Below are 41,370 nucleotides of genomic sequence, written 5' to 3' on the forward strand. Positions count from 1 at the left end.
CGGGTTGTTCGCCATCGTGCTGCTGCTCCTGCGAGGCAGGTCCGACAGCACTCACGCGGCGGCGGCGACGTCCCTGTGCGGGGTCTTCGTTGCCTGGGCGGCGCTCCATCTGATGTACGCCGCCCGCTATGCCTATGTGTACTGCGAGGCTGGCGGCGGGATCGACTTCAATACGGACGATCCGCCGGCGTACCGGGACTTCTTCTATTTCAGTTACAACCTCGGCATGACCTATCAGGTGTCGGATACCGATGTGTCGAGTTCGGCGATCCGCGCCATCGTGCTGCGGCACACGCTGTTGTCCTACGTCTTCGGCACCAGCATTCTCGCCACCGCCATCAACCTCGTGGTGGGACTTGTCAGCGGCTGACGGCCTGTCGTGTGGGCGGGCCGGCGTTCTGTTCCACGACCGTGCCCGAGGTGCCCGTCGGTCATCGCCTGGCGGCGTTGAGGCGTACTGCTTGTGCCGCGGTCGCCAGTTCGGCCAGCGCCAGGGGGTCTTGGAGGGAGCGTCCGGTCAGTTCGCGGATGCGGTTGAGCCGGTAGCGCACCGTGTTGGGGTGGCAGTGCAGGAAGCGGGCTGCCCGCTCGGCCGATCCGCCGTGGTGCAGGAACGCGTGCAGGGTGCTCAGCAGGGCGTCGCGGTCCTCCGGCGGGAGATCGAGCACCGCGCCGAGGACCCGGTCCGCCAGCCGCCGTCCCTCGTCCGGGTCGTGGGCGAGCAGCGCGGCGAGCGGGCTGGAGCTGAACGGGCGTACGTCGGCTGTACCGGCCGGGATCTCGGCGAGTGCCGAGCGGGCTAGGTGCAGTGCGCGCGGCGTTTCGGCGAGCGACAGGTAGGGCGGGCTGATGCCGGTGCGGGCGCCGGCCCCATCGCGCAGTGTGGCCAGCATCGCGGAGCCCTGTTCCTCGCGTACCGCCACGACACCGGCCTGCGTGGTCGGGGTGAGCTGCCAGGCCGACACGATGCCCCGCTCGGCGAGACGCCGTTCGATCCCGAGCAGGCTCTCCTCGGCGAGGCCGGCGGTTTCCGCGGCCACCACCACCAGTTGCGTGTCGAGCGGCAGTCCCAGGAGCCGGCCTACCTCCCAGGGGCCGGCGTCCTGCACCAACTGACCGGTGAACAGCGCCTCCACCAGCGCCGAGCGCCGCCGCTGCTGGGCGGCCAGGAGCTCCGCGGTGGCCGCCCGGTACGCCTCCGTGAGTAGCAGCGCGTGCTCGTCCGCGAGCCGCCACAGCCTGCTCGACGCCTCCAGGAGCGCGTCCATGGTGTCGGCTCGGCCGTCCTTGCGGGCGTAGGCGACCAGCGCGTCGAAGAGCATCGAGCAGCCGATCCGGTAGACCTGCAGGACCTCGGGCAGGGGCGCCCGCTGGTGGGCCCGGCGTCGGCCGGTCTCGGAGGGCGCCGCCCGGTCGAGGGGGACGTCGGGATCGTCGAGACCGCCGACCATGAACCCGAGGTTGCGTTCGATGGACCGGCGCAGATCGTCGCGCGGGACGACTTCGCCTTCGCGATACAGGTCGATGCGTTCGCACACGGCCGCGTCCACGTCGTTTATCAACGTGGTGAGGTGGTCGCGGGCCCACGCGACCAGGGAGGTGAGCGCGGGATTGCGCACCCCGTCAGCTCTCTGTGCAGTGGTCCGCTCAGCCATCGACGCTCCCCGTCCGGCTGACATCGTACGCGCAGCCGTACGCCGGCAATGCCCGGTGCGGGCTCGGCCCGGCCTTGACGCGGGTGCCCTGATGCTGTGTGCCGTGGTGTCGTTGGAATGTGATCGGTGTCGTGGTTCGCACGGGTCAGTCGGTTGCGGCGGGGTGGACGGTGATGTGGAGGGTGTCGTGATCGACGTCGGCGATGATTGTGTCGCCGGGCTCGGCGGTGCCGCTGAGAAGGATTTCCGCGATCCGGTTGTCGAGTTCGGCCTGGATCGTGCGGCGCAGGGGGCGGGCGCCGAACTCCGGCTGGTGGCCGTGCGCCACCAGCAGTTTCTTGGCTGCCTCCGTGACGTCCAGCGTCATTCCCTGCGCGTGCACCCGGCGCTTGCTCTGCTCCAGGAGGTGGTCCACGATCTGGGCGAGGTCGTCCTCGGTAAGGCTGTGGAAGAGGATGATGTCGTCGATGCGGTTGAGGAACTCGGGCAGGAACCGGGTGCGCAGGAGCTGCATCAGCTCGTCCTTGAGCTCCGACACGTCGCCCTTGTGGTCGATGATGCGCTGGGCGCCGAGGTTGGAGGTCATGATGACGACACAGTGCCGGAAGTTGACGGTGCGGCCCTGGGCGTCGGTCAGCCGGCCGTCGTCGAGGAGTTGCAGCAGGGTGTTGAAGACATCGGGGTGCGCCTTTTCGACCTCGTCGAACAGGACGACGCTGTAGGGCTGGCGCCGGACCTTCTCCGTGAGCTGGCCGGCCTCCTCGTAACCGACGTATCCGGGAGGTGCGCCCACGAGCCGGGCGACGGTGTGCTTCTCCTGGAACTCGCTCATGTCGAAGCGGATCATGCGGTTCTCGTCGCCGAACAGCAGCTCGGCGAGTGTCTTGGCGAGTTCGGTCTTGCCCACGCCGGTGGGGCCGAGGAAGAGGAAGGAGCCCACGGGCCGGTTCGGGTCGCCCATGCCGGCGCGGTTGCGGCGTACGGCCTGGGAGACGGCGGTGACCGCCTCGTCCTGGCCGACGATCCTGGCGTGCATCTCCTCCTCCAGCTTGAGGAGCCTGTCCTTCTCGCTGGCGGTGAGTTGGGAGACGGGGATGCCGGTACGCCGGGAGATCACGTCGGCGATGTCGGCGGCGGTGACGGAGACGACGCCTTCGCGCCGTTCCTCAATCCCGGCCAACTCGCCTTCGGCCTCGTCGATCCGTGCCTTCAGCTCGGTGGCTTTCTCGAAGTCCTCCACTGCTACCGCCTGGTCCTTGTCGCGGCGCAGCCTGGCGAGGCGGTCCTGCACACCGACCACCTCGGTCGAGCGGTCGGCGCTGCGCAACCGCACCCGCGCGCCCGCCTGGTCCATGACGTCGATGGCCTTGTCGGGCAGGAAGCGGTCGCCGATGTAGCGGTCGGACAGTTCCGCCGCCGCCACCAACGCCCCGTCGGCGAAACGGACTTGATGGTGTGCCTCGTAGGCGTCGCGCAGGCCCTCCAGGATCTGCACCGTCTCCTCGACCGTGGGCTCGGGGACCATCACGGGCTGGAAGCGGCGTTCGAGTGCGGCGTCCTTCTCGACGTACTTGCGGTACTCGTCGATGGTCGTCGCGCCCACCACGTGGAGTTCTCCGCGGGCCAGGGCTGGCTTGAGCATGTTGCCCGCGTCCATCGCGCCCTCACCCGTGGCACCCGCCCCCACGACGGTGTGCAACTCGTCGATGAACAGGATGATGTCGCCGCTCGCGGCCTGGACGTCTTCGATGACCTTCTTCAGCCGCTCCTCGAACTGGCCCCGGTACTGAGCGCCAGCCACCATGCCCGACAGGTCGAGGGCCACTACCCGCTTGTCCCTGAGGGTGTTGGGGACCTCGCCGGCCACGATGCGCTGGGCGAGCCCCTCCACGATCGCGGTCTTGCCGACGCCGGGTTCGCCGATGAGCACGGGGTTGTTCTTGGAGCGCCGCGAGAGGATCTCCACGGTCTCCTCGATCTCCTGCGCGCGGCCCACCACGGGGTCCAGCTTTCCGGCCTTCGCCTCTTCTGTCAGGTCGCGCCCGAACTCGTCCAGCGTCGTCGACGGCGCCGCCTTCCCGTCCGCCGCGGCGGCATCGGCCTGGGACGTCCTGTCGGTGAGACCGCGCAGCTTTTGCACGTCCACGCCATCGCCGCGGATCAACCGCCCGGCGCCCGTGTCGGTACCGCTCAATATGGCGCCGAGGATGTGCTCGGGGCCGATGTAGGAGGCTCCGTTCGCCTGTGAGTGGGAGTAGGCGGCAGCGAGGGTGCGCTTGGCGGCGGGGGTGAGGCCCGGTTCGGCCGACGGCTCACCCGATTCCTGCGGAAGCACGTCGGCGATCTTCGACGCGAACGCATCGGGGTCCACGCCCGCCTGGGTCAGCAGGCTCCGTGAGGGTTCCACCTTCGTCGCGGCCCACAGCAGATGGTCCGTGTCCAGGTCCGAGGTCCCGTCCTGCACCGCTCGCTGCGCGGCGAGACTGAGCAGTTCCTGGGACGGCTCGCTCAACAAGCGTCCGATCGGGACCCGTTGCACGGCCGGAGGCGACGACGCGGGTGACATGCCGAAAAAGCGGTTGAACAAGTCACTGAAAGGGTCCGACGAACCGAAAGCTGAACCGAAAGGCATGGACATGGGAACTCCAGATGCGGTGGACACGCACGAAGTCGTACTTCGGCGAGCCGGCACGCTCGCAGCGCGCCGCGCGGACCGGGCCTTTGCCGGAAGTCTCACGCTAACGCCGATACGCGTACTCGACACCTTCTCGCGCCGGTACTAGCAGGCGTCACAAACTTGCTTGTCGCGACCGACAAACCGGGCCTCGACCTGCAGAAATCCGGGATGGTCGTGCTTTAGCTTCGGTGCTGTACGCCGTATCCTCGCCCGCTGTCCGAGCGGCAGGGCTTCCTGGAGGAACCATGCATGACACGCGGTCCCGGAATGTGATCGCGATTCGGTTCGCCGAGGACGACAAGACATATCGCGCACTGGCGCTGCTCAAGAAGGCCGACGCCGATGGTCTTGTCGACGTGCACGCCGCCGTGGTGGCCGAACGGAGGGCTGACGGCGCCCTTGAGGTCATGGCCGGCACCGACAACGTCACGGCGGCGGGAGTGACCACGGGCAGCCTCATCGGTGCGCTGGTGGGCCTGCTGGGCGGCCCGTTCGCCGTGCTGCTGGGCTGGGGTGCCGGTGCCCTCGTCGGCGGGGCGATCGACGTGCACCGGGCGTCCGGGGTCGACGCCGCCCTCAGCGAGCTGGCCAGGACGGTTACGCCCGGGCGTAACGCGCTGATCGCCGAGGTGACCGAGACCCGCGTGAGCGTCATCGACAGCGAGGTCGCGGCAGGCGGCGGCACGGTCGTCAGGCACCCGGCTCATGAGGTCCTGGACGAGTTCGAGGCCACCGCCAAGGCGGCCAAGGAAGCCCAGGCTGCCGCGGCCGCCACGCTCCGCACTCAAAAGCGCGCGGAGGGTCGCGAGGAATTCCATGAGCGCTGGGAAACGATCAGTAGCAGGATGCACCTGTGAACCCACGGCCCGCTCCCTTCCGCACGCCAGGAGCCGCAGCGCGTGGCACTCGCCGACTCCGGGCCCGCTGCACCGTGTGGCAGCGGGTGATCCCCCGGCATAGCCTGAGACAGCGACGACCGTTGGCCCGCCCGGGTCGGAAGGGGTGAGGCATGTGAGCGCCTCCGATGACAGCCGGGATCAGCCGGAACCGCAGGTGGGCCCCGTCGCCGAAGGCGAACCAACGGCCGAACGCTACCGGCATCCTGCCGCGGGCTGGGGGGCGGCCAAGAGCGTGGGCCAGGTACTGGTCCGCGAGGGCGCCCTCGTGGACGGGCCGCGCGCGATCATGCGGATGAACCACGAGAACGGCGGCTTCGACTGCCCCGGATGCGCCTGGCCCGACGACACCAAGGGCCTGCACCTGGACATCTGCGAAAACGGCATCAAGCACGTCACCTGGGAGATGACCCGCAAGCGGGTCGACCGCCGCTTCTTCGCCGCCCACTCGGTCACGGAATTGTCCGGCTGGAGCGACTTCGCCCTCGAGGACCAGGGCCGACTGACCGAGCCCATGGCCTACGACGCCCAGTCGGACCACTACGTCCCCATCTCCTGGCACGACGCGTTCGAACTGGTCGGCCGGGTCGTGCGGGAGCTGGACGACCCCAACCAGGCGTCGTTCTACACCTCCGGCCGGCTCGGCAACGAGGCCACCTTCCTCTACCAGTTGATGGCCCGGGAACTGGGCACGAACAACCTGCCCGACTGCTCCAACATGTGCCACGAGGCCAGCGGCCGCGCAATGCAGGCCTCCTTGGGCACCGGCAAGGGCACGGTCGACCTCAAGGACTGGGAGGCCACCGACGCCCTGTTCATCATGGGGGTGAACGCGGCCTCCAACGCGCCCAGGATGCTGACCGCGTTGGCCGAGGCGTACCGCCGCGGCGCCCAGATCGTGCACGTCAACCCGCTGGTCGAGGCAGCCGCGACACGCACCATCGTCCCGCACGACTTCACGGACATGGCCCGGTTCAAGGCGACCCGGACCAGCACCCTGAACCTTCAGCCGCGCATCGGCGGCGACATGGCGCTCCTGCGGGGCATGGCCAAGGCGATCCTGGAGCAGGCGAAGACCGATCCCAAGGCACTGGACCGGGAGTTCATCGACCGCCACACCGCCAACTTCGACAGCTACCGGAAGGTGTGCGAGGACACGTCCTGGCAGGAGATCGAGCACCAGTGCGGCCTCAGCCGCGACGACATCCTCAAGGCGGCGCGGGTGTACCGGGACGCCGACCGCAGCATCTTCAGCTGGTGCCTGGGCGTAAGCCAGCACGAACACGGCGTCGACACCGTCCGCGAGATCGTCAACGTCCTTCTGCTGCGCGGCAATCTGGGCCGGGAGGGGGCAGGACCGTCACCGGTGCGCGGACACAGTAACGTCCAGGGCAACCGGACGTGCGGCATCGACCACCGCCCCGCCGACGAGTTCCTGGACCGCCTCGCCGACGTGTGCGGCATCGACCCTCCCCGCGCGCACGGGCTCGACACCGTCGGCACCATCCAGGCCATGCACCACGGCGAGGTGAAGGTGTTCGTCGGCATGGGCGGCAACTTCGCCCTCGCCGCCCCCGACAGCGCCTACACCTACGAGGCGCTGCGCTCCTGCGACCTCACCGTCCAGGTGAGCACCAAGCTGAACCGCAGCCACCTCGTCCACGGCCGCCAGGCACTCATCCTGCCGTGCCTGGGCCGCACGGAGAAGGACCACCAGCGCACCGGCATCCAGAGCACCTCCGTCGAGGACTCGATGAGCATGGTGCACCTCTCCGTCGGCATGAAGCGTCCCGCCTCCGCTCAACTGCTGTCCGAACCCGCCATCATCGCCGGCATGGCGCGCGCCGCCCTCCCGGGCAGTGCCACCCCGTGGGAGTGGTACGTCGAGGACTACGACCGCATCCGCGACACCATGGCGCAGGTCCTCGACGGGTTCGAGGACTGCAACCGCCGCGTACGGCTGCCGCTCGGCTTCCGCATCAAACAGCCCGCCCGCGAGCTGGTCTTCCACACTCCGTCCGGACGCGCCGAGTTCTCCGCGGCCCCGCTGCCCGACGTCGTCCCCGCCGCCGGCGTCCTGGCCCTGGGTACCATGCGCTCGCACGACCAGTGGAACACGACCATCTACTCCGACAACGACCGCTACCGAGGAGTCAAGAACCTGCGCACGCTCGTCTTCATGAACGAGGAGGACATGCGCGAGCGCGGCATCGCGAAGCTCGCCCCGGTCGACATCGTCAGCACCGCCAAGGACGGCACCCACCGCCGTCTCAACGGCTACCTGGCGATCCCGTACGACATGCCCAGAGGCTGCGCGGCCGGGTACATGCCGGAGATGAATGTGCTGTGTGCGATCGGTGACTACAGCACGCAGAGCGACCAGCCGCTCATGAAACACGTCAAAGTCCGCATCACGCCCGCCGGTTGAGGCCTTTCCGCAGGACCAGTGCCCCGAAGAACGGGAAACACGAAACGATGGACGAGACAGGCTCCGTAGCCGAGCCGCAGTCCGTGATCATGCCGCCGGCGAAGTCCGCCGTGTTCCTGGTGTGCACCCTCACTCCGGGCGGCGAGGACACCGTGCACGCCCTGCTCCAGGACATCGCCGGACTGACGCGCACCGTGGCATTCCGCGCCCCGGACACCGAACTCACGTGCGTCGTCGGCATCGGATCCGACGCGTGGAGCCGACTTTTCACCGGCCCACGTCCGCGCGACCTCCACCCCTTCATGCCGCTCACCGGCACCCGCCACCATGCCCCCTCGACCCCGGGCGACCTGCTGTTCCATCTCAGGGCCCGTCACATGGGTCCCTGCTTCGAACTGGCCCAGCTGATCTGCGCACGTCTGGACGGCGCCGCGATGGTGGTGGACGAGGTGCACGGCTTCAAGTACTTCGACGAGCGCGACCTTTTGGGCTTTGTCGACGGCACCGAGAACCCGGAGGGCCGACGCGCCGCCGACGCGGTCTTCATCGGCGAGGAGGACCCGCGGTTCGCGGGCGGAAGCTACGTCGTCGTCCAGAAATACGTGCATGACCTCACCTCCTGGAACGCGCTGACCACCGAAGAGCAGGAGAAGGTCATCGGCCGGACGAAGCTGAGCAACGTCGAACTGCCCGACGAGGTCAAGCCGCCGGACTCGCACGTCGCCCTCAACACGATCACGGACTCGGACGGCACCGAACTCAAGATCGTGCGGGACAACATGCCCTTCGGTCGCGTCGGGGAAAGGGAGTTCGGCACGTACTTCATCGCGTACGCGCGCACCCCCGAGGTGATCGAGCACATGCTGCGGAACATGTTCCTCGGTGACCGCCCGCACGTCCACGACCGCATTCTCGACTTCTCCACCGCAGTCACCGGCGCCCTGTTCCACGTACCCACCACCGACTTTCTGCACGATCCGCCCAACCCGCCCCCGGGGTGACACCGAGTCCAGGACGAGTGAAGACGAGAGGAGGGGGCGCGGCTGTGGAATCAGCCCCAGGGGCAGCCTCGTACACCGAACAGCAGGACCGGCCAGGACACGGGAGCAGCTCGCGCCGCCGGATGGCGCGTCGATTTCTGACCGAACTGCGCAAGGACAACCTGGGCGACTGGGCTGCCGCGTTGACCTACTACGCCGTCCTGTCCTCTCTTCCGGCCCTCCTGGTGCTGACGTCCCTGCTCGGCGCCATCGGCCCCTCCCTGACCGAGCCGCTCCTGCGTGAGGTGAGCGACTTCGCACCGGGCCCCGCTCACGCCTGGATCACCCACGTACTGGCGGCCGTCGAGCGGCGGCACACGGCGGCGGGCATCGCCGGAACGCTGACCCTGATATGGGCGGCCTCTCGCTACGTCGCCGCGTTCATCCGCGCCATGAACGCCGTCTACGACGTCCCCGAGGGCCGCCCCACCAGGCTCCTGCTTCCGTTGCGCATCGGGCTGACCGTGCTGACGCTCCTCATGGTGACCACGGTCGCCTCAGTGGTGGTCCTCAGCGGACGACTGGCCGCCCGCGTCGGCGCCGGACACAGCGCCGTCACCGCATGGCAGTGGGGCAAATGGCCGCTCCTTCTGCTTCTGGCCGGTCTCCTGATCGCCCTGCTGTACTGGGCCGCCCCCAACGCCCGCCAGCCGTTCCGCTGGGGCACCCCCGGCGGCCTGGTCGCGGTCGCGCTCTGGTGCGCCGCCTCCACGGCCTTCGCCTACTACGCCGCGCACTTCGCCTCCTACAACCGGGTGTACGGAAGTCTCGCGGCCGCCATCACGTTCCTCATCTGGGTCTGGCTGGCCAACCTCGCTCTTCTGCTGGGAGCCGAGCTCAATGCAGAATGGGAACGCGAACGCGCCATCGCACAAGGGCTCCCCGCCGATCAGGAGCCCTACATGACCCTGCGCAGCGCGGTGAGGATCCACAATGACGCCCCGTGACACCAAGGGCCCCCCGCTTACGGGCGACCCGGCTGTCGGCGAACCGATGGCGGCGAGCTTTGACTTCGGGCCGTCGGCAGGCACTGGCCTCTAAAGCCCTGGTCCCAGAGGGCATCACCGCCGACACAGCCACGTCCAGCGAGTGCGCCAAAAGCCCCCACTATGTAAGGGAACCGGACGGCCCCGGCCCGCGGGAGGCGGGACGCATGCGCCGGGTGCGTTCCGCGCCCGCGGACGCAATCGGGCGGGCGTTCGAGGCATCGTCATGGCGCGTGAACGGTCCGCCGACATCGCCACCGGCAGTGGGCTGCCGCGTTGAGGTTCCCGTGACACCTCAGAAGTAACGGTTCTGCATTCGGGGCAGCCGACCCCCGGGCTGGCGGTGTCAGCACGTACTGATCTCTGACAAGTGTGAAAGACCATGAACATGTCGAAGTGTGTCGGCCATCGTGCCGTGCCGCCTGCGGACGGCGTCCGGGCGGCTTATGACCTGGTCGGCCGGGAGCAGGAATCTGCTCTCCTTGAAAGGTTCTTGACTGGGCATCGCCTCGTGACGGTGGCCGGCAGGGCCGGTGTCGGCAAGAGCCTGCTGGCCGCGGTGGCCGCCCGGAGGATGCGGGGGCCGTGGCGGCGTGTGGTCCACGTGCGCTGGCGTAACAGCGGGCCCGGGGAACCGGAAGGACTGGCTGCCGCCGTGTGCCGGGCACTGACCGGCCGGCGCCCGCGCCGCGGTGAAGCCGGCGTCACCGGCCTGTTGCGGCATGTGCCGGCGACTGGCCTGCTGCTGTTCCTGGATGACGTCGACCCAGTTCACCGGGAGTGTATGGGGCTGGTGCAGCGTCTGCTGGTGGGGGTGCCGGGGCTGCGGGTCCTCGTGACGTCGCGCCGGGCATTGGGGCTGGGCGAGGAGCAGGTCATGGCGCTGGAACCACTGGCCACGGACGCCCGCGGCGGCGGCGCGGCGGGGGCGCTGTTTCTGAGCCGGGCCCGGGTCGCGGTGGAGGACTTCCAGGTCGACAAGGCGGGCCTGCAGGCGGTGGAGGCCATCTGCCGGTCACTGGAAGGGGTTCCGCACGCGATCGAGCTGGCCGCAGAGCAGGTGGCGCATCGGACGGTACAGGAACTCTCTGAGCTCCTGGAGCACCACCAGTGCTGGCTGCACAGCCCGCACCCCGTCCTGCAGCGGCACCGTTCGGTGCGGGACACGATCGGGGCGAGCTACGCGCTGTGCGAGCGCGAGGCGCGGATCGTATGGGGCCGGGCCAGTGTCCTGGCCGGCGGTTTCAACGAGTCCACGGCCGTGTTCCTGTGCGCCGGCGGAAGCGTACAGCCGCACCAAGTGCCGTCCCTGCTGGCGCAGCTGTCGGCCATCCGCGTGCTGGAGCCGATGCGTGACCCCGGAGGGCTGTGCCCGCCTCGCTACCGGATGACCCGGGCAGCGCGGGACTTCGGGGCGGAACGCCTGCGGGCGGCCGGCGAGGCGGAGGTCGTCGCGGAGCGCCGAGCCGTGCACGACCGGCAGGTGGCGCTGGTGGCCGGGCGCCTGTGGGCCGAGGGCCGCCAGAGCCAGGCCGTGCGCCTGGTGCAGGAGGAACAGGACGAGCTCACCGCCGCCCTTCGCCAGGCGCCGAGCTCTTTCGACCAGGCCGAACTGGCTGTGGACACGGTTGTCTGTCTCTGGTTCTGGTGGGTGCTCTACGACCGGGCCGAGGAGGGACGCGACCACCTGCTGCGGCTGCTGCCCCAGTGCCCGGCCGACAGCACGGCGGGCCTGCGTGGCCGGTGGCTCGCGGCGTGGCTGACGGCCAGCCACGATCCGCAAGGCGCCCGCACGCTGCTTGGCCGGACCTGGCCGGCGGCCGTCATGGCCGGCGATGACGCCCTTGTCGGCCACGTCGCCCATGTACAAGGTGTCCTCGCCCTGCGTGAAGGCGATCCAAGGGCTGCCGCCGGGCACTTCGAGGAGGCCGCTGGCACCATTCCGGCCCAGGCGATGCGCGGCCCGGCGCCGGCCATGAGCGTAGCCGCCCAGGCCCTGGCCCAAGCGGCGTACGCACCAGATGCGGCACGCCGCACCGCACGGCAGGTGCTGGCCCGGCCCGGCCACCGCGACGACACCTGGGCCTGCACTCTGGCCCGCTACGTCACCGCGCTCGCCGACCACCGCAGCGGGCACAGCGGTCGTGCCTGGCGCCGTGCCCTTCGCACCCTCGCCGAACTGGAGCACACCCTTGCCGTGCCGCGCGGCTGTGCGGCGCTGCGTGCGCTGATCACCGACATCGAGGCAGGTTCTCCCGGCCCTGTGCACCTGCCGTTGCAGCGCGTGGTGGCCCGTCAGGAGGCATGCTGGGGCACGAAGTTCGGTGCCGTGATCGGTTGAGGGGCGGTGGTGCGCCGCCGACGGCGCCACTGCCGTTGCAGATGACCGACGACACGGTGGGTGGTGGGACCGCGCGACTCCAGGCACGGCAAGCGCCCCGCCCGCGGTCCACGCGGGCGGGGGTGCGACGCTCACGGCCCCCAGGAGGGGGAGGCCGGAGCACGAGCATGCCGTGGCCGTTCGTGCCGATGCTCTGACAGTGAGCACCAGCGGGTTCGACGTGCCACGGCCTGCTCGCAGGACGGGGGCGCCTGCCCCTGCGGGCCCGGACAGGGCTAGATCGACGGGGCATCAGGGTCGGCCAGGTAGCTGATGGAGCCATGGGAGTTTTGGCGCATGGGCTGCGCAGTTCCTCCGGGCGCATCACCATGGTCCGGTAGAACTCAATGTTCTCGTAGGCCAGTTCGACCATCTCCGCGGCGACGGCATCGAGCCTGCCGAGCCAGGATTTTGGCCAGCTCGGCCACCAGGAGTCTGGGCACTGTTACGTGGACGTGGCCGAGCCTAGGGCAGCGTCAGTGACAGGTTTCTCCCCAACGACTGAATCCCCGCGCGGTCGTTGTCGACGAGGACAGAAAACCGTGTCGATGACGACATGGTGTCCGGCAGGTCCCTGTTGCGAGGATCGTCACGTAAAGATCAGAACTGCATGCATGAAAGCGACCTGACGTGAGCAATCTCGCCACTACCCTGGCGGACGCGGCCGAACGACACCCACAGCGACCGGCGGTGCGCGTCGACGAGAGTGTCCTGAGCTATGCCGAGCTGGACGAGCTCAGTGCCCGGGTGGCCGGCGGGCTGCTCGCCCACGGCGTGCGCCCCGGCGATCGCGTGGGGATGAGACTGCCCAACGTCCCGGCCTTTCCCGCCCTCTGTTTCGGTGCTCTGCGCGCCGGGGCGATCGTCGTGCCGCTCTACCCCCGGCCCCGGCTGGTTGCGCCGCGGCCCCGCGGCACCGCCTGCGGTGCACGACTTGTCTTCTATGCATCAGACGCCGAGCGGGCCCAGGAAGCCGAGACGGGTGACACGACGCTCGTCCCGATCAGCCCCGCCTTCCTCGACCAGGTGGCCTTCTGGCCCCAACACCCTGCCGTGGTCGACCGTGCCGATGCTGACCCGGCAGTCATTCTCTGCACCGGGGAAGCCGTCAAGGGTCCGTGGGGCACCGTGCTCACGCATGGCGCGATGCAAAGCAATCCGGCCCTGACCTCCAGGGCGCTGTTCGACGAGGCAGCCGTGGACAACGCCTCGGAATCTGTGCCGGCATTCTCCTCCGGCGGTCGGGCCTACGGCCTCAGCGCGGTGCTCCTAGCCACAGCATGCCTGCCTGCGGGACCAACACCCCCCACACCGGCCGCACCCGACGAGTCAGCCGCCACGACGCTTGCACCCAACGCCGGGAGCGGGAGTTGACGCTCCGGCGGCAGATCCTGAAAGTGCTCAAACAGAGCGACACCCTCGACGATGCCGAGCGGGCAGACCTCTTGGCCGGCCGCGCCGCCCAGACCGCCGCGGGCGACAACCCACCCCCAGCGAGGTCATGACTGTGACGTTCCCAGAGATCGCGTTCGTCATGGACACCGATCAGACCCGCCCCGCCCGGCATGAATCCGGGCCAGCCCCAGGGACCCCGGACCGGCCGTACGGCCTGTACGAGGAGATCCAAGGAGACCCCCGGTGAACCCCACTGCCCCCTCACCGTCCCGGCCGCTGGCCGCGACCTTCATGGACCTGCCCGCAGGCAGCCCCGGCGGCAGCGTCGGACGCTACCTCAGCCTCTACACCGGCGAGAGCCCCCTCATTCCGGCCCGTGCCTTCATGCTCGCTCCCACCCACCCACGCTTGCGCCTCCCGGGAGGACTGGAACTGCTGTCGGTGGCAGGCAAGTGCCTTCACGGCCCGTCCTTCGGCCGCTACGTCCTCGCCCTGCGCAGGGCCCTCACGGCCGCACTCGACCCAGCCCGGATCGGCGTCCTGCACCTGCAGCACCTCACATTCGGCGCCACCCCGGCCCTGATCAGGGCCCTGCCCGCGCACCCGAGGATCGCCCTCGTCCACGGCACCGACCTGATCTGCGCCAGGGCCCACCGCGACCAGATGCAGATCCTGCGCGAGACCGCACGGGCCGCCGATGCCATCGTGGTGCCCACCGCTGCGATGGCCGACCTCCTGCTCAAGCTCGCCCCGATCGACCGCCGCAAGATCACTCACATCCCGTGGGGCATCCCTGACCACCTGCTGACCGCTCCGCCTGCCAGGCCACCCCGTTCGCCAACGAGCCATCTGCGACTGCTGTACGCAGGACGACTGACCGCCGAGACGGGCGCCGCACACCTGGTCAGCCTGGCCGCGATCCCCGGTGTCGAGCTGAGCGTCGCCACCCCCCAGACCCAGTTCCAGGCACTGGCTCCGCTTCTGCAACGCACCGGGATGCGGATCCGCTACCTCGGCTGGCTGCGCCGCCCACAGTTGTGGCGGGCCTTCACCGAGCACGATGTGCTCGTGAAGCCGGCGCTCGCACCGGAGACCATGGGGTTGGTGACCCTCGAAGCCCAGGCTTGCGGGCTGCCTGTCCTCTACCAGCGGGTTCCGGGCCTCACCGAGACCTTGGCCAGCTCCGGGATGGCGACCGACTTCACCCGCACCGCTCCCCTCGCCCGCGAGATCGAGCGCCTGCGGACCGCCCCCGGACTTTTGCCCGCTCTGCGGCAGGCCGGATACGCGAATGCCGCCCGCTACCCCCTCTCCGCAACCGCACACGCCCTGGACGAACTCGGCCGCCAGCTCACCTGACGGTCTCTCCAGCCTGCCCCCGGCGCAGTTGTCGACCGCTGGTGGCTTTGGCCACGACGCCGAGTCCAGCTCGTGGGGCCAGCAGCCCCAGTTCCCCCATCCGAGGTGTCCCGGCGCGACAGCCGCCGGGACACCGCCCACCGCACGGCCTGGCCCGCCCACGGCACTGGGCTGACCGGCGGGCAGCCGACGGCGAACAGGAAGACCATGACCTACGCAGGCCAATCCGATGACCCATGCGGCTTCGAGCCCGACGGGGCCACGACGACGATGTGGTTCACGCCCGTCACCCGTGTGTGGCGCAGAGGCAATGAAGCGGTTCTGCGTGCCGACCTGGAACCGATTTTCACCGAACTCGTTCGGCAGTGGGAGGCAGCCGGTCGATTCGTCCCCGGACGGGCGGATGAGGAGTGGACGGCAATTGCCCGCCGCTACCTCCGGCCGAACTGAACCGCATACGCGACGAGCACCGAGGGGTGAGCTTATTCCGCTTTGACGGACACCATAGGTGTGGTGGTCAGACTGCGAGTGCGGTCTCGTATTCGGCGGGACTGCGATAGCCGAGGCTGCTGTGCAGACGGTGCAAGTTGTACCGGCTACCACATACCACCGGCCTACCGCAGGGATCACCACACGTCACCACTGCCGACAACACTCCGAAGAGGTCAGTAACCACGTCCACGTTTCCCCCCGGATGTCCGCGTGCGCGGGCGGCGCGGGGTCTGCCCGCTACGGCCGCAATGTAGATATCCCACCAGTTATCTGTCTGCACTCCCAGAAGATCAGGGCTGGGCGAGGATGCGGGTCCGGAGGAGTTCGAACGAAGCCCGGCCGCACATAGCCCGCTTGAGCGTTTTCACCCGGTTCACACGCCTTTCGACGACCCCGGTACTCCAGAGGAGACTCTTCACGGGCTTCAGTGCGCCCTGTTCGGCCTGCCGGATCCACTCCCGCAGGAGGTATCCGCGCTGGTGGCGGACCATATCGGCCGCCCCAGCGGATTTTCGCGGGTGCGCCTGCCCGGCTCGTCAGCCCGTCAGGACGACCGGCTGATACGGCGTTCGCCCCCCGGGCAACTGCAGCAACCAGGTCAGCGAGTCCCCGGGGGTACACGGTTTCGGCCGGTGGACCAGAGCTCGTCCTCGGTCCACCAGCGGTGCTCTCAGATGTTGCCCACCCCGAGCGCCAGTTCGTCACGAAGGTCGTCCGCGTCACGCTCGAGGGACTCGTGGCCAAAAGGGAGGTCCAGCGCACCAAGCAAGGCACATCCGTCTTCTACGCCGGCCCCGAAACGCCCGAGCCGACGACCGCGCCCCAGACAGAGACACAGCACAAAGACACCAAACCGCTGAAGCACGTAGAGCGACACCGTGCCGAGCGCCCGGGCAAAGCGGTGGTGTCCGGGCCTCAATAGGGAGGAGCCCCGCCTCCGACAGTCGTTGACGCTCCGTCGCAGACCTCGCCCGCTGGCGCCTCCGCACAGCCGATGTTCGGGGCTGGAGGTGGTGTCAGAGGGAGGGGCTACGGTAGGTCGCTGTGGACGCTGCTGATCTTGACTATCGGGCCCGGACGCAGTCCGGCTGCATCCCGCCGCATCTGGTCTCCCGGCTTCTCGAACTCGGCCATCCCGAGAAGGTGGAGTTCTGGGCTGGCCACGGGGAGTGGTTCTGTGCGCGGGAGTGGGCGCGGCTGCTCGGTGCTCAGGGCCGGCAGGCTGAGGCGCTGGAGATACTCGCCCCGTATCTGGCTACGGGCTGGTGGACGGCGACCAGGAGCACGGCGGAACTGTTGGAGAGCTGGGGGCGGGCCGACGAGGCGATCGTGCTGACCCGAACACGCATGGAGGTCGGGCACCCGTTGGCGCTGGAGTTCTATGCGCGATTGATCGCCCGGCACGGCCGCAGCGACGAGGCATTCACTCTGCTGCGGCCGCACATCGACGAATGGTTCCTCGCTGCGGCCCTGGTCTCCGTCGCGGAGGCAGCCGGCCTTGATGAGGAAGCCGCAGCGCTGCTCGCCGCTCGGGTCCCCGACGAACACCGTTGTGACGCTCCGTGGTGCTGTCGCGGCCTCGCCCCCGACACGGCGATCGGCTTGCTCGCCTCGATCCGCGAGCGCCAGCGCCGCGTCGACGAAGCAATCGGCCTGCTCCGCACCCGCAAGGTCACCTCGGTCAACGGCCGGGACCAACTGGCCGATCTGCTGGCCCGGCACGACCGGACCGAGGAACTGCGCGCCTACGCAGCAGCCGAGGGGCTGGGGCACGCTGCGCATCGCCTCGCGGAACTGCTGGAGCAACGCGGCGACACGGAAGGGGCGATCGCGGCATACCGGCAGGCTGACGCATCTGCCGCCTGCGACCCCAACTCGGCCGTCCGGCTCGCGCAACTGCTGGCCCGGCACGGCCGAGGGAACGATGCGATCGAGGTCATGCGCCACCAGGCCGACGCCCGCAACGGCGACGACTGGATCCTCCACACTCTGTCCGACCTGTACCTCGACCAGGGCCGCCCCGAGGACGGCCTGGCGCACCTCGACGCCCTCGCCGCCACCCGCGGCGGCCGGGAGGACTGGGACCTGTTCCGGATACGGCTTCCACTCATGGCCGCCCGCAACGGGGTTGACGAAGCGATGGAACAGGCCCGCTCCCACCCCGAGGGCCGCACCTGGTACGCGGCACCGCACATCGCCGAGCTGCTCGCCGACGCCGGACGCACCGAGGAAGCCGTCGCCGTCCTGCGCCCCCACTCCCCCGCAAACAGCCACGATCTGGCCGGGTACCTCATTGACCTCGACCACATCAACGAAGCCATAGCCGTCCTTCACCAGGACAAAACCCGCCCGCCACAGCCCCCGACCACCGACCGGAGCGAAGATCCCCCGTTCTAGGAACCCAAGACCTCACGACTGGGACCGTCCCACCGGCCACCTGCGCCCAAACACGGGCCCGGGGGTTGCTGTCCGGGCCGGCGCTTCCTCGTGATGCTGGGCAGGACGCCTGGTCAGCGTGCGAGGGTGACCTCGATGGGAACGTTCGGGCAGCCCTCGAGAGCGCCGGCGAGGGCGTCCTGTTCTGCGGGGTCGACGGTGAGGCCCCAGCGGGTCTTGTCGGCGATCCAGTCGGTGACGTAGGTGCAGCGGTAGCCGGCGGCCGGGGGCTGCCAGGTGGCGGGGTCCTGGTCGGCCTTGGACCGGTTGGAGGTTGCGGAGACCGCGATCAGGGCCCGCGGGTCACCGAGGTCGTTGGCGTAGGCCTCGCGTTCCTTGGCGGTCCAGGCAGAGGCGCCGGAGTCCCAGGCCTCGGCGAGCGGGACGAGATGGTCGATGTCGAGGCCTCGCGGCCCGTCGATGTACCGGTCGTCATACGGGGAGTACCAGGAGCCTCCGGTCAGCAGACAGCCGGAGCCTTGCTCGGGCGCGGTGACGGCCTCTGCGATGAGGACTTCGGCGCGGGTGTTGCAGCCATCGCGGTCGGCGTCGATCCAGTGGCGGAACTTGTCGCGGCTGTAGCCCGTGCGGTCCTCATCGGTAACGGGAAGCGCTGCGAGGGCGTCGCGGACGGGCAGGGCGACGGTGTCGCCGGGATCGGCGGCGTGCGCGGTGGTGGCGGGGGCGAGCAGGGCGGCGAGGGCGGACAGGACGGCGGCCGCGCGGGCAATGCGGGTGGAGCGCACGGAAGTACCCCCTTCGGAGATCACAGACAGGTCGTGATCTTCGTAGCGGGAAGGCGCCCGGGCCGCCCGGTGATCGGGGCGCGGTCCACCCGTACGGGTGGTAAGTCAAACCGGGTGCCATGTGGGCCTGCCGTGGCGGGCGGGAGCATGCTGGGATCAGGGACTCCTGCGGGAGCGGGCACACGCGTGGGCTACGACGGCGTCGCCGATGAGCTGTACGGGCTACGGCCGGAGGACTTCGTCGCCGCCCGCGATGCCCCGGGCGGCAGCCGGGCGCCGCTGGCTTGGCGCATGCGCGATGTTGTTGGCAGGACGCCGGGCGACCTCCGGGCGGGACATTACGGCCGGAAGTCCGGGTGCGTGGAGAATGCGGCGAAGGCCGTGCCGCGCAGCGACCAGCCGAGGGCTGCATCTGCCCGGCGAAGTGGCTGTGCCAGTCGTCGTCGTGGTGCGGGGTACTCGAACTTCTCCTCCTCTGTGACCTTCGCCCGCTCGGCGATCCGCTTCCTTGAGGAGTCTGCAACTTCGAGCTCCTGCACATCCAGGACTGGGCGTCGCGACTCACCGCCCTCGACGGCAGCCACCTCGCCGCCGCCTCCCGCGGCCGCGCCGTCTCCGCCGTCCGCTCCTTCTAGACCCACTGCGAGGACGACCTCGGCGCGGCCCGCTGGAACCTCCCCCCGCGCCGCGCGCTCGCCGGGCCCACCCCGCCGGCCGCCCGCGAAACCCTTCACCCCGACGCGCTGGAGATGCTGCGGCAGGAGGCCAACGGCTGGGGCTGGCCGTCGGAGCAGGTTGAGCACTTCCTCGGCTCGCTGGACAAGGACGGCGAGGCGACAGCGTATCTCTTCCGGTGCCGGGTCTGCGCAGCCCACCTCGCGTACGCCGACTTCGCATAGGCCCTGCAAACGGGTCGAACGACGTTCCGAACAGTGTCACTCACCTAAGAGGTCGGCGGCGCGGACGGATGTCTTGGCGTGAAGCTGCGTGCTCTCCAGACCGCGCTGTCCACCGAGTCCACCGGAACCAAGACCGCCAGGAGTGAGTCTGGTGCACCACGCCGCAGCCTGCGGCCCGGTCTGCGGCTTGGTGTGCCTGATGCGGCCAAGACCGCCTCCAGGGCCTGACGGCTACGGAGGATGTGGGGGTGGGTCGGGGCCCAGGACGGGGGTGCGTGCGACGTCAGACCACTGGTGCCGGGAGTACTGCGCTGAGCGAGTACAGGATGGGCAGATAGGTGTCGCTGAACGGGAACCGGTACAGGCCGTCCCGGCCCTGCGGCAGGATGTGACGCCCGTCGGTCTCGGTTTCGGTGTACTCGCCGAGGCGCTCCACGACCAAGCCCGCCGAAGCGGCCGCCGTCACGATCTCGCCGACCGAATACGGATACTGGGTGGACTTCCTTGGCTCGACGAGAGCGTCGGCGTGGGCATACGTGCCCGTCATCGCGTCGTGCTGCGGTGCGCCGCCACCGTAGGGCCAGTCGGCGACGAACGGGTCGAACGTGAGCACCGTCTGGAAGACGGGGTGAAGGTCCACGAGAATCAGTCGGCCGCCCGGCCGCAGCGCTGTCGCCACACCGCCCATCCAGGCGCCAAGGTCCCCGATCCACAACAGGACCCCGTAGGTGGCGACGACCAGGTCGAACCTGCCTGCCAGAGCGCCGGGGAGACGCTGGGTGTCCGCTTCCACGAACTCCGCGGCGAGACGGGCCTGTTCCGCCAGGGCCCGTGCCCGTGCTATCGCCTTTGAGGAGAAGTCCACGCCGGTGACGCGTGCGCCCAGGCGCGCCCAGTTCAGGGTGTCCATACCGAAGTGGCATTGCAGGTGGAGGAGATCCTTGCCGGCCACGTCGCCCGCGAGTTCCCGCTCGATCTCGCGCAGCGTCTGCCCGCCGGCGAGGAATGCCTGCACGTCGTACGACCGGTCCTCAGGGTCGGTTCCGTGGAATTCGGCGAGGTGGTCCCAGAGGGCCCGGTTGGCCGCGAGGCCGTCCGCGGCGGCCACTACGCCGTCCTCTCGGGCGCATACGCCGTCAGGTGTGTTCTGCGCAGCCATTGCAGGCCTCTCCTTCGCTTCTGTCGCTTTCTGTTTGCGTTCCAAAGACGCTTTCCGACGGGCAGTTGGCGGCGCGGCCGCTAGAGGAGCGTCCGCCCCTCCTCCACAGTCCCCGCTGCCTGGATGCCCGAGCTGTGCGGGCTCTGGCGCGGCGGCGGCACGCTGGCCGCCGCGGACGTCGGCTGTGCGCTCTTCGCCACGGCCTCGACTCGCCTTCCGGCCGTGCGGCACCCCTGGCAGTCCGGGTGCCCCCGCCGGGCGTCGAGGTCCTTCACCCGCCAGTCCCACTGGTCAGTCGCGCGGGGGCCGCTGGGCTTCCCCCAGCCCGCCAGGTGGAGAAGCCAGGTGATGACGGCGGCCAGGGCGATCACTGCGACGCCGGACATCACCAAGGCCGCGGACACTGCGATGACTCCGAGACCTGCGACGCAGAAGCCGACCAGTGCGACGCCTGTTCCGGTCCAGCCGGCGACCGTATGACCCAGGTCGACATTTTCGTGTGCGCTCATCTTTCCTTCCGATTCTGTGGATGTCGCCGGCGCTTACGACGAGGCGCTGTCACCCCTGGCCGTCGTGCGACCGCTCGGGCCAGCGCGGCCCGTCCCCCGCCAGGTCGCGTTGCGAAGGCCGCGCTTCCGCAGAGGCCCTCGCGGGGAGGTGGTCCTGTGCCCACACGGTCAGGGCGGCCAGGGGAATGAGGAGTGCCTTGCCGTCAGCGGCGAGCGTGTAGACGGTAGGTGTGGGGGTGCCCGGGTGGGCGGTTCGGGCCACGAGGCCGAGGGCGGTCATCTCCCGATGTCGACGGGTGAGCAGACCCTCGCTGAGGCCGGGGACGCGCTCATGAATGAGGTGGAGGTCGGCCGGGCCCTTGGCCAGGGCCGTGATGACGAGCCCGGTGCCGCGTGTGCCGAGGAGGGCGAAGGCCCGAGTGAGGGCTTCCAGAGGCTCCGGCAACCGCTCAGGGCCGGGTTGGTGCGCCGTCTGGGTGCGCAGCGTCGCCATGTCGGTTCCCTTCCCGGTACGGCGCGCGGGACGGATCGTGGTCCCTCGCGCCGCCCGTCGTGGTGGATGTGTCCGGCAGTCGGCCGCTGCTACGCCGTCACCCGCGCCGTGTCCCGCTCCGCGCCGCCGGTCTGTGTCTCCACGGCGGCCGTGCCGGGCTTGCCGGCCCCGCGCAGCAGGAGCGTGACGACCACGGCGGCCAGGACGGTGGTTGCGGCGGCGCTTATAAGTGCGAGCTGCATTCCGGAGGCGAAGGCGTCGCGGGCCCGTTCGATCAGTGCGGGATTGCCCGTGGCGTGGCCTATGTGGTTGGCGGCGGCGAGGGAGGAGCGTGCCCCGTGGGCGACCGGGGCGGGGAGCCCGTCGGTGTCGAGCTCATCGCGGTACCGGGCACTCATGAGGCTGCCGAGAACGGCGATGCCCAGGGCGCCGCCGAGTTCCCGGGACAGGTCGTTCACGGCGGATCCCACGTTCTGCAGGCGTGGCGGCAGGGCGTCGGTGATCGCCGCGGTGGCCGGCGTCGTGGCCAGGCCCATACCCGCGCCGAGCGGCACGAGTCCGCCGACGACCAGCCAGTACGAACTGCCGGCGTCGAGCTGGGCCAGCACGACCAGGCCGGTGGTGACCAGGAGGAGGCCGATGGTCCAGGGGCCGCGGGCGCCTCGCCGGGCGACCAGGCGCGGGCTGAGACGGGCGCTGGGGATCATCGCCGCGGACATGGGCAGCACACTCACCGCGGCCATCAGGGCACTGTCGCCGCGCACCAGCTGCAGGTACTGCATGGTGACGAAGATGAACCCGAAGAAGGCGAAGAACTGCAGTGTGGTGGAGATCGATCCGGCCGCGAACGCCTTGTGGCGGAACAGCCGCGGGTCGAGCAGGGGATGCGGGTGCCTCAGCTCCCAGGCGACGAAGGCGGCCAGGACGACCAGCCCGAGGGCGATCCCGGTCAGGGTGCGGGTGCTGACCCAGCCGTGCTCGGGTGCCTCGATGACCGAGTAGACCAGTGCCCCCAGTCCCGCCACGGTGAGAACCGCTCCGGTCACGTCCACACGCTTCCTGCCCGGCTGCGCGGACTCCGGCACGAAGACGTGGGTGCCGACGAACGCCACCCCGGCCATCACCGTGTTCAGCCAGAACACCGATCGCCACGACCACACTTCGAGCAGCGCTCCGGAGGCGAACAGCCCCAGCGCGGCGCTGGCACCCGCGACCGCCGCCCAGATGCTGATGGCACGCGCCTGCTGGCCGCGCGGGAATGTGCTGGTGATCGTGGACAGCGTGGCGGGCATGACGAAGGCGGCGGCCACACCGAGTACCGCACGCAGGGCGATCAGGACGGCCGGCTCGGTCGTGAAGGTCGCGGCCAGCGACACGCCCGCGAACAGTCCGACACCGCCGAGCAGGGCCCTGCGGCGGCCGAAGCGGTCGCCGAGGGTCGCTGCGAGCAGCAGGAACGAGGCGAAGATCAGGCTGTAGGAGTCGATGATCCACGACAGCTGGGTCTGGTTGGCGTGTGTCTCCTGGGCGATGTTGGGCAACGCCACGCTCAGCGATGCCATCGCCGACACGACCGTCGCCAGGGCCAGGCAGGTCACGGCCAGAACGGGGCCGGTGCGTACTGCGCGCACCGGCCCTGCGGCCTGGTGCGGAACGGGGGAGCCGGGCATGGGGGTACCTCCTGTGAACGAAACGGGGGGCAGAACGGAACTGGTGGACGGGCGGCGATCAGGGTCGGCCGCCCCTGCCGGGGTCAGCTGGTCACGGCGTCGTCACGACGTCGTCGAGGCTGCGGCGCGGGCTGAGGCCCGGTGTGCGCTCGGGGTGGCCGATGCGGAAGGAGAGCAGGCCGGTCGAGGCGGGGCGGCCGAGGAGGGCGGCCCAGCGGGCGGAGAAGACGTCGGGGTTGCCGGCCGCGGTGTCGCGGTCGATGCGTTCGGTGATCTGGTTCATGTGGTGCAGGCCGAGGCCGAGTGCGGTGGCGGTCAGGTGTATCCGGGCCAGTAGCCGGCCGCCGTTGACCTGGGCGGTTCGGTCGGTGACGTCGTCGACCGTGATGACGCCGTAGGCGGCGGCGGTCGCGGTGTGCACCTCGCGGGTGGCCTTGACCCAGTAGGCGTCGCCGTCCTTGCGGGACTGCGCCGGCAGGAGTTTCGCGGCGAACAGGGTCAGCCCGCCAAGGCCCTGACCGTCGAGGGTGAGGCCGTCGCGGTGCTGGTCGATGCTGCGGCGCGAGCTGCGGAACCAGGTGAACGCCTCGGTCGACTGGGCGGTGTCGGCGGTGATCGCCTCGGTGGCCTCGACGTAGAGCTGTCCCAGGTGCTCACGCGCCGCCCTGTCGGTGATCCACAGCACGCTCGCCCCGTCGACGCGAGAGCTCTGCTCGGTGAACCCGCTGAGGTCGACGGGTTCGGATGTGTACGGGCCGCGGTTGGTGTGCCGGTGCGGGATCGCGGCGGCGAGGTCGTGGTCCCGTCCGGTGCCGCTGTCCCGCAGCACGATCCGCGCGACGTGCTCCGAGGCGATGCCGTCCGGGAAGAGGACGACCTTCGTGGTGAATCCGGCCGGTCCGGCGGCGATCACCATGTTCTCCACGGCGCAGCCGAGCCCGGCGAAGTGCTCGCGTCCACTGGCGTCGTTGAGCGGCGTACGCCGGCTCGGGTCGGAGTGCACGTCGATGGTGTGTCCGGCGACGTGGATGCGCCAGGGCTGGGTGTTGTGCGGGTTGCAGGCCAGGACGCCGGCAGTGACCACCTGCTCGATGCCGGACATCGAGCTCCAGTCGTGCCAGAGGTCGTACGGGTCGCCGGATCCGGCGCTGAAGGCGCCGTTGGTGATGGCCCGGAGCCCGCCGAAACCCACACCGACGGTGGCTACCGAGCCGATGCCGAGACCGGCCAGTTTCAGCGCGTCCCTGCGGGTGAAGGCGATCTCCGGTGGTTCGTCTGTGACGGTGTCAGTGGCCATTGCGTCTCTCCTGTCGCGCGGCCCCGGGATGTGCCAGGAGACTCGCGCCGGACAGGGTGTCGGCGCACCACCCCGCCGCGAGATGTACCCGGGGTGGTGGGGCTGGCAGAATCGGCGTCGGGTTGCGGTGCCGGGCGGAAGGTCGGGAGCGTCGTGACGTCGGACATACCCAGGCGGCCGCTGCTGGCCGTGAAGCAGATGATCCCGCCGACGCGGGTCGGCGCGGTCCCGCGTGAACGCCTGCAGCGGCAGTTGCGTCTGACGGAAACCCGTCTGACGGTGGTGGTGGCGCCCGCCGGCTGGGGCAAGACGAGTCTGCTCAGCGGCTGGGCGGCGGACCCCGAGGAGAAGCGGCGCATCGCGTGGGTCTCGCTCGACGAGAGCGACGACGAACCAGTGCGGTTCTGGAGTTATGTACTCACCGCGCTGCACAACGTCGGCGACGCGATCAGCAGGGGTCCGCTGCAGGCGCTGGGCGCGGCGGGTGTCTCTCCGGTCGATCTCGCGCTGCCGATGCTGCTGAACGAGCTGGCGGCGACCGCGGTGCCGCACGTACTGGTCCTGGACGACTACCACCTGCTCGCCGACCGGCGGATCCATGAGGCGGTCGAGTACCTCGTGGCATACCTGCCCGCCGCGTTGCGGATCGTGATCGCCTCGCGCACGGACCCGCCGCTGCCGATCGCACGACTGCGGGCCCGCGGCGACCTGACCGAGCTGCGGGCGACACAGTTGCGGTTCTCGCCCACGGAGGCGGCGGCCCTGGTGGCTGGGGTGTCGGGGCACGACCTCGACGAGGCGGTCGCGGCAGCAGTGTGGGAGCGGACGGAGGGGTGGGCGGCTGGCCTGCAGCTGGCCGCTCTCGCGCTGCGTGCGGACCCGGCGAAGGCCCACGCCGACGACCGGCATCTGCTGGACTACTTCGCCGCGGAGGTGCTGCCGGGCCTCGCGCCGAGCCATCGCGACCTGCTCGTGCGGGCCGCGCCGCTCGAACGGCTCTCCGGTCCGCTGTGCGACGCCGCACTGCAGGTGACCGGATCGGCCGGGGTGCTGGCCGACCTGGTCAGGGCCGACCTGTTCGTGGCCGCCCTGGACGACGAGCAGCAGTGGTATCGGTGTCATCCTCTGCTCCGGGAGGTTCTGGGACGTGAGTCCACGGCGGACTCGAGGGAGGTCCTGGGCCAGGCCGCGGCCTGGTTCGCCGACCAGGAGCGCATCGACGACGCGGTGCACCACCTGCTGCGGGCCGGCCGCGACGAAGAGGCCGCCGAGCTGATGCTGCGCACCGCGGAGAGCTGGTTCTTCCGCCGCGGGTCCGCGGCGACCTACCTGCAGTTCGGTGAGCGGCTGCCCCAGCGAACGGTGGGCCCGCAGCTGGCCTACTCGCTGGCCTTCGCGGCGGCGCTCTGCGGCGACCAGGACCGGGTCAACCACTGGCTGGACGTCTGCGAGGCGCAGGAAGCCCCGGACACCGTCCTGTCCGGTTGGCACAGCTTCCGCGCTGCCGTGCTCACCGTGCGCGCGGGCTTCGGCATGTCGGATGCCGAGGCGGCGCAATCCGTGGCCCTGGCGCGGGAGGCTCTCGAACTGGAAACCGCCGACGGTGTCCCTGCGCACCCCCACGTCCCTGCGACACTCGGTGGCGTGCTGGCTCGCGACGGCCGTTTCGAGGAGGCCGCGGCCCTGCTGCTCGACGTGTGGCAGCACCGCCACCGCGGCTCCTGGCCCCTGTGGACCGTCATGGCCGTAGCGGGCATGCTGGCGGTCAGCCTTGTCGAGGCCGGCCGCGACGGAGAGTGCGGCCGGGTGCTGCGCGAGGCCGGTCCGACAGCCGACTCCGTCGAGCGTGACGGGAGGCAGGCCAGCACGCCAGGGCTCGCCGCGCTGCGCATCGCCGCCGGCCGGCGGCGTTACCTGAACGCCGACGTGGAGGAGGCCGCGGTCCTGCTGCGCCGTGCCGTCGTCCTCGCAGAACTCCACCCGCGGCCGACGACGCTGTTCCTCGGCCTGCTGTACCTCGCCGACGCCGAACTCGCCCGCGGCGACCGGCCCGCCGCCCGCGCCGCACTGGCCCGGGCCCGCGAGGTGGTGGACGAGGAGCCGGTGAGCCTTTACGCGAAGCGGCGGCTCGAGGAGAGCGAGGCGCGGCTGGGCCGCGTCGGCTCCCGTACCGCCGTACGCTCCGGTGTGCTCGCGGAGGAACTGACCGACCGCGAACTGTCGATCCTGCGGGCTCTGCAGGGGTCGGCCACCCAGCGGGAGATCGCAGCCGCGATGTTCCTGTCCATCAACACGGTCAAGGCGTACAACAAGAGCCTGTACCGCAAGCTCGACGTTGCCTCCCGGCACGACGCCGTGGCAGTGGGACGCGAACTCGGCTTGATCTGACCCCACCCCGGGTGCTTCTCCCATCGGGTGGTGCGCGGCCACCCCGGCGGCGGGTCCCCTGGACGCATGGCCCCTCCCCGCTACGAGCTGACGCTGCGCGCACCGATCTCCCGCACCGTGCTCGACGTGGTCCGCACCCGGTTCGATCACGTGTCGACACCGGGCGCGGACGACACCGTACTGATCGTCGACAACGTCGACCAGGCCTCGGTGCGCGCGCTGCTGACCCTGCTCTGGGACACCGGCCACCACGTGCTGGCCTTCCAGGAGACGACAACCTGAGAGAGCGCTGAACACCGTGTGCCCTATCGGTAGTTGAGCTCGGCGAGCTCGGTGGCCAGCTTCTTCGGCATCGCCGTGTGGCCGAGCAGGGGAAGCGCGATGTTGCGCGCTCCGCGAGCCATCGGGTTGCGCGTGGTGGCGACGCGGGTCATCCGGTGGGTGAAGGCGACCACCCGCTGGGCCACCGGGCGGCGCTGCGCCTCGTAGCCGTCGAGCCGCCCGGATGCCAGCGCCCGGCCGAGGGCATAGCCGTCCTGGATGCCCGTGTTCATTCCCTGGCCGCCGGCGGGGCTGTGGACATGAGCGGCGTCGCCGGCCAGCAGCAGCCGCCCCGCCCGGTAGCGGTCGGCGACCCGGTGGTGCACCCGGAACCGTGACGACCATGCCAGGCCGGTGACCTTGGCCTGGCCGGGGGCACGCTCGTCGAGCAGGCGCTGGACGAAGGCGAGGTCCGGTGTGGCAGGCGCGTCGTCCACGGTGGCGACGATGCGGTAGTGGCCGCCGGGGAGCGGGGCGACGACGGTGAGACCCGCGGTGCCGAAGGTGAGCGAGACCTCGGCGGGGCCCGGGGACCAGTCCATCAGGACGTCGGCGAGTACGAAGGACTCGGCGTAGGCGCTGCCGGTGAACCCGATGCCCGCCGCCGCGCGCACGGTGCTGTGCATGCCGTCGGCGCCGACTGCGTACGTGGCGCGCAGTGTCTGGCCGGTCGTCATGGTGAGTGTCACGCCGTCCTCGTCCTGGATGACGGAGGCGACTTCGTAGGGGCGGTGCACGTCGCCGCCGAGCGCGCGCAGCCGGTCCAGGAGCACGCTCTCGGTCTCGTACTGCGGAACCATCAGTGTGTAGGGGTGAGACGTGGGCAGCTGTTCGAACGGCACGGTCAGCAGTCGGCGGGCGCCGTCGCGGACGGCGAACCGGGTGACCTGGATGCCTCGCCCGATGAGCTCCTCGGACGCCCCCAGCTCGTCCAGGACCTCCAGGGTGCGGGCATGGACGACGGCGGCACGCGAGGTGTTCGCACCCTCGGCCAGCCGGTCCAGGACGACGAAGTCGATGCCTGCCGAAGCGAGCGTGACGGCGAGCGCGAGTCCGGTCGGGCCGCCGCCCACGATGGCGACCTCCGTACGGGCAGGCAGTGCGGTGGTGTTCATGGTCGTTTTCCTCCAGAACGGCGAGTCAACAACTGTTTGCCAACACCTGTTGGCCAACGTTCGTTGACATGATGCGCGCCGTCGCACTGGAAAGTCAACATGCGTTGGCCTACAGTCGTTGGCATGAGGCAAACCAGCGAGACCACCAGTGCCGACAGGCGTTCGGACCGCACCAAGGCCGCGATCCTGCGCGCCGCACGCGAACGCTTCGCAGCCCACGGCTACGAGCGCACCACCATCCGAGCCGTAGCCTCCGACGCCGGCATCGACCCGTCGATGGTCATGCGCTACTTCGGAAACAAGGCCCAGCTCTTCGACGCGACACTCGCCATCGACCTGCGCCTGCCCGACCTCACGGGCGTCCCGGCCGACAAGCTCGCCCACACACTGGTGCGGCACTTCCTCCAACGCTGGGAGGGCGACCCGGCCGACGACGCGCTGCTCGTCCTCATGCGGTCGGCGGTCACCAACGAACAGGCCGCGGAGCGGATGCACGAGATCTTCGCGGCGCAGGTCGCCCCCACGCTCGCCGCCGCCCTGGGCCCACAAGCCGCCGCACAACGCGCGGGCCTCGTCTCCGCGCAACTCCTCGGCCTCGGACTCACCCGCTACCTGCTGCGCCTCCCGGCAGTGACCACCCTGACACCCGACGAGATCGAAGAAGGCCTGGCCCCGGCCATCCAGGCCGTCCTCGACCCCGAATAGAACCGCCCCCTCCCACCGCCACGCACACCGGGTCCGCCTCCGACATCCAGGACGAGGACGGCACGGCATTCGCGCAGGATGCCGGTGTGGTCGTTAATGGTTTGCTGCGTTGGTCGGCGATCGGAAGACTTCCGCCCATGCCTTCGACTGCACGTGAGCTGGTGCTTGAACACTTCCGGTGGATCGGTGGTCACGCGGACGTGTGGGCGATCTTTCGGGATGCCGAGGCACTGGCCGCGGTGGTCGCCGCTCTCGTCGAACCGTTCCGGGAGGAGCAGATCACGGCAGTCTGCGGGATCGAGTCGCGGGGATTCATTCTGGGCGGTGCCGCGGCCGTCGAGCTCGGCGTCGGTTTCGTTCCCATCCGCAAGGGCGAGGGCCTCTTCCCAGGCGACAAAGTCGTGCGTCAGTCGTCTGCCGACTACCGACGCCTACGTCACACGCTGCGTCTCCAGCGATCGTCGCTTGCACCGGGAGACCATGTGCTGCTGGTTGATGACTGGATTGAGACCGGTAGCCAGGCTGCGGCCGCCCGGAGCATGGTCGAGGAGTGCGGGTCCACCTGGGTGGGATGCAGTGTCATCGTTGATCAGCTCACCTGCGCCGAAGAACGCCCTCGGCACTGTTCGAGGCCTGTTGACTGCGCAAGAACTCCCACCGTGCCGGTAAAGATCAAGCTGAGCTCAGCCTGATCCACCAAGATCTTCCAGGTTCGCCGATGGCCTTGAGGGTCTCGGGGCGTTTGACGGTCTTGCCGACGTCGTAGCGGGGTGTCCGGTGTTTGTTCTTGGCGCCGGGTGACCGTCCAGGGCCAGCGCCACGGGCCGGGCAGGCGAGGTGGGTGCGGATGTTCCTGACCCCGCGGCGGGCCCGGGCTGCGGCGAGTCGGTCGGAGGTGGTGGGCTTCTCCCAGGGCCGGCGGAGATCCGGCGCTCCTCATGAAGCCAGCCGTAGCACCTGCCGACGGTGGTTGAAGAACAAGCTGAGCTTGTTCTTTAACGCCCAACTGCGAACAGGTGAGCCTGACGATCACGCCTTCGCGCGGTCTGTTCGGGAAAGCGCCGCAGTCCCGAGCGCAGTCAGGGAAGTGCCTCGCCATCGACGCCGGTCCGCTCGGGCATGATCTGCTCCGATGAGAATCGACCATGGAAGACAGGGTATGAGCGACTGGCGAACCGACCCGACGTACGCGATGTGCCGGGCCCTGGTGAACGGCGTGAAACTGTCCTCGTTCGCGGACGGGCCGTTCGACGTGCGCGCGGTGGCGGCCGCGATCCAGCCCGAGGCCAAGGACAGATTCCTGCTCGACGAAGTCCCCTGGGAGAACTTCCCCCAGGGGGACCGTGTCCGGGAGGCTGTCCGCCTGCTCCGCGCCGACGAATCTCCCGTTCCCGCCGGCGTGGGTGTGGTGAGCGGCATGTGCGCCAACGACCTGCGGGCGGCCGCCGCACTCGCCGTTGCGTTCCTGATCCGGATCGCCGCCGACCCACACCACTGCCACCGCGACGCCGCGCTCGCCGAGGTGCCCGCCCCGGCCCGCGCCCGCCACTTCGGAATCGCCTCCCGCACCGAACTGCTGCTCCACCGCACCGGGCCCCGGCACGACGACTACGACGACTACGGCCTTGAGGTGACCGGCTACCCGGCGGGCTGGTCGGTCGCCGCCGCCCGGGCCGCCATCACAGCCGACGCCGCCCTCCTCCTGCCCCTGCTACACGACCCCGCCCCGGCGACCCGCATCCGTGCCGCCTACGCCCTGGCCACCGCCGACGACCTCGACGGCACCGTCCGCACCGCCCTCCGCGCCCGGCTCGCCGACGAACCGGCCCCGGACGTGTGCGCCGCACTGCTCCTCGCCACTGCCGAAATCGCCCGTGCCCACCCCAACCCCCCGACCACCACCCTGCTGCGCAACTACGGACAGGACCACACCCAAGCCCCCGAAGTCCGGCTGGCCGCCGCGATCGGATGGCTCTGCCTCACCGACGAAGCCGCTCCCGACGACCTGCGCGCAGCCGTCAACCGCCTCGCCACCGAGGAGCGCGCCCGCACCATGGACGACCTCCCCTGGATGGCCGCCGCCGGTGGATCCGGCGAGACGGGGCTGCAGCGCTGCCTGCGCACGATGCTCCACCCCGAACAGCCTGACCCGATGGAGTACGACGACCCGTGGGCCCCACACCCCTGACGGCGAGAGCACATCCTCACCTACGTTCGGCGCCGAACAAGCGAACCCGATGACCACTCGTTCGGGTGTCTCCGGGACGTGGGCATGGCCTTCGCCTGATCCTGAACTCGGCTAAGAATTACGGGACTTGATGCCCGTTGCGCGCTGCTGTGGCGCGATCCCGGTCCTGGCCGACCGCATCAACGAGTTCATACGGCTCTTCGTGCCTTCGCAGGCGGCGTCCCCGCGCGGCGCCGTGAGCAACTGGGCTCCCTGTACAACGACGTGGCAGGCACCGCTTTCCCACGCCAGGTCCCAGCACTGCTGAAACTGGCCGGCCCCGGCCACGTACTCTTCGCCAGCGACTACTCCCGGACGCCCACACCACTCGCCGACACCCACATCGCGGCGACCGACACGGCCGAGCCATCGGCGCAAGATGCCACGTGGCGAACGCCCACCACAGCCAACGCCATGCGTCTGTTCGCGCAGACGACACCGCGGTGAACCCCGGTGCGCGGCTCCCTGGCTGACGCGTAAGCCGTGGGCATCGAGCGCCCAGAACGCCCACGGGAAGGAAAACGCATACGCGCACCCTGGGACGCGACGGGTGTGCTGGTCAGGACCGGACGGTCGGCTTCAGGACGTTCTGGCACCACTGACGGAAGTCGGTGACAGCGGCTGGGTCGCGGGCTTCGGCGTCGTAGATGCCGTTGTTCTGCGCGTTGACCATGTCGGCCATGTCCTGGGCCAGCGAAGGGCTCGCGCCGCGCTGCACCATGTGGGCCTGGAAGTTCGCCAGCGGCACCTGCCGGTAGCGCACCGTGCGGCCCAGGGTTTCGGAGATGATCTCGGCCATGGCGTCGGGCGTCAGGCTGTCGCGGCTGACCATGGGAACGCGGGCCCGCCCCCTCCAGGTGGTGTCGAGCAGAAGGGCTGCCGCCGCCGCGGCCACGTCCTGGGTGGCGACGGTCAGCAACGGCCGGTCCGCGGTGTTCGCCATGGCGAACACGCCCTGCTGTGCGATCGGCTGAGCCTGGCGCAGGACGTTCTCCATGAAGAACGGCAGCGCCAGCGCCCGGTACTGCACGCCGGTGCTCTCGATCAGCTCGTCCATGGCGAGCGCGGCCGACAAGAGGCCGGCCTCGCCGCTGTACCCGTGCCCCAGGGAGGTGACGTGCACCATCCGCACGCCCCGGCTCGCAGCTTCCTGGGCGGCGGCCCGGGTGAAGTCCAGGTAGTAGCTCATGGCAGGGCCGGCGTCCCGGAAGCCGGCCGGGGGCACGAGCCAGAACAGGCGGTCAGCGCCCTCCAGCGCCTTCGCGATCGTGTCAGCGTCGGCGTGTGAGCCCTCCACCACCTCTGCCTTTGCGCGCACGTGCTCCGGGAGGCGGGAGGGGTCGCGGGCGATGACCCGGACCGGCTCACCGCTGTCCAGGATGCGCTCCAGGACCTGTCGGCCAATGTCACCGGTCGGCGTGGTAATGACGATCACGAGTGCCTCCATCGCGTGGCGGTCGACGGCGAACCCCCGGGGGCGCGCCGTGCGGTCGCCTTCGAGTGAACCGGGAGCAACGGCGCAGGTGAAGGACCACCTTGGTCGCGATTGATACCCTGGAGATATGAATGACCTGGAGGTGCGGCAGCTCCGCTACTTCGTCGCGGTCGCGGAGGAACTGCACTTCGGGCGCGCCGCCGCCCGACTGGGCATGGCACAGCCCCCTCTGTCCCGCACGATCCGGGATCTGGAACGACAGCTCGGTGTGGCGCTGTTCGAGCGGACCACCCGGCAGGTGAGACTCACTGGCGCCGGCGAGGTCCTGCTGCGCGACGCCAGAACTGTCCTGGAGGCGGTCACCGCCGCTGCCCACCGGGCCCGCCACGCGGGCAGCGCATCGCCGCGGCTGCGGATCGCACTCAAAGCTGACATCGACGGCGGCCTGCTGCCGCAGATCCTGGACGCCTACAGCACCGACCCCGCCGCACTGCCCGCTCAACTGGTCCTCGGAGGGTTCGGCGCGCAACCACAGGCACTGCGCGACGGCCTCGCCGATGTCGCACTCGTGCTCTGCCCCATCGACGACCGCGGGCTGGACAGTGAGCCACTGCTGACCGAGCCAGTCCTGGTCGCCATGGCCGCCAGCGACCCGCTGGCCGCCCGTACCCAGCTGCGCCTGGCAGACCTGGCCGGCCGCAACCTCCCCAGCGGCGCCCCTGCCGACCACGGCCGAACCACGCCGCCCACGCCCGGGGCGACAACGCACGCGTCGAACCTGTCGGAGATCTTCAGCCTCGTCGAGACGGGCAGCATCGTGTTCTTCGCGCCCGCCTCGGTCGCCCGCCGCAACCCGCGCCCCGGGGTCGTCTACCGGCCGGTCAGCGACCTGCCGAACTGCACACTGGCCATCGCGTGGCCCCAGGACGCCCGTTCACCGGCCGTCGCCGCCTTCGTACGCGCCGCTTGCGCGATCGCAGTCGCCCACCACACCCAACCGGAGACCCACATGCAGAACACGACCACTTGAGCACCGTCACCATCAATACAAAAACCGTCTGCGGGATCGGGCCCAAAGCAACCAGTCGTTGCGTGCCCCGTTGCAGCGGTGCCCTGTGAGCCGCCTCACGCGGCGTTCTCCTGCTGAACGTGCGAACTGCCTGGTCGGCGCGTCTCTTCGTTGTTCAGCGACGGCTTGTTGGCCGGATCCGTCAGCAATCTGTCATTGCAGCCAGTGGGGTGGTCGATACAGGCTGTGACTGTGTTGGAGCGACGTGTTGTTGTGGTGGTGTACGCGGGTGCAATGGCCCTGGACATCACCGGACCGATTGAAGTCTTCGATACCGCGAACCGGCTCCTCGACGCCTCGGGCTCCCCTTATCGCATCGACTTCGTCTCCGCCGATGCACCGCTGGTGCGCATGAGTTCGGGAGTGGTGGTGGAAGCCTCACCCTTGGAGGCGGGGCAGGGGCCGATCGACACGCTCCTGGTGCCGGGCGGCTGGAGCCTTAACGATGCGCTTGGGGACCGGGCGCTGGTCTCCTGGATCGGCGGGGCAGCAGCCCGGTCACGCAGAGTCGCTTCCGTGTGCGGCGGGTCCTTTCTGCTGGCGGAGGCGGGTCTTCTCGACGGCAGACGTGCCACCACTCACTGGGCGTACAGCGAGGCAATGGCGTGCCGCTACCCGGACGTGACGGTGGACGCCGAGCCGATCTTCGTCTGGGACGGCCCTTTCGTGACTTCGGCGGGCGTGTCGACGGGCATCGACATGGCCCTTGCTCTGGTGGAGGCCGATCACGGTGCGGCGCTGGCGCTGGAGACAGCACGGTTTTTGGTGCTGTTCCTCAAGCGCCACGGGGGACAGTCCCAATACAGCGCCGTCCTTGACGCCCAGTTGGCCGATCATCCGCCGATCCGGGCAGCGCAGGAGTGGATCCTGGGCAACCTGGAGCACCCACTGCCCGTGGCCGAGATCGCGCGGCAGGCCCACATGAGTCAGCGCAACTTCGCCCGAGTTTTCCGGCGCACGGTGGGCACGACACCCGGCCAGTACGTCGAGCGCTCGCGTATCGCCCGCGCACGCGAGCTGCTCGAGACCACCGATCTGACGATCAGCCAGATAGCTGGCCGTTGCGGATTCATCGCCACCGAGACCTTCTTTCGCTCCTTCGGGCGAACCCTGGGACTCACCCCCAGGGAATACCGGCACCGCTTTCAGGTTATCTCGCCATCCGGCCTCATCGACCGGCACCACGAGGGAAAGAGGAGCCCCGCATGACAGGCACGACCCCGAAACTGCGTGAGCCGGAAACGGTACGCGTGGTCGACCATCTGGTCACAGAACTCGCCAGGGCCGGTGTCACCCACCTGTTCGGCGTCGGCGGCGCGAACATCGAGGACCTGTACGACGCCGTGCACCGCAGCGGCGCGGTCCGCGGCATCGTCGCCAAACACGAGTTCTCCGCCGTCACCATGGCCGACGGACACGCACGCACCACCCGGCGCATCGGCGTGGTAGCCGCCACTTCGGGCGGTGGGGCAATGAATCTCGTACCGGGTCTGGCGGAAGCCCATGCCTCGCGGGTGCCCGTGCTGGCTCTGGTGGGCCAGCCGCCGACCAGCCAGGAAGGCCACGGGGCGTTCCAGGACTCCAGCGGCAAGGCGGGTTCCTTCGATGCTCGGGAGGTCTTCGCACCTGTCTCCCGGTTCTGCGCCCGGGTGGATGACGCGGGCTCCCTCATGGAGTTGCTGCCCCGGGCGGTGGCGGCTGCCCAGGCCGATCCACGCGGGCCGGCCGTGTTGTTACTGCCCAAGGACGTGCAGCAGGCACAGATCCAGGTGCCCCGCCCCGGCGCTGGCTCGACACCACGGGTGTTGACGCCGACTGCGCCGACGGAGCGGATCGACGGAGCCGCCCTCACCACCGTGTCGGACATCCTTCGCGAGGCCGGCCGCGTCCTCGTCATCGCCGGTGAAGATCTCGCCGCCGCCGACGCGCGTACGGAGCTGGCCGAACTGGCCCGGCGGCTTGGGGCATGGGTTGCAGTCACTCCGGACGCCAAAGACGTCTTCGACAACCGTGATCCCCGATTCGCAGGCGTAACCGGAGTGATGGGCCACGCCAATGTCGAAGACTGTCTGCGGCGAGCCGACGTATGCCTCCTGGTCGGGTCCCGACTGCCGCTCCTGGCACGCGGCGGCCTCGAGCAGACCCTGGCCACCACCTACGTCGTCTGCCTCGGCCCCGAACCACCGTTCGTGGCAGCCACCGCGCTGGGCGGGAACCTGCGGGAAGTGCTGCGCGCGGTGACGGCCCGTCTGCCGCCCGGCACGCGTCCCTGTCCGCCGCACTCCGGTCCTCTTCCCACCCCCATGCCAACGCAGCGTCGTCAGACCGATGGGCAAACCATCCCCTATGCCCAGGCGGTCGCCGCGGTGGAGGCGGCGCTCCCGCAGGACGCACACGTCTTCGTGGACGCTGGCAACGCAGGGGCCAGCGCCGTCCATCTGCTCCCGGCACCACGCCGCGGCCGCTTCGTGGTGGCAGTCGGCATGGGCGGGATGGGCTACACCTTCGGTGCCGGCATCGGCGCCGCGCTCGCCACCGGTCGACGCACCTACGTCCTCGCCGGGGACGGCGCCTTCTTCATGCACGGGATGGAAGTGCACACCGCCCTGGAGTACGCCGCACCCGTAACCTTCGTGATCTTCAACAACAACGCCCACGCCATGTGCGCGCTGCGCGAGGAGTTCTTCCAGGGCTGTGTCCGAAACGACGACCTGTTCGCCCGGACCGACCTCGCCGCCGGAGTGGCCGCCGCCTTCCCGTCCCTCGATGTCACAGCGGCCGGCGACGCGGCACAGCTGCGCACGGCACTGCTACGCGGCAATTCAGGCCGCGGCCCGGTGTTCGTCGAGGTGAACTGTGACCCGCGGGAGATTCCGCCGTTCCTTCCCTTCCAACCGTTCACCGAAGTCACCCAGAGCACCAACGGCACCGAGAGCAAGGAGAGTTCAGATGAGCGCGGAGTCGTCCACGTTGGCTGACGTCCCCGGTCTGTTGCGGATCGAGAACTCCGGCAAGGAAGAACTGACCGCCCACTGCCTGGAGCTCACTCATGCCGTCTACCCCCACCATCAGGTCTACGGGCAGTACTGCACCATCCACGAGTACGTCGACTGCCCCCCGGAGCTGGCCTACGACTATCTGCGCCAGGGACACCACCTGGAAGAGTGGACCTACAGCCTGCGGGGGTTCGCACCCTCGGGCACACCGGGGCTGTGGGTCGGCCACGACCGGCTCGAGGACGACACCAGGATCTACTGCAAGGTGGTCGCCAACTCCGAAGCCGGGACCGTGGGCTACCACTGTTCCTGGGATCAGGGCGAGAAGCTGTGGATGATCTATCTGATGCGCGTCGTCCCGGCCCGTCTGGTGCTGGACAAGCCGGGTTCGGTGATCACCTGGACCAACTGCCGGCACCCCTACTACGACACCAACCCCCATCCCGAGAAGGCGCCCCGCCGGGACCGGCCCTGGGTCGGCGACTACTGGGACCTCTTCTACGCAGGGCACACCGTGGAGATGAACAACCTCAAGGCCATCCTGGAACACCGCCACCACAACCGCCTGCCGGTCAGCGCGGCTCCGGCACGGGCGGTGACAAAGTGACGACGGTCAGCCTCACCGACGTCGCGAGCTACCTTCCCGGCAAGCCGGTACCCGCGGAGTTCTATACCCAGTACCCCGGAGCCGAGGACAAGCTCCGCAACCACCCCATGTTCAAGGTCCCGCCGTTCCGCCATCACGTGGCCGCGGACGAGACCAATGCGGACATGATCGAACGCGCCGTGCAGCCTCTGATCGAACGGAACGGCAGGCAGGAGATCCGGGGCGTCGACGTGCTGTTGGTGCACAGCCAGCTGCCGGACCTGCCGTTCGTGGGCGCCGGCACCGAGGTGGCGCGCCGACTGGGCCTGAACCCGGAGTGGCTCGTTGACGTTGCCAACGCCGGCTGCGCCTCCTTCGTGTACATGCTGAAACTGGCCCGGCAGATCCTCACCACCACCCATGCGAAGACCGCTCTGATCTGCAATGCCCAAAGCGCCGCAGGCCAATGGTTCACCCAGTCCGAGGTGCGCGGGCTGGCTCAGGCCGCGATCCCGGGCGACGGCTGCGGTGTGGGGTATGTGACGACGTCGTCCGACGCACCGGTCCTCGACGTGGAGACCCGGCACATCGGCGAGTTCGCCGGGGACATGACCGTAGCCGCCGACGACGGCCGCAAGTACTGGGAGCCGGGCGAGTCCCAACTGCGGATCGGATTCACCGACGCCAGCATCGCCAAGGTTCTCGCCCGCGGGAACCGCCTCGTCCCCGAGGTGGTCGCGGACCTGTGCCGGCGGCTGGGCGTGGCGACCACCGACATCGACTTCCTCATCACCAACCAGCCCAACCGCACCTTTCTGCGGAACTGGCGGGAGGCACTGCAACTGCCCACCGAACGGCACCTGAACACCTTCGACGAGTGCGGAAATCTGTTCGGCGCGGCCATCCCGATCACCCTGGACCGCGCGATCGGCTGCCGACAGGTCGAGGACGGCAACCTGGTGGTGCTCGCAGGATTCGCCCACGCGGGTGACTTCGCCGGTGCCGTCGCCGTCCGCTGGCACGGTGGGCGGGACTGATTCGATGGACATCTCCGTACGGCACCGACTGGCCCTCAACGAGAGCCCGTATCCCCCACTGCCCTCGGTACGCGAGGCGATGCAAGAGGCCGTCGCACAAGCCCACCGCTACCCGCAGTTCCATCCCGACGAGCTGACCGAGCGGATCGCCGCATGGTGCCAGGTGCCCTGCGACCGCGTCGTGGTCGGCAGCGGTTCGGTGGGCGTGGCCCTGCAGTTGCTCCAGGCAGTCGTCCGCCCTGGCGGCACCGTGGCCTACGGCTGGCGCACGTTCGATGCCTATCCCATGCTGGCCACCATGGCCGGCGCACACCCCGTCCCCGTGCCCCTGTCGCCGGACGGGCACCAGGACCTGGGCGCCCTGCTCGCGGCGTTCGACCAACGGACCGCCGTCGTAGTTCTGTGCAATCCCCACAACCCCACGGGGAGCTTCATCACCTCAGACGCCCTGTCGACGTTCCTGCGGCAGGTTCCCCGTCATGTCACCGTGCTGCTCGACGAGGCATACGTGGAGTTCGCCCGCCACTCCGCTCTGCCGGACACACCCGCCCTCTTGGACTCGCACCCCAACCTGCTCGTCCTGCGCACCTTCTCCAAGGCCTACGGCCTGGCAGCCCTGCGGGTGGGCTACGGACTCGGCGTCCCCGAGCTGGCTTCCCACTTGGAGATCTCGAACGGCTTGTTCGGTGACTTCAGCTTGTCCATCGGCTCCTCCCGGAGAACGTCCGGTTGACCAGACACACACAGCCACGGATGACCCGGCCCCTTCGCTCCACCCCCGTTACAGGGGCTTCAGCACTACTACGGCCGGTCCGCCAGCACGCTCCGCGCCGGTACTCAGCCCCTCACGGTTCAGCCGCTCAGGGCGCTCCCTCTCGCCGCCCTCACGGGGCGGCAGTGTCGAAGCGTGCCTTCCCACGTTCCGTGCAAGACCAGCAGACCAGGCTCACGCCACCTCCGTGCCGGGCACCACCTGACCAATAGACGGGCTCCCGTCAGGCTTATCCCAGACCCAATCCCGTGGGCCCAGTTTTGATGCCACTTCGATTTCAATAACGACACTTCAGCAGTGGTTCACTTGCGTTCGTCTTCCTGATCCCCACCTGACGCCTCTCGGGCGCCTTCTCCACATCGCTCACCACGATCGCGTCACCGCTTTCGCAGCATGTGGTGGTTTGAAGCCTCCCCCCGCAGGGCGGCTCCGAAGGGCCAGACCTTCATGACTTGCACAGCATTGCTTCCAGAACTGTTCCTACATACGGTTCCTTTCGCATTCGTGGCACACGGGCTCTTTGAAGATGGCTCTGGCCGGAAGTCCGTGATGCCTGCGGCGCACGAGCCGACGCCGTTCGGTCACCTCAGCGCGGGTGATTCCACACCGTCTCGACACGGTGCGTCGGCCCCTGGATCGCCGTCCAGCACAGCTTGCAGAAGATCAAGTCGTTGTCCTCGTCAACTACAAGATCCACTGGCTGGTCTGGCACCGTCTTGGCCACGGCGAAGTCGATGGATGCTTCGAGGTAGCAGACCGGGTTGCCCGCAGTCAGCCAGAACGGGTCTGAGCCCAGGCCCGGTGGCCGTGGACGGAAGCTGTTGCCGGCCGTGACGAGGGCGTCGACCATCTCGTACATGTGCTTCTGCGAGTGCGCCATGACAGGAGTCTGCACGAGCCCTGTCTCCATCGATCACGGGTGCGTGAGGATGCGGATCCGCAGGAGCCTGAACGAGGCCCGACCGAACATAGTGCGCTTGAGCATCTTGACCTTGTTGACGTGCCCTTCGACCTTCCAGGAGCTGCCGCAGCGAGCGCCCGGTCTTGGACACCGACGAGATCTCCTACCTCCGCTGCGTCCGGATCATCCGGCGCTGTGTGCCGTCCCACACGAGGCCTCCCAGCGCAGGCTGATCAGCGCTTGGACGCAGGCCGCCCAGGAAGCGCGTTCCCGCCTGCTGCCGCCCCGGTCCGGCCGGGACTGGGGCGACGCGCTCAAAAAGCCAATGCGATGGCCGGTCCTGAGAGCCCGGAGCGGTCGCAGCAAGGTCGAGCCAGGTCAATGGGCAAGGCTCTCGATTCCGCGCCTATGAATCCGCCGGTCCTGCCGGACGAAGGGTCATTCTCACAAGGGTCCCTGACGTGTTGACGAACAGGTCAGGGACATCTTCTTCGTAGAACCGCACCTGCCCGATGACGCCCTCGGTCTTCGCGTGGGCGGCCAGCCGCCGGGCCAGCGAGTCCAACTCGTCCAGCTGCTCGGCATGCACTTCTTGACGCGCGGTCAGGGACCAGCGATCGGCGCTCCGGACCAATTCGCCCACCAGGACGCCTCCGATGCGCGCCGCGGAGCCACGACCGGACAACAGGGGGATCTCGTCGAACCTGTCGTCGAGCGCGCCGTCGTCGTCCCGCACCCCGAGATGCCACCGCACATCGTCCAGCACGCCGTCCGGCACGGCGAGCGAGAGATCCAGGGCGAAGTCCACGGCGAACACATCACTCATGCCACCACCCTAATCAGACGGGGGGTGGGGTCAGAACAGGCTTAGCATGCCCACACCCAGACCACCAAGCAGTGCAAACACCGGGGCGCCGGCAGATCCGTGGCGCGCCAGCCATCCATGTCCGCCGACTCCCGCCGCTCCCTCACCAGCACCAGACAGGCGCAGGGGAACCGGTCGGGATCATTTGCGTTCGGCGGGTTCCAGCTCGGTGCTCATCGTCCTCCATCCGCGGTTCCACTCCTCTCGATGGCCGGACCTGTCATTCAGCCGCCTTGACCTGGTCGGCGACGGCCTGCCGCATCCGCTCATGCCTGTCGTTCATCGTTTCCTCCCTCGGACGGGCTTGCTGGGATGCCCAGGTAGGCCGCGAGCGCATGCGTAAGGTCATCAACAAGATGGTCTCGGAAGAGGACCTGATCAGGACGGTCGCGACGGCGTACGGCAACGGCTGGCGCCAGGTGAAGCTGTACTTCAT

35 protein-coding genes and 2 pseudogenes (1 of these 37 running past the window's edge) are annotated in these 41,370 nt (G+C 69.4%); 23 read left to right on the forward strand and 14 right to left on the reverse strand.

All coding sequences use genetic code 11. The features are described 5' to 3' along the window. Window positions 1–370, forward strand: the 3' portion of a protein-coding gene (locus ACZ5NW_RS35715) for a DUF1345 domain-containing protein (protein WP_468748193.1). 260 nt of this gene lie to the left of the window's left edge; the window shows 370 of its 630 coding nt (coding positions 261–630); its start codon lies beyond the left edge, outside the window; it ends in the stop codon at window positions 368–370. A 61-nt stretch (window positions 371–431) separates the two neighbouring features. Here ACZ5NW_RS35715 and ACZ5NW_RS35720 read toward each other — a convergent pair whose 3' ends face one another. Further along, a complete protein-coding gene (locus tag ACZ5NW_RS35720) occupies window positions 432–1,655 on the reverse strand; it encodes a PucR family transcriptional regulator (RefSeq protein WP_468748194.1) in 1,224 nt (407 codons plus the stop codon). Window positions 1,656–1,800: 145 nt separating this feature from the next. Beyond that, entirely contained in the window at window positions 1,801–4,293 is a 2,493-nt protein-coding gene (locus tag ACZ5NW_RS35725; RefSeq protein ID WP_468748195.1) for an ATP-dependent Clp protease ATP-binding subunit, read from the reverse strand. A gap of 284 nt (window positions 4,294–4,577) precedes the next feature. On the opposite strand from ACZ5NW_RS35725, the gene ACZ5NW_RS35730 reads away from it, so the two are divergent. The 10 genes and pseudogenes from ACZ5NW_RS35730 (at window position 4,578) to ACZ5NW_RS35775 (ending at window position 17,705) form a co-directional block, all read left to right on the forward strand. Beyond that, window positions 4,578–5,189, forward strand: coding sequence for a DUF1269 domain-containing protein (locus ACZ5NW_RS35730; protein WP_468748196.1), 612 nt, complete (start codon window positions 4,578–4,580; stop codon window positions 5,187–5,189). Between the two features lie 154 nt (window positions 5,190–5,343). Continuing rightward, window positions 5,344–7,656: an FdhF/YdeP family oxidoreductase gene (locus ACZ5NW_RS35735; protein ID WP_468748197.1), complete on the forward strand. Its 2,313-nt coding sequence runs from the start codon at window positions 5,344–5,346 to the stop codon at window positions 7,654–7,656. Window positions 7,657–7,703: 47 nt separating this feature from the next. Next, window positions 7,704–8,657 (forward strand): Dyp-type peroxidase, encoded by a 954-nt coding sequence (locus ACZ5NW_RS35740; RefSeq protein ID WP_468748198.1) that lies wholly within the window; start codon window positions 7,704–7,706, stop codon window positions 8,655–8,657. Window positions 8,658–8,779: 122 nt separating this feature from the next. Then, window positions 8,780–9,643 carry a YihY/virulence factor BrkB family protein gene (locus tag ACZ5NW_RS35745; RefSeq protein WP_468748199.1) on the forward strand — a complete coding sequence of 288 codons (864 nt, stop codon included), beginning with the start codon at window positions 8,780–8,782 and terminating at the stop codon, window positions 9,641–9,643. 8 nt (window positions 9,644–9,651) lie between these two features. Then, window positions 9,652–9,738: pseudogene (locus ACZ5NW_RS35750) on the forward strand (helix-turn-helix domain-containing protein); the annotation flags it as partial. Between the two features lie 326 nt (window positions 9,739–10,064). Beyond that, window positions 10,065–12,023 carry an ATP-binding protein gene (locus tag ACZ5NW_RS35755; protein WP_468748200.1) on the forward strand — a complete coding sequence of 653 codons (1,959 nt, stop codon included), beginning with the start codon at window positions 10,065–10,067 and terminating at the stop codon, window positions 12,021–12,023. Window positions 12,024–12,692: 669 nt separating this feature from the next. After that, window positions 12,693–13,436 carry an AMP-binding protein gene (locus tag ACZ5NW_RS35760; protein WP_468748201.1) on the forward strand — a complete coding sequence of 248 codons (744 nt, stop codon included), beginning with the start codon at window positions 12,693–12,695 and terminating at the stop codon, window positions 13,434–13,436. Window positions 13,437–13,748: 312 nt separating this feature from the next. Next, window positions 13,749–14,816 (forward strand): glycosyltransferase family 4 protein, encoded by a 1,068-nt coding sequence (locus ACZ5NW_RS35765; protein ID WP_468748230.1) that lies wholly within the window; start codon window positions 13,749–13,751, stop codon window positions 14,814–14,816. 207 nt (window positions 14,817–15,023) lie between these two features. Then, the gene (locus tag ACZ5NW_RS35770; RefSeq protein WP_468748202.1) at window positions 15,024–15,266 is read left to right on the forward strand and encodes a hypothetical protein; all 243 of its coding nucleotides are present in this window, start codon (window positions 15,024–15,026) and stop codon (window positions 15,264–15,266) included. Window positions 15,267–16,352: 1,086 nt separating this feature from the next. After that, window positions 16,353–17,705, forward strand: coding sequence for a tetratricopeptide repeat protein (locus ACZ5NW_RS35775; RefSeq protein ID WP_468748203.1), 1,353 nt, complete (start codon window positions 16,353–16,355; stop codon window positions 17,703–17,705). 113 nt (window positions 17,706–17,818) lie between these two features. On the opposite strand, the gene ACZ5NW_RS35780 is transcribed toward ACZ5NW_RS35775, so the two are convergent. Together ACZ5NW_RS35780 and ACZ5NW_RS35785 are read right to left on the reverse strand one after the other, a co-directional pair. Further along, entirely contained in the window at window positions 17,819–18,490 is a 672-nt protein-coding gene (locus tag ACZ5NW_RS35780; protein WP_468748204.1) for an HNH endonuclease family protein, read from the reverse strand. A gap of 338 nt (window positions 18,491–18,828) precedes the next feature. After that, window positions 18,829–19,074 carry a hypothetical protein gene (locus tag ACZ5NW_RS35785; RefSeq protein WP_468748205.1) on the reverse strand — a complete coding sequence of 82 codons (246 nt, stop codon included), beginning with the start codon at window positions 19,072–19,074 and terminating at the stop codon, window positions 18,829–18,831. A 165-nt stretch (window positions 19,075–19,239) separates the two neighbouring features. Here ACZ5NW_RS35785 and ACZ5NW_RS35790 point away from each other — a divergent pair, with 165 nt between their 5' ends. After that, window positions 19,240–19,389 (forward strand): CbrC family protein, encoded by a 150-nt coding sequence (locus ACZ5NW_RS35790; RefSeq protein WP_468748206.1) that lies wholly within the window; start codon window positions 19,240–19,242, stop codon window positions 19,387–19,389. 283 nt (window positions 19,390–19,672) lie between these two features. Here the strand turns inward: ACZ5NW_RS35790 and ACZ5NW_RS35795 are convergent, their stop codons facing one another. The 5 genes from ACZ5NW_RS35795 to ACZ5NW_RS35815 form a co-directional block, all read right to left on the reverse strand. Continuing rightward, complete coding sequence (locus ACZ5NW_RS35795) at window positions 19,673–20,548, reverse strand: class I SAM-dependent methyltransferase (protein WP_468748207.1); 876 nt, start codon at window positions 20,546–20,548, stop codon at window positions 19,673–19,675. 80 nt (window positions 20,549–20,628) lie between these two features. Then, window positions 20,629–21,057, reverse strand: a complete 429-nt coding sequence (locus ACZ5NW_RS35800) for an HGxxPAAW family protein (protein WP_468748208.1) — start codon at window positions 21,055–21,057, stop codon at window positions 20,629–20,631. A gap of 49 nt (window positions 21,058–21,106) precedes the next feature. Then, complete coding sequence (locus ACZ5NW_RS35805; RefSeq protein ID WP_468748209.1) at window positions 21,107–21,550, reverse strand: winged helix-turn-helix transcriptional regulator; 444 nt, start codon at window positions 21,548–21,550, stop codon at window positions 21,107–21,109. A gap of 89 nt (window positions 21,551–21,639) precedes the next feature. Further along, on the reverse strand, window positions 21,640–23,220 hold the full coding sequence (locus tag ACZ5NW_RS35810; protein ID WP_468748210.1) for an MFS transporter: 1,581 nt from the start codon (window positions 23,218–23,220) through the stop codon (window positions 21,640–21,642). Between the two features lie 91 nt (window positions 23,221–23,311). Further along, complete coding sequence (locus tag ACZ5NW_RS35815) at window positions 23,312–24,517, reverse strand: Acg family FMN-binding oxidoreductase (RefSeq protein ID WP_468748211.1); 1,206 nt, start codon at window positions 24,515–24,517, stop codon at window positions 23,312–23,314. Window positions 24,518–24,670: 153 nt separating this feature from the next. Between ACZ5NW_RS35815 and ACZ5NW_RS35820 the strand changes: the two genes are divergently transcribed. Further along, a complete protein-coding gene (locus ACZ5NW_RS35820) occupies window positions 24,671–26,905 on the forward strand; it encodes a helix-turn-helix transcriptional regulator (protein ID WP_468748212.1) in 2,235 nt (744 codons plus the stop codon). Window positions 26,906–26,971: 66 nt separating this feature from the next. Then, window positions 26,972–27,187 (forward strand): hypothetical protein, encoded by a 216-nt coding sequence (locus ACZ5NW_RS35825; protein ID WP_468748213.1) that lies wholly within the window; start codon window positions 26,972–26,974, stop codon window positions 27,185–27,187. 23 nt (window positions 27,188–27,210) lie between these two features. Here ACZ5NW_RS35825 and ACZ5NW_RS35830 read toward each other — a convergent pair whose 3' ends face one another. Beyond that, window positions 27,211–28,341, reverse strand: a complete 1,131-nt coding sequence (locus tag ACZ5NW_RS35830; RefSeq protein ID WP_468748214.1) for an FAD-dependent oxidoreductase — start codon at window positions 28,339–28,341, stop codon at window positions 27,211–27,213. Between the two features lie 123 nt (window positions 28,342–28,464). On the opposite strand from ACZ5NW_RS35830, the gene ACZ5NW_RS35835 reads away from it, so the two are divergent. Both ACZ5NW_RS35835 and ACZ5NW_RS35840 read left to right on the forward strand, forming a co-directional pair. After that, window positions 28,465–29,046, forward strand: a complete 582-nt coding sequence (locus ACZ5NW_RS35835) for a TetR/AcrR family transcriptional regulator (protein ID WP_468748215.1) — start codon at window positions 28,465–28,467, stop codon at window positions 29,044–29,046. 137 nt (window positions 29,047–29,183) lie between these two features. Next, window positions 29,184–29,738 carry a phosphoribosyltransferase family protein gene (locus tag ACZ5NW_RS35840; RefSeq protein ID WP_468748216.1) on the forward strand — a complete coding sequence of 185 codons (555 nt, stop codon included), beginning with the start codon at window positions 29,184–29,186 and terminating at the stop codon, window positions 29,736–29,738. Here ACZ5NW_RS35840 and ACZ5NW_RS35845 read toward each other — a convergent pair. After that, window positions 29,719–29,979, reverse strand: a pseudogene (locus tag ACZ5NW_RS35845) (NF041680 family putative transposase); the annotation flags it as partial. The gene ACZ5NW_RS35840 and the pseudogene ACZ5NW_RS35845 sit on opposite strands and share 20 nt — an antisense overlap. A gap of 226 nt (window positions 29,980–30,205) precedes the next feature. On the opposite strand from ACZ5NW_RS35845, the gene ACZ5NW_RS35850 reads away from it, so the two are divergent. Then, the gene (locus tag ACZ5NW_RS35850) at window positions 30,206–31,234 is read left to right on the forward strand and encodes a hypothetical protein (RefSeq protein WP_468748217.1); all 1,029 of its coding nucleotides are present in this window, start codon (window positions 30,206–30,208) and stop codon (window positions 31,232–31,234) included. Window positions 31,235–31,832: 598 nt separating this feature from the next. Here the strand turns inward: ACZ5NW_RS35850 and ACZ5NW_RS35855 are convergent. Continuing rightward, on the reverse strand, window positions 31,833–32,708 hold the full coding sequence (locus tag ACZ5NW_RS35855; RefSeq protein ID WP_468748218.1) for an NmrA family NAD(P)-binding protein: 876 nt from the start codon (window positions 32,706–32,708) through the stop codon (window positions 31,833–31,835). A gap of 127 nt (window positions 32,709–32,835) precedes the next feature. Here ACZ5NW_RS35855 and ACZ5NW_RS35860 point away from each other — a divergent pair, with 127 nt between their 5' ends. The 6 genes from ACZ5NW_RS35860 to ACZ5NW_RS35885 all read left to right on the forward strand — a co-directional run bounded on the left by ACZ5NW_RS35860 (window position 32,836) and on the right by ACZ5NW_RS35885 (window position 39,129). Then, the gene (locus ACZ5NW_RS35860) at window positions 32,836–33,738 is read left to right on the forward strand and encodes a LysR family transcriptional regulator (protein ID WP_468748219.1); all 903 of its coding nucleotides are present in this window, start codon (window positions 32,836–32,838) and stop codon (window positions 33,736–33,738) included. A gap of 252 nt (window positions 33,739–33,990) precedes the next feature. Continuing rightward, window positions 33,991–34,986 carry a GlxA family transcriptional regulator gene (locus tag ACZ5NW_RS35865; RefSeq protein ID WP_468748231.1) on the forward strand — a complete coding sequence of 332 codons (996 nt, stop codon included), beginning with the start codon at window positions 33,991–33,993 and terminating at the stop codon, window positions 34,984–34,986. Beyond that, on the forward strand, window positions 34,983–36,755 hold the full coding sequence (locus ACZ5NW_RS35870; RefSeq protein ID WP_468748220.1) for a thiamine pyrophosphate-binding protein: 1,773 nt from the start codon (window positions 34,983–34,985) through the stop codon (window positions 36,753–36,755). Before ACZ5NW_RS35865 ends, ACZ5NW_RS35870 begins: the two co-directional genes overlap by 4 nt. Continuing rightward, window positions 36,727–37,380 carry an SRPBCC family protein gene (locus ACZ5NW_RS35875; protein ID WP_468748221.1) on the forward strand — a complete coding sequence of 218 codons (654 nt, stop codon included), beginning with the start codon at window positions 36,727–36,729 and terminating at the stop codon, window positions 37,378–37,380. Before ACZ5NW_RS35870 ends, ACZ5NW_RS35875 begins: the two co-directional genes overlap by 29 nt. Beyond that, window positions 37,377–38,396, forward strand: coding sequence for a 3-oxoacyl-ACP synthase III family protein (locus ACZ5NW_RS35880; RefSeq protein WP_468748222.1), 1,020 nt, complete (start codon window positions 37,377–37,379; stop codon window positions 38,394–38,396). Before ACZ5NW_RS35875 ends, ACZ5NW_RS35880 begins: the two co-directional genes overlap by 4 nt. Beyond that, window positions 38,383–39,129 (forward strand): aminotransferase class I/II-fold pyridoxal phosphate-dependent enzyme, encoded by a 747-nt coding sequence (locus ACZ5NW_RS35885; RefSeq protein ID WP_468748223.1) that lies wholly within the window; start codon window positions 38,383–38,385, stop codon window positions 39,127–39,129. Before ACZ5NW_RS35880 ends, ACZ5NW_RS35885 begins: the two co-directional genes overlap by 14 nt. A 625-nt stretch (window positions 39,130–39,754) precedes the next feature. Here ACZ5NW_RS35885 and ACZ5NW_RS35890 read toward each other — a convergent pair. Together ACZ5NW_RS35890 and ACZ5NW_RS35895 are read right to left on the reverse strand one after the other, a co-directional pair. Continuing rightward, window positions 39,755–40,048, reverse strand: a complete 294-nt coding sequence (locus tag ACZ5NW_RS35890; RefSeq protein WP_453174709.1) for a hypothetical protein — start codon at window positions 40,046–40,048, stop codon at window positions 39,755–39,757. 427 nt (window positions 40,049–40,475) lie between these two features. Then, entirely contained in the window at window positions 40,476–40,895 is a 420-nt protein-coding gene (locus ACZ5NW_RS35895; protein WP_468748224.1) for a hypothetical protein, read from the reverse strand. Between the last annotated feature and the right edge of the window lie 475 nt (window positions 40,896–41,370).

Source organism: Streptomyces sp. NPDC032126 (assembly GCF_055580085.1).

Coding starts and splice junctions, on each gene's coding strand:
- ACZ5NW_RS35800 (WP_468748208.1), bottom strand. CDS start 21,057: ATGAGCGCACACGAAAATGTCGACCTGGGTCATACGGTCGCCGGCTGG.
- ACZ5NW_RS35795 (WP_468748207.1), bottom strand. CDS start 20,548: ATGGCTGCGCAGAACACACCTGACGGCGTATGCGCCCGAGAGGACGGC.
- ACZ5NW_RS35840 (WP_468748216.1), top strand. CDS start 29,184: ATGCCTTCGACTGCACGTGAGCTGGTGCTTGAACACTTCCGGTGGATC.
- ACZ5NW_RS35790 (WP_468748206.1), top strand. CDS start 19,240: ATGCTGCGGCAGGAGGCCAACGGCTGGGGCTGGCCGTCGGAGCAGGTT.
- ACZ5NW_RS35740 (WP_468748198.1), top strand. CDS start 7,704: ATGGACGAGACAGGCTCCGTAGCCGAGCCGCAGTCCGTGATCATGCCG.
- ACZ5NW_RS35890 (WP_453174709.1), bottom strand. CDS start 40,048: ATGGCGCACTCGCAGAAGCACATGTACGAGATGGTCGACGCCCTCGTC.
- ACZ5NW_RS35765 (WP_468748230.1), top strand. CDS start 13,749: ATGGACCTGCCCGCAGGCAGCCCCGGCGGCAGCGTCGGACGCTACCTC.
- ACZ5NW_RS35745 (WP_468748199.1), top strand. CDS start 8,780: ATGGCGCGTCGATTTCTGACCGAACTGCGCAAGGACAACCTGGGCGAC.
- ACZ5NW_RS35860 (WP_468748219.1), top strand. CDS start 32,836: ATGAATGACCTGGAGGTGCGGCAGCTCCGCTACTTCGTCGCGGTCGCG.
- ACZ5NW_RS35875 (WP_468748221.1), top strand. CDS start 36,727: ATGAGCGCGGAGTCGTCCACGTTGGCTGACGTCCCCGGTCTGTTGCGG.
- ACZ5NW_RS35805 (WP_468748209.1), bottom strand. CDS start 21,550: ATGGCGACGCTGCGCACCCAGACGGCGCACCAACCCGGCCCTGAGCGG.
- ACZ5NW_RS35870 (WP_468748220.1), top strand. CDS start 34,983: ATGACAGGCACGACCCCGAAACTGCGTGAGCCGGAAACGGTACGCGTG.
- ACZ5NW_RS35850 (WP_468748217.1), top strand. CDS start 30,206: ATGAGCGACTGGCGAACCGACCCGACGTACGCGATGTGCCGGGCCCTG.
- ACZ5NW_RS35730 (WP_468748196.1), top strand. CDS start 4,578: ATGCATGACACGCGGTCCCGGAATGTGATCGCGATTCGGTTCGCCGAG.
- ACZ5NW_RS35835 (WP_468748215.1), top strand. CDS start 28,465: ATGAGGCAAACCAGCGAGACCACCAGTGCCGACAGGCGTTCGGACCGC.
- ACZ5NW_RS35755 (WP_468748200.1), top strand. CDS start 10,065: ATGAACATGTCGAAGTGTGTCGGCCATCGTGCCGTGCCGCCTGCGGAC.
- ACZ5NW_RS35720 (WP_468748194.1), bottom strand. CDS start 1,655: ATGGCTGAGCGGACCACTGCACAGAGAGCTGACGGGGTGCGCAATCCC.
- ACZ5NW_RS35825 (WP_468748213.1), top strand. CDS start 26,972: ATGGCCCCTCCCCGCTACGAGCTGACGCTGCGCGCACCGATCTCCCGC.
- ACZ5NW_RS35830 (WP_468748214.1), bottom strand. CDS start 28,341: ATGAACACCACCGCACTGCCTGCCCGTACGGAGGTCGCCATCGTGGGC.
- ACZ5NW_RS35725 (WP_468748195.1), bottom strand. CDS start 4,293: ATGTCCATGCCTTTCGGTTCAGCTTTCGGTTCGTCGGACCCTTTCAGT.
- ACZ5NW_RS35770 (WP_468748202.1), top strand. CDS start 15,024: ATGACCTACGCAGGCCAATCCGATGACCCATGCGGCTTCGAGCCCGAC.
- ACZ5NW_RS35815 (WP_468748211.1), bottom strand. CDS start 24,517: ATGGCCACTGACACCGTCACAGACGAACCACCGGAGATCGCCTTCACC.
- ACZ5NW_RS35895 (WP_468748224.1), bottom strand. CDS start 40,895: ATGAGTGATGTGTTCGCCGTGGACTTCGCCCTGGATCTCTCGCTCGCC.
- ACZ5NW_RS35810 (WP_468748210.1), bottom strand. CDS start 23,220: ATGCCCGGCTCCCCCGTTCCGCACCAGGCCGCAGGGCCGGTGCGCGCA.